Here is a 56,918-nt window from a genome sequence, read left to right as displayed (position 1 = left end):
GAGAACCCGGCGGCGCAGGACTACACGCGTGCCCTCGCCGAGCAGGGGATCCCGGCCGCATCGTTCGCGGTCGAGGATGTGGATGTTGCCTACGAAGAACTGGTGGCCGCCGGCGTGACGTTCCTGCAAGCGCCCACGACGGGCGGACCGGTTCGGACGGCGGTTCTGGATGACACGTGCGGCAACCTCGTGCAGCTGGTGAGCCCGGTGTGACCGCGGGGTCGCGTCACGGCGTGCCCGCGCGGAATCCCTCCGCCTGCTTCTGCTCGTCGGCAACGCGCACGCCGTACGTGTAGGCCAGTTTGCCGCCGAGCCACCCGGACAGCGACAGCGCCGCGAGAGCGACCAGGGTGAGGATCAGCCCTAGCACGCTCACCTCGTCGTCGTCGCCGAGGAAGCGCACGATGAGGTTCACCGCGAACAGCGCCATGGCTCCGAGGTTGAGGAGCATGTGCACGAGGCCGGTCTTCTGCGCCGGAGTCTCGCGTTCGAGTTGCAGGTAGTCGAGGAATCCCCACACCGCGGCCAAGACCGCACCGACGAGCCCGACGATGATGAGGATGCGTGCGCCGACGACGTACGGCGTGGGATCGTCGACGAAGATCCCGATCAGATCGAAGACGAGGCTCGCCGTCCACGCACCGATCGGGATCGTCACGAGAATCGGATGGAACGGGTGCCCGTATGGGCCGGCGAGAGCGGTCCGCGGCCTTTTCGCGCGGTCGCGCGCAGACGTCGTCATCATTTCGGAAGACCTTTCGTTCGAAGTGATCGCAAGGCGATCCGAGTGCCCTGTCTACCCGCCGCGGGAGCGGACATCCCAGGGGCTTGACATTCCCATGCCGGCCGGCGCGGTAGCCGGAGCCCGTGTCAGACTCGTTCGGTGCCGAACGAACCGCAGACCGCCGAGGAGCTCATGCGGTCGCGTTTCCAGGCGTTCCGCGACGGTGATGCGGAGTGGCTGTTGCGCACCTGGCATCCATCGACGCGCCCGGCGGCGGTGGAACTCGCGGAGAACCCGGCCTGGAGGGCTCTTCAGATCGTCGACACCATAGGTGGTGGGACGGATGACAACGACGGGATCGTCGAGTTCCGCGCGACCTATCGCGCGGGCGAGGGCATCGGCATCCTCCACGAACGCTCGCGATTCGTCAGAGAAGGCGGCCGCTGGTTCTACGTCGACGGCGACATCCGCGACAGCTGAGGCGAGCCGTCCGCCGGCGCGGGCAGCCAGACTTGACGCATGGCATTGCGCGCGTCAGACCTCGAGCGGTTCCGCGATCAGACGGTGCCCGACCTTCTCCCCGAGCGGCTGCGGCTTCTGTTCGTCGGGATCAATCCGGGGCTGTGGACAGCTGCGACGGGAGCGCACTTCGCTCGCCCCGGCAACAGGTTCTACCCTGCGCTCGTTGCGGCGGGCATCCTGCCGCACCTGCCGCGGATCACCGAGGACGGGATGTCGGCTGCCGACCGCGACCTGCTCCTGCAGCGCGGCATCGGCATCACGAACCTCGTGCGGCGCGCCACCGCGCGCGCCGACGAGCTGAGCCGCGAGGAGCTCCGCGCGGGTGCCTCGGCTCTGACGGTGCTCGTCGGGGAGCAGCATCCCCCCGTCGTCGCCGTGGTGGGGCTCACCGCCTACCGGCAGGGCTTCGACCGCCCACGGGCCGTCAGCGGCGAGCAGACCGAGCTCCTCGCCGGCGCCCGGTTGTGGGTGGTCCCCAATCCGAGCGGTCTCAACGCCCACGACACCGTCGAATCGCTCGCCCGGGCTTACGCAGATCCCGCCCGCGCCGCCGGAGTGATCGGGTGAGCGCGGTTGCACCGCCGCCCCCGCCGACGGAACATGGGGGAGTGCGCGTATCCCAGGACCCCGGAACCACATCTCCGCGCGCATGGGGCGCGCTGGCCATCGGCATCGTGGTCCTCGTGGCGGGATTCACGGGCGCCTGGCTCCTGCGCCCTGACGCCGCTGCGGAGCCCGCCGCCGTCCCCACCCCCACGGTGGTGACGCCCTCGGCGACCCCGACGCCCGAAGCGACGCCGGCGCCTGCACCGGCGGGCTTCGCCGCCAACACCGCCGCGTACGACCTCGCCTCACTTCCGCAGGCCGACGTCTTCGCCGTGCTTCCGCAGCTGCCGGTCGACAGTGATCCGGCGAGCGCACCCACCGGCGAGGTCGTGACGGCGGTCGGCGCCGGCGCCCCGGTCTTCGCCGATCCGACCGGTGACCCGGTCGCGGTCCTCCCCGCCGAGTACGTCTACGGGGGCACCACCGTGCCGGTGGTCGAGCGCCAGGAGCACTGGGTGCGGGTGCTCCTCACGGGACGCCAGGCGACGCCGTCGACAGGGAATCCCGGCCAGCTCACCGGATGGCTCCGCGCTCAGGACGTCGTCTTCGCCGCCGTGGACGCGCGCGTCGAGGTGTCGCTCTCCGCGCGCACCATCGACATCGTGCGTCCCGGCGGCGGCGAACGCATCGCCACCGACTTCGGATGGGGTGTGGAGGGGACCCCCACTCCGACCGGGCGCTCCTTCATCATGACGACCCGCGTCGAGCCCTCCTTCGGCTACACCCGTGGCCATCCGCTGGTCTATCTCTCGGTGCAGTCGCCGACCCTCGACGGGTTCGGCGGGGCGGATGTCGCGATCACGGCCTTCCACTACCACGACGCCCGCTCGGGAGCCATTTCCAACGGGTGCATCAGACTCGACGCGGCGGCGATCGGAAAGCTCGCCGAGCTGCCGATGGGCACCCCCGTCCTCATCCGCCCCTGAACCCCGACCGTCCCACCCCGACAGCCTGCCGTTACGCTGGCCGTTGCTCTGCTCCTTTCGAAAGGTCGTCCCCATGCAGCATCGTTCCCTCGGCCGCACCGGCCGCGACGTCTCGGCCATCGGCCTCGGCACCTGGCAGCTCGGCGCAGATTGGGGCGATGTCTCGGAGGACGACGCGCTCGCCGTCCTGCAGGCATCCGTCGACCAGGGCGTCACCCTCTTCGACACCGCCGACGTCTACGGCGACGGGCGGAGCGAATCGCTCATCGGACGGTTCCTCGCGGCACACCCCGACCATGCGATCACCGTCGCGACGAAGATGGGGCGTCGCATGGAGCAGCGGGCCGAGAACTACACACCGGAGGCCTTCCGGGCCTGGAACGACCGCTCACGCGCCAACCTGGGGGTCGAGACCCTCGACCTGGTGCAGCTGCACTGCCCGCCCACCGAAGTGATCGAATCCGACGCGGTCTACGACGCCCTGGACGCGCTCGTGTCCGACGGTCGCCTCGCCGCCTACGGCGTCTCCGTCGAGACCACGGCGCAGGCGCTCGCCGCCATCGCACGACCGAACGTGACCAACATCCAGATCATCTTCAACCCGTTCCGGCTGAAGCCACTCGACGAGGTGCTCCCGGCGGCGGCGGCCGCGCAGGTCGCCGTCTTCGCGCGGGTGCCCCTGGCTTCCGGTCTGCTGTCGGGGAAGTACACCGCCGAGACGTCCTTCGCCGAGAACGACCACCGAAGCTACAACCGTCAGGGGGAGGCTTTCGACAGGGGCGAGACCTTCTCCGGCGTGGACTACGAGGCCGGGCTCGCCGCGGCGTCCGCGCTGGCGCGCGCCGTCCCCGAGGGGGTGAGCCTTCCGGCCGCAACGCTCGCGTGGATCGCCTCGCAGCCCGGTGTCACCACCGTCATCCCGGGTGCGCGGAACGTCGCACAGGCGACGTCGAATGCCCAGGCCGGTGCGCTGCTCGACGGCGGCGCCGACCTCGGCGGCTTCGACGCCGCCGTGCACGAGGTGTACGACCGCCACTTGCGCGCCGCCATCCACCCGCTCTGGTGACCGGCGCCCCGCGATCGGGGGAGTTCTCCACAGCGACCGATGTCCGACCGCGTCGGCGTCGGCTGTTCTGTTAGCTTCGCTCGCGTGTCGACGGCCCTCGAGATCACCGCGTTCGCCTACCTGGGCGTGATCAGCGTCGTGCTCGCGATCATCGATGTCCGCCATCACCGCCTGCCGAACCGGATCGTGCTGCCCAGCTACGGCGTGGGCGGAGCGCTCCTCCTCGGTGCAGTGCTCTTCGGTGCGCCGGCGGCGGCTCTCGGGCGCGCCCTGATCGGCATGATGATCCTGTTCGGCTTCTACCTTCTGCTTCGCGTCCTCTCCCGCCGCGGTCTCGGCGGCGGCGACGTGAAACTCGCCGGCGTCCTCGGGCTCTACCTCGGATGGTTGGGGTGGGAGGCCCTCGCGATCGGCGCCCTCGCCGGTTTCGTCGTCGGCGGGGCGGCGGGCGTCCTTCTCATCCTCGTCGGTCGCGCGGGCCGCCGCACCCGTATCGCTTTCGGGCCGGCGATGCTCATCGGCGCATGGATGGTGATCGGGGCGAGCATCGCCGGCTCCGGGATCGGACCCATGGTCGCCTGACCCTTACCCTGCGTCCGTGCAATTCTCAACGGCCGGATGTCTGGGGCTGCACCCCCTAGTTTGGCGGGGGGAGACCAGTCATCGACCGCCGACGGGGAGAGTCCGCCCATGCCGAATCTCATCGAGCGTGTGATCGCACGCGTTCTCACGCTCAAGCCCGTGCGCGCGCTTCTGCTCTACACCGAGCGGCAGGGTCCGATGCTCGCGGACAGCGTGACGTATCGCACGCTGTTCAGCCTGTTCGCCGCCGTGCTGCTCGGCTTCTCCCTGGCCGCGCTGTGGCTCGCCGGGAACCCGGTGGCCTGGCAGGCCTTGATCGACGCCGTCGATTCGGCGATCCCCGGCCTCGTCGGAGAGGGCGGTCTGATCGACCTCGATGTGATCCAGGCACCTGCCGGGCTCACCGTGGCCGGGGTGATCGCCTCCGTCGGCCTCGTCGGCGCCGCGATCGGCGCCATCGGTTCGCTGCGCACCGCCATCCGACGGCTTGCGAACGAGCTCACCGACGACTCCTTCTGGCTGTGGGTGCTGCTTCGGAACCTTCTTCTTGCGATCGGGATCGGCGCGGCGCTCGGCGCTTCGGCCGTGGCGACCGTCATCGGCAGTGCGGGGATCTCCCTCGTCGGCGGGTGGCTCGGACTCACCGAGGACGACGTGCTGCTGCAGATCGCCACACGCGCGACGACCATCGTCGTGGTCTTCCTGCTCGACGCCGCCGTCATCGCCGTGGCGTTCCGCACGCTGTCGGGCACCAGGCCGTCGGCGCGCTCACTCCTCAGCGGCTCCCTCATCGGCGCCGCCGGGCTCACCGTTCTCCAGCAGCTGTCGAGCCTCTTCGTCGGGGGCGCGGGATCGAACCCGCTGCTGGCGACCTTCGCCTCGCTCATCGCGCTGCTCCTCTGGCTGAACCTCTCGGCGCAGGTGATCCTCATCGCCTCGGCGTACATCATCACCGGCATCGAGGAGGAGCGCGATCGGGTCCGCGCCCGCTTCGGCGCCACGACCTTCCTCCAGCGCCGCGTCAAGCGCGCCGAGCTGTCGGTGCAGGCCGCGGCGGACGAGTTGGAGGCAGCCCGGACCGCCGAGGCGGAGGAGAGGCGGTCGAAGACCGACGCCGCGGCGCAGGCCCAGGTGAAGACGACAGCGGATGCCGGGGCGCGGCGTGACGACCGCTGACCGCCCTGCGACATCTCGCCTTCGGGTTCCGACCTACCGGGCGGCCGACATCCGCGATGCCGAGGCCCCGCTCCTCGCCTCCGGAGTTCCCCTCATGGCCCGGGCTGCGCACGCGCTGGCGGAGATCGCCGCGGCGCGGCTGGCCGCAGCAACCGTCCCCCGGGCACTCGTCCTCGCCGGGCGGGGCGACAACGGTGGCGACGCCCTCTTCGCAGGCGCTGAGCTCGCCGCCGCCGGGGCGCGTGTGGATGTGGTGCTCGTCGGCGGCGACGCCCACGGCGCGGGCCTCGCCGCCGCGGTGGCGGCCGGGACCCGGCGGGTCGACCTGTCGGCGCTCGACCCCGGCGACTACGGGATCGTCCTGGACGGCATGATCGGGCTCGGCGGAGGCGGGTCGCTGCGCGGCGGCGCCCGCGACGCGGCAGCCGCCCTCGCCGCGGAGAAGGCTCCGGGTCACCGCATCCTCGCGGTCGACCTGCCGAGCGGTCTCGACCCCGACACCGGGGAGGGCGATGAGCTCGTGCCCGCCGCCCACGAGACCATCACCTTCGGCGCGGTGAAGGCGGGTCTTGCCCGGGGGCGCGGGCCCGCGCTGTCGGGGCGCATCACGCTCGTCGACATCGGCCTGGGCCCTGGGCTCACCCACGCCGCTCCGGCCGGCGAGGCTGAGATCGCAGAGGTCGTCCGCGCCTGAGCAGGCCAGGCTCAGCGCGCGTGACGCTCGACGAACGTCCGCAGCAGACGCGGCGGGTGGATCACCGGCGTCCGTCGCACGGCGGCCAGCGTGAGATCGAGTTCGTCGGCTCCGAAGTAGCCGTAGTCGGCGTAGGCGTGCACGCGGGTCTGCATGCCGTCGAGGTCGAGCTCGGGATGGAACTGCGTGGCGTAGACGTTGCGGCCGACCCGGAACATCTGCACCGGACAGGTCGGCGACGACGCCAGCAGCACCGCTGAGTCGGGAAGGACCGACACCGCTTCCTTGTGGCCGACGAAGGCGTCGAAGGTCCGCGGGAAACCCGCGAGCAGCGGGTCGTCCTCCCCGGCGTCCGTGAGGGTCACCGGAACCACGCTGATCGGCTCGGAGTAGGTGCGGTCGATCACGGCGCGCTGGTGACTGCCCAGCGTCCCGATTCCGTAACAGGCGCCCAGGAACGGGAAGTCGCGCGCGACGACCTCGTCGAGCAGACGGGCGAACTCCGCTTCGACCCGCCGCTGCACCGCCGACTTCTTCTCCGCCGGGTCGGAGGCGTTGAAGGGACCGCCCCCGACGAAGATGCCCGACAGCGCGTCGAGGTCGAGGGGCGGAAGAGGCCCTGCCTCCATTCGGATCCGGATGAGCTCCCGCTCCTCGAGCCCGGCGAACCGCAGGAACGAGGTGTACTCCTCATCGGCGGGGAGGTCCTCCGCGCGCGTGGCGAGAAGAACGAAGGGCTTGTGCCGGGTCATCCGGCGTAGGTCACGAGACCCAGCTCCACCGGGGACACCAGGAACGGATGCCGCGGCACGACCCGCACCGTGTAGCCGAAGGTCCCCGTGATCTGCAGCGGCAGGGAGCCGCGATAGGGGGTGACCCCGTCGACGGCCGGCCCCTGGGCCTCCAGCGGCACGGCGGAGTGGTCGGCGCCGATGACATCGTCCTCGTCGGTGCGTCCGTAGACCAGCTCCACCGCGACGTCGTCGGGCGACAGGCCGTCCAGGCGCACCTCGGCCTCGATCTCGAGGGTCTCGCCGGTGGAGGCGCGGGTGGTGGCATCCGAACCCTCCACGTGCGCGATCGCGACCCTGTCCCAGGCGCTGCGCACCCGGCCGACGAACGTGGCGAGCGAGCGGGCCTGCGCGAAATCGTCGGCGCGCAGGGCGCGTTCGTTCATGGTCGAGGGCACGTACAGTCTCGTGACGTAATCACGCACCATCCGGTCGCTCGTGACCTTCTTGCCGAGGTCGGTCATCGTGTGGCGCACCATGTCGAGCCAGCCGGCCGGCACTCCGCCGATGCGCTCGTAGAACCGCGGGACGAGCTGGTGCTCGATCAGGTCGTAGAGCGCGGCCGCCTCGGTGTCATCGCGCTCCTCGTCGGTCGCCGCCGTGTCGGCGGTCGGGATGGCCCAGCCGTTCCGGCCGTCATACCACTCGTCCCACCAGCCATCGAGGATCGAGAGGTTGAGGACACCGTTCAAGGCGGCCTTCATGCCCGATGTGCCGCACGCCTCGAGGGGCCGCAGCGGGTTGTTCAGCCACACGTCGCAGCCGGGGTAGAGGGTCTTCGCCAGGGTGATGTCGTAGTCGGGGAGGAACACGATACGCCCGCGCACCCGCGGATCGCGGCTGAACCGCACGAGCTGCTGGATCAGGATCTTGCCGGAATCGTCAGCCGGGTGCGATTTGCCGCCGATCACCAGCTGGACCGGTCGCTCCGGATCGGTGAGGATCCGGGTGAGGCGCTCGGGATCGCGGAGCATCAGCGTCAGACGCTTGTACGTCGGCACGCGCCGGGCGAAGCCTATGGTCAGGACGTTCGGGTCGAGGATCTCGTCGATCCATGCGGGCACGGCGGCATTGCCCGCCGACCGGGCTGCGGCGCCGAGGCGCCGCCGCGCCTCGGCGACGAGCTCCTGCTTCATCTGCGTGCGCACACCCCACAGCTCCTGGTCGCTGACGACCTCGCGAGAGCGCCAGTCGTGGCGATCGGTGTGCGCGTCACCGAAGACGCGCTCGCTGAGACCGGTGAGGGCGGGGTGGACCCAGGTCGGGGCGTGGACGCCGTTGGTGATGGAGGTGATCGGCACCTCGTCGGTGTCGACACCCGGCCAGAGTGACCCGAACATCCGACGGCTCACCGATCCGTGGAGGAGCGACACCCCGTTGGCGTGCTGTCCGAGGTGAAGGCCGAGAACGGCCATGTTGAACACGTGGGGATCGCCGCCGGGGTAGGACTCCAGGCCCAGGTCGAGAGCCTGCTCGGCAGGAAGCGAGGTGAACAGCGCGCCCTGCAGGTAGGAGGCGACCAGGTCGCGGGGGAAGCGGTCAATGCCGGCGGGCACCGGCGTGTGAGTGGTGAAGACGGTCGAGGCGCGCACCTGCGCCAGCGCCTGATCGAAGCTCAGGCCCTCACCGACGATGAGTTCCGACATCCGCTCCAAGCCCTGGAAACCCGCGTGGCCCTCGTTGGTGTGGTAGACCTCGGGGCTGGGCGCGCCGGTCAGCTCGCACCAGGCCCGCACCGCGCGGACGCCCCCCACACCCAGAAGCAGCTCCTGCAGGAGGCGGTGCTCGCCGCCCCCGCCGTAGAGGCGGTCGGTCACCTGGCGGAGGTCGTCGGTGTTGGTGGGGGTGTCGGCGTCGAGCAGCAGGAGCGGGACCCGACCGATCTGGGCCACCCAGATGCGGGCGGCCAGGCGCCGCCCCGAGGGGAGGTCGAGTCCGATCTCGACCGGGGCCCCGTCCCCGTCACGGAGCAGGGTCAGACCGAGACCGTACGGGTCGAGGAGCGGGTAGCTCTCCCGCTGCCAGCCGTCGTCGCCGATCGACTGACGGAAGTATCCCGCGCGGTAGAACAGCCCGACGCCGGTGAGGGGCACGCCGAGGTCCGACGCGCTCTTGAGGTGGTCGCCGGCGAGGATGCCGAGCCCCCCCGAATACTGCGGGAGGGTGCCGTCGACGCCGAACTCGGGGGAGAAGTAGGCGATGTGGACCGGCTTGTCGCCCTGGAGCGCCTGATACCACCGGTCGTCACGGAGGTAGGCATCGAGGCGCTCGGCCTCGGCGCGGACGCGGGCGACGAAATCCGTGTCCTGCGCCAGGGCGTCGAGCCGTTCCTGCCCGAGCACGCCGAGGAGCTGCTCGGGGTTGCCCCCGACCTCCTCCCACCGCGCGGGGTCCATGGACGCGAACAGCGCCTTCGTCTCGTCCGACCAGGCCCACCGCCAGTTGGTGGCGAGGCGGTCGAGCGGGGCGAGCTGCTCGGAGAGAACGGGACGAACGGCGAATGTGCGGATGGCCTTCACGCTGTGAAGTGTAGGCGAGCGTGATGTGCGCAACCCCCTCACCGAGCAGATCGCCGTCGATACACTCGGAGGATGGCTATTGCACGACTGCACGGTGGTCCGCTCGACGGGCAGGTCCTGCCCCTGGATGCTCCCGACCTCGACTCGCTCATCGTCCCCTACGGCGAAGGACAGGTCGTCTACCGGCGCAAGGGCGACGCGCAGCACACCGGCGAGCACGACGGCCCGACCGAGGCGGAATTCTGGTTCGTGGAGGCGACCGATGAGATCGGACCCTCGAACGACGACTGATCCGGGCGAGCCGGTCCGCTCCGTCGAGATCGAGGTCAAGCTCGACGTGGACGCGGAGACGGCGGCGCCGGACTGGCGCGCCGTTGCGGAGGTGGCCGAGGTCGCCGCCCCCGAGGTGCGCGAGCTCGACGCCCAGTACTACGACACCGCCGATCTCGCCCTCGGACGGGCCGGTTACGCGCTGCGTCGCCGCACCGGCGGCCCCGATGCCGGGTGGCATCTGAAGGGACCGCGGCAGGGTGCGGGCCGGGTGGAGCTCGGGTGGCCGCTCGGGAAGGACGCGTCGCTCCCCGAGGCGGTGCAGGCCGAGATCCGGCGCCTCACGGCAGAGCCGGTGCGCCCGATCGCCCGGGTGCGCAACCGCCGGCTGGCCGTGCAGATGAAGGATGCCGCGGGCGGCGTCGTCGCGGAGTTCCTCGACGACCACGTGGAGACCCGTGACGAGTCGACCGGGACCGAGCGCTCCTGGCGCGAGTGGGAGATCGAACTGGGCCCCGCCGCGCCCGCTGACGCCGAGCGGTTCCTGGGCGACCTCGCCCAGCTCGCCCGAAACGCCGGCGCCCGCCCCGCATCCTCGGAATCGAAGATCGGGCGGGCGCTCGGGCGGTAGTCCGGCCTACAGATTGATCATGTGACCCACGAGGCCGTGGAAGCCCTCCTGGAGAGCCTCGGACAGCGTCGGGTGCGTATGCACGTTGCGCGCGGCCTCGAGCGCGGTGAGATCCCACTTCTGCGCGAGCGTCAACTCGGGGAGAAGCTCCGAGACATCGGGTCCGATGAGGTGACCACCGAGCAGTTCCAGGTGCTCGCCGTCGGCGATGAGCTTGACGAATCCGACCGGCTCGCCCAGACCGTTCGCCTTGCCGTTGGCGCTGAAGGGGAACTTCGCCACCTTCACGTCGTAGCCGGCATCACGGGCCTGCTGCTCGGTCAGTCCGAACGACGCGACCTGGGGGGTGCAGAACGTCGCGCGGGGCATCATGCGGTAATCGCCGAGCGGCATGGTCTCGGCCTTGCCGATCGTCTCGGCGGCCACCACGCCCTGCGCCTCTGCGACGTGCGCCAGCTGCAGCTTCGCGGTGACGTCACCGATGGCGTAGATGTGGGGCACGCTGGTGCGCATGTAGTCGTCGATGCCGATCGCACCGCGCTCGGTGAGCTCGACGCCGGTCTTGTCCAGCCCGTAGCCCTCGACGTTCGGGATCCAGCCGATCGAGACCATCACCTTGTCGGCATCGAGCGACCCGCTGGTGCCGTCCTTGCCGGTGTAGGCGACCGTGACCTTGTCGCCGTGGTCGGTGACCGTGTCGACCTTGGTGGAGGTCAGGATATCGATGCCGTACTTCTTGTACTGGCGCGCGATCTCCTTCGACACGTCGGCGTCTTCGTTCGGCAGCGCCCGATCGAGGAACTCCACGATGGTGACCTTCACGCCGTAGTTCGACATCACAAAGGCGAACTCCATGCCGATCGCGCCGGCGCCGACGATGACGATGGAGGAGGGGAGCTCGCGCGAGAGGATCTGCTCCTCGTAGGTGACGATGTTCCCGCCGATCTCGACGCCGGGCAGCTGACGGACCTTCGCGCCGGTGGCGATGATCGCGTTGTCGAACGTGACCGTCTCGGCCCCGCCGTCGGACTTCTGCACCTGGATGGTGTGCGCGTCGATGAAGGTGCCGCGGCCGTCGTACTCGGTGACCTTGTTCTTCTTCATCAGGAAGTGGATGCCCTTGACGTGGGTCTCGGCCACCTTGCGGCTGCGGTCCCATGCCACCCCGAAGTCGAAGTGCACGTCACCCGAGATGCCGAACAGGTCAGCCTTGTGGAGCACCTGATGGGCGAGGTCGGCGTTCTTCAGCAGCGCCTTCGAGGGGATGCACCCGACATTCAGGCAGACGCCCCCCCAGTACTTCTCTTCGATGATGGCGACGGAAAGACCGAGCTGGGCGCTCCGGACGGCCGCGACGTACCCGCCGGGGCCGGCGCCGAGGATGACGACGTCGTAGTGAGGCATGCTTCCAGCCTATCGGTCGGCACCGCCGCCGGTGCCCGGGGTGCGGCCCCGTGCGCGGGCGAGCAGCAGGTACACGATCGCCCCGCCGACGGCGGCTGCGACGACGCCGATGATGATCCACGGCACGATCGCAGCCGTGGACGACGCGGCTTCGCCCGTGTCGGTCGGCGACGGCGTGGCGGTGGCCGTCTCCGCGGCCGAGGCGGACGGAGAGGCAGCGGCGTCGGGCGCCGGGGTCACGGTGGCGTCGGCGGTCGGCGTCGGCGCGGCCCCTTCCGCGACGGCGAACGACAGCTCTCCGGAGATCGGGTGGCCGTCGCTGGACACCACCTTCCACAGCACCGTGACGGCACCCGGCTGGGCCGGGGTCAGCGGCTGCGACACCACGTTGTCGGTGATGGTCGGCGATCCGTCGACGAGCGCCGCGCCGGTGGCATCCGTCACCTCGATCACCGTGGCCCCGGTCTCCTGCGAGACCGCGCCGCTGAAGGTGAGGGTGATCGCGGCCGGGGCCTGGTCGACCGTGCTGCCGGACGCGGGGTCGGATGCGAGCAGCTCGTCGTGAGCGGAAGCGGCGACGGGGAGGGCGAACACCGCCGCCAGCGCCACGATGACGCCGAGGATCGCGCGGGCGGGGGAGAGGCGAAGACCGGAACGATTCACGATGCCCACGCTACGGGGGTCTTCATCAACGATGCCTGGACGCCTACTGTGGGCTCAGGCGGGTGCACCTGCCCCGTCGCGCGAGATCGAGAGCGAGGTACGGGATGGACCGCATGATGATGGATGCCATGGGCTCGACGTCGATGATGGGCGGCGACACCCGCATGGACATGGACCTCTTGCAGGCGTGCATGGACGCCTGCGCCGCCTGCGAACAGGCGTGCACGGTGTGCGCCGCCCAGATGATGGACTGCGCGCCGGCCTGCATGAATTGCGCCGACATGTGCAACACGATGCTGCGGGCGATGCTGCGCATGTCGGGCACGACCCCCGCGGTCATGGTGTCGATGCTCGACGCGTGCATCGCGATGTGTCAGCTCTGCATGGACGAGTGCATGCGCCACGCCGACATGAGCGAGGTCTGCCGCATGTGCGCGCAGTCCTGCCAGGCCTGCATGGATGCCTGCATGGCGATGCGGGAGTCCATGCTCGCCCAGGCGTGACGCCCGGCGCCGGCCAGGTCAGAGGACGGCGACGTTGACGCGGGCGCGCCCGACGGCCAGGGCGTGGTGACGCGCGTGCACAGCGACCGGCGCGCCCGGCCGGGCGCCCTCGATCGGCGACGCCGACCACACCTCGACACGCGCCCCGTCGAGGGTGTGGAGCACCGTGACGCCGTCGGAGACCGAGGCGACGATCGCGTCGATCCACTCGCGGGGGGTCGCGGCGATCAGCCGCGCCTGGATGAGGTGCATCGCGTGCCCGGGGGCGACCGAGGTGCAGGAGTGCCCGTGTGCGCACATGCAGGCCGCGCGCCCCTTCACCTCGACAGGTGTGGGGAAGCGGTGCGGACTCGACACGTCGGACTCCTGTGGGTAGTTTCGGATGTCGGCCAGGTTAGGTCGCGGCGCGGCCGCGGTCATCTTCGCCGACACAGGCCGAAACAATCGCCCTGCGGCATCGTCGTCGCCAGGTGCGCCGAGCCGGTCGTCAGGGCGTGAGCACGTCGGATAGGCTGGCTCACCGAAGGAGGGCACGACGTGGACGACAATCGGCGACCAGAATCTGGTGACGACGACAATCGGCGACCAGACTCTGGTGAGATCCGACGCCTGCCGGGCGATGACGGCGCCGATCGCGGTTCGGACACGACGCAGACCTTCGGCCACGACGCCGACCTGTCGTTCGTCCCCTTCGGCAGCGCGTTGAACACCGCAGAGCTCGAGGCCATCGACGCACTCCCCTCGGGTGCGGCGCTGCTTCTGGTGCGCTCGGGCCCGACGGCCGGCGCGCGCTACCTTCTCGACACCGACGTCACCACGGTCGGTCGTCACCCGGAAGCCGACATCTTCTTCGACGACGTCACCGTCTCGCGTCGGCACGCGGAGATCACCCGACAGGGAACGGCGTTCGAGCTCGTGGATCAGCGCTCGCTGAACGGGACCTACGTCAACGGCGAGCGGGTCGACCGCGCCGTGCTCACCAACGGCTCGGAGCTTCGCATCGGCAAGTTCCGCCTCAACTTCTTCGTCTCGCCCGCAGATCTGCCGCAGGCGGGCTGATGGCTCCGGCCTCCTCCGCCCGCCAGCGATCATCGTCGGCGGGCCTGCTCAGCATCGGCCAGGTGCTCGCGAGGCTGTCTCCGGAGTTCCCGAGTCTGACCTCCAGCAAGCTGCGGTTCCTCGAGGTGCAGGGGATCGTGACCCCGGTGCGTACCGACTCGGGGTATCGCAAGTTCTCGCCGGCCGACCTCGACCGCCTACGGCTGGCGCTCACGCTCCAGCGCGACCACTACCTGCCCCTCAGCGTCATCCGCGACTATCTCGCCGACGTCGACGCCGGGCGCGACCCCGCACCGCCGACCTCCGCGCCGCCGCCCTCGATCGTCCCGGCACCGCGTCGGTACCGTCGCGAGGAGCTGCTGGCGGCCGCCGGCGCCGCGCCCCAGCTGCTCAACGACGCCATCAGCACGGGGATCATCACCGCAGCCGAGAGCTATAGCGATCAGTCCGTCACGCTCCTGCGCGCCCTCGTCGCGCTGGATCGTCACGGCATCGAGCCGCGTCACGTCCGCAGCGTCAAGCAGAGCGCGGAGCGCGACGCCTCCCTCATCGAGTCGTCCCTCGCGCCCCTGCTGCGTCGCACCGACGCCGCGTCCCGGGGACGAGCGGGAGAGGTGGCGCCCGAACTCGCGCGCAAACTCGAAGAGGTGCGTGCGATCCTGCTGCGCACCGCGCTCGATCGCCTGCTCGGATGACGCGGGGCAGCCTCGCTCGGCCGCGACACGCCGACGCGTTGAGGCGGATGTCGTTGCTCGGGGGGCGGGGCTCATCTAGCGTGGAGTGCGCACCCCGTTCCGTGAGGAGGATCGCATGACCGCTCGTGAAGCGGCCGACGAACCCGGCTTCGTCGCCGACCTCCTGTTCACCGACGGGCTTCCGCAGATGGACGATGAAGTGGGCTACCGCGGCGCCGTCGCCGCCCGCGCCGCCGGCATCACCTACCGGCAGCTGGACTACTGGGCTCGTACGCAGCTGGTCGAACCGACCGTGCGCGGCGCGAGCGGCTCGGGGTCGCAGCGGCTGTACGGCTTCCGCGACATCCTGGTCCTCAAACTCGTCAAGCGTCTCCTCGACACCGGCATCTCGCTGCAGCAGATCCGCACGGCCGTAGAGCAGCTGCGCGCCGCCGGCATCCGCGACCTGGCCGGCACCACGCTCATGAGCGATGGCGCGTCGGTCTACCTGTGCACCTCGAACGACGAGGTCATCGACCTCGTCAGCCGTGGCCAGGGTGTCTTCGGCATCGCCGTGGGCAAGGTGCTGCGCGAGGTCGAGACGACCCTCGTGGAGTTCGATCCCCAGGCGCCCGACCCCGTCGACGAACTCGCTGCGCGTCGTACCGCGCGCTCGGCCTGAGCCGCACCCGGCTACCCCGTCGTCGTCGGCGGGCTGGGCGGGTCAGACCCGGGTCTCGCCCGGGGTCGGGATGCGTCCGGTGCGGATGACGCGGTCCAGCAGTGCATCGAAATCGGCGGCGAGCTCCTGCGCGGAGTCTCCCGGCCAGATGTGCAGCGGCTTCGCCGCGCCCTGAGCCTGCTGCAGCGACGTCCGCTCGGGAAGCTGGGGGCTCAGCACGAGCGGACCGAACATGTCGCGCAGCTCCTTGATGCGGAACTGGTGCTCGATCGACTGGGGACGCACGCGGTTGACCACGAGGCCGAGCGGCTGGAGCCGGGGGGAGAGACCGCGACGGATCTCCTCGATGGCGCGGAGCGCGCGGTCGGCGGCAGCGACCGAGAACAGCCCGGGCTCGGTGACGACGATCACCCGGTCACTGGCTGCCCATGCGGTGCGCGTGAGGGCGTTGAGCGAGGGCGCGCAGTCGATGAGGACGAGGTCGTAGTCGGCCTCGATCGTGGCGAGGGCCTCCTCGAGCTTCCACACGTCGCGAACGCTCGGGTGGGGTCCGTCGAAGTTGATCGCCGAAGGGCTTCCGATCATCACGTCGATCGTGCCGGGATGCACCTTCGCCCAGCCGGAGGACGTGATCGCCTGCCGGACGACCTTCTCCTTGGGGTTGGCCAGGACATCGGCGATGTTCAGACGACCGGCGACCTGGATGTCCATCCCCGTCGACACGTCGGACTGCGGGTCCAGGTCGACGACCAACGTCCGGACACCGCGCGCGAAAGCGGCGGAAGCGAGTCCGAGCGTCACGGTCGTCTTGCCGACCCCGCCCTTGAGCGAGCTGACGGAGAGTACGTGCACGAGGCACTACGTTACCGTCCCCTAGGCTGAGAGCACACTCAGCCCAGACCACACGGCCCAACCGCGAGGTGTGCATGTTCGAGAAGATCCTGGTCGCCAATCGCGGTGAGATCGCGATCCGCGCCTTCCGCGCCGCGTACGAGCTGGGAGCCCGCACCGTCGCGGTCTTCCCCTTCGAGGACCGCGGATCCCTGCACCGGCAGAAGGCCGACGAATCGTACGTGATCGGCGAGCCGGGTCACCCGGTGCGCGCCTACCTCGACGTCGACGAGATCATCCGGGTCGCGCTGGAATCCGGCGCGGACGCCATCTACCCGGGCTACGGGTTCCTGTCGGAGAATCCCGAGCTCGCCTCCCGGGCTGCCGAGAACGGCATCACCTTCATCGGACCCCCTGCTCGCGCGCTCGCGATGGCGGGGAACAAGGTAACGGCCAAGGAGCACGCCATCGCGGCCGGTGTTCCGGTGCTGCGCTCCACCGACGCGTCCGACGACGTCGACGCGCTCGTCGCAGCCGCCCCCGAAATCGGCTTCCCCCTCTTCGTCAAGGCCGTCGCCGGCGGCGGGGGTCGCGGCATGCGCCGGGTGGAGACCCCGGGCGAGCTGCCGCCCGCGATCGCCGAGGCGATGCGCGAGGCCGGCGCGGCCTTCGGCGACCCGCGCGTCTTCCTCGAGCAGGCGGTCTTGCGGCCGCGGCACATCGAGGTTCAGATCCTGGCGGATGCCACGGGCCACACCGTGCACCTGTTCGAACGGGACTGCTCGGTGCAGCGCCGCCACCAGAAGGTCATCGAGATCGCGCCCGCACCGAACCTCGACGACGAGCTGCGTCAGCGCATCCACCGCGACGCGGTCGCTTTCGCCGAGTCGATCGGGTACGTCAACGCCGGCACCGTAGAATTCCTCGTCGACACGGCGGGGGAGCGGGCGGGTCAGCACGTCTTCATCGAGATGAACCCCCGCATCCAGGTCGAGCACACCGTCACCGAAGAAGTCACCGACATCGACCTCGTCCAGTCGCAGATGCGCATCGCCGCGGGCGAGACCCTCGCCGACCTCGGCCTGTCGCAGGACCGGATCGTGCTCCGCGGCGCCGCACTGCAGTGCCGCATCACCACGGAGGACCCCGCCCTGGGTTTCCGTCCCGATACCGGCCGGATCACGACCTACCGCTCGCCCGGCGGAGCCGGCATCCGCCTCGACGGCGGGACGACGGCCGCGGGCTCGCAGATCAGCCCTCATTTCGACTCGATGCTCGCCAAGCTCACCTGCCGCGGGCGCGACTACCCGGCCGCCGTCGCCCGCGCCAAGCGCGCGCTGGCCGAGTTCCGCATCCGCGGCGTCGCCACCAACATCCCGTTCCTTCGGGCCGTCCTCGACGACCCGGCGTTCGTCGAGGGTGACCTCTCCACGGCGTTCATCGAGGAGCGTCCGCGCCTGCTCACCAGCCATCCGTCGCGAGACCGGGCGACGAAGCTGCTGAACTGGCTGGCCGATGTCACCGTCAACCGGCCCTACGGCGAGAAGCCGGTCTCGGTGTCACCGGGCAGCAAGCTTCCGGACATCGATCTGCTCGCCCCCGCACCATCGGGCAACCTGCAGCGCCTACGGGAGCTGGGCCCGGCGGGTTTCGCCCGAGCTCTGCGGGAGCAGACGCCGCTGGCGGTGACCGAGACCACCTACCGCGACGCCCACCAGTCGCTCCTGGCCACCCGCGTGCGCACGCGCGACCTGGTCCGCTGCGCGCCGCACGTGGCGCGGATGACGCCAGAGCTGCTGTCGATCGAGGCGTGGGGCGGTGCGACCTACGACGTGGCGCTGAGGTTCCTCGCCGAAGATCCCTGGGAGCGTCTCGCGGCGATCCGCGACGCTGTTCCCAACATCCCCATCCAGATGCTGCTGCGCGGACGCAACACCGTCGGCTACACGCCCAGGCCGGTCGAGGTCACCGACGCCTTCGTCCGCGAGGCGGCCTCGACGGGTGTGGACATCTTCCGCATCTTCGACGCCCTCAACGACGTCGACCAGATGGTGCCCGCCATCCGCTCGGTCCTGGACACCGGCACCGCCGTGGCCGAGGTCGCCGTCTGCTACACCGGCGACCTGCTCGACCCCGCCGAGCAGCTGTACACGCTGGACTACTACCTGCGCCTCGCCGAGCAGATCGTCGCGTCGGGGGCTCACATCCTCGCGATCAAGGACATGGCAGGACTCCTGCGTCCCGCCGCGGCCGCACGCCTGGTCGCGGCTCTGCGTGAACGCTTCGACCTCCCGGTCCACCTGCACACGCACGACACTGCAGGGGGTCAGCTGGCCACCCTCCTGGCTGCGAGCGCGGCCGGCGTCGACGCCGTCGACGCCGCGGCGGCACCCCTGGCGGGCACGACCAGTCAGCCGTCACTCTCGGCGCTGGTCGCAGCCCTCGCCCACACCGACCGCGACACCGGGATCGACCTCCAGGCGGTGAGCGACCTGGAACCCTACTGGGAGGGCGTGCGGCACCTCTACCGCCCCTTCGAGTCGGGGCTCGACGGTCCCACCGGCCGGGTCTACCACCACGAGATCCCCGGCGGCCAGCTCTCGAACCTGCGCCAGCAGGCGATCGCGCTGGGCCTGGCCGATGACTTCGAGCTCATCGAGGACATGTACGCCGCCGCCGACCGCATCCTCGGACGCATCCCGAAGGTGACGCCATCGTCGAAGGTGGTGGGCGATCTCGCCCTCGCGCTGGTCGCCGCCAAGGCCGACCCGGCCGACTTCGCCGAGAACCCTCAGAACTACGACATCCCCGACTCCGTCGTCGGGTTCATGGCCGGCGAGCTCGGTGATCTTCCCGGTGGGTGGCCCGAGCCCTTCCGCACGAAGGTGCTGGCCGGCCGCACCGTCTCCATCGAGATCCCGCCGCTCACGTCGGAGGAGAGGGAAGGGCTCGACGGCGACGCGGCATCGCGGCGCCGCACCCTCAACCGCCTGCTCTTTCCCGGTCCGGCACGCGAGTTCGAGAAGGCGCGGGAGGCGTACGGCGACCTCTCGAGCCTCGGCACCCCCGACTACCTGTACGGACTCAAGCCCGGCGAGGAGCACGTCGCCGAGATCGATCCCGGCGTGCAGCTCTACGTCGGCCTCGAAGCCATCGGCGAAGCGGATGCCAAGGGCATGCGCACGGTCATGACCACGCTGAACGGGCAGCTCCGCCCCGTCTATGTGCGAGACCGCAGCATCAGTGTCGAGACCCGTCCGGCCGAGCGGGCCGACACGTCGCGCCCCGGCCAGGTCGCGGCACCGTTCGCCGGCGTCGTCACCGTCAAGATCGAGGTCGGCGCCACGGTCGCCGCGGGAGAGCCGATCGCCTCGATCGAGGCGATGAAGATGGAGGCGGCCATCACCGCGCCCGTCGACGGCGTCGTCGAGCGCATCGCGATCGCCGCGACCGCACAGGTCGAGGCGGGCGACCTTTTGGTCGTCATCCGCCCCGCGCACTAGCCTGGAACGGCGCCTCACCGTGAGTGCGCAGTGATGTGCCTGTTCCAGGAGACCTGCAGTGACGCCCGACGCCTTCGATGAAACGCCCGAGGACGACGATGAGAACGGCGTCCTCCCCGACACCGTGAGCATCGATTCGACTGCTCTCGGAGTACTGAGCGGCCAGACCGCCCAAGTCAGCGTCATCCTTCCTTCTCCGACCGATGACGACGCCCTCGACGACGAGGACGTCGTGGACGACGAGATGCCGCAGGCGATCGAGGCTTCGGATTCGCCCGAGGGCGGGGCAGTGGATGCCGCGGGCACGGCCTCGCCGGTGAGTGAGCCGGTCGCCATCGAGCCCCCGGCCGAGACCGCTGAGGCCGAGATCGTCGAGGACGACGCCCACCCCGCGCACATCGACGACGACGCTCACGCCGGCGACGCCGACCACGTCGACGCCGATATCGTCGAAGACATCCCTGAGCCCGCCGCGGCGCTCGTCGGTCCTGCCGAGGGCAGCACGCCGGCGACGCCGCCGGATCCGGCTCCCGCGACCGCCGCGCCGACCACCCGCACCGGCTCGGTCCCCGCGACACGGTGGGAGCTGCAGCACCCCGATCAGCCCCAACGCCCGCAGCGCGCCCGGTCAGCCGAGCGCGTGACGACGCGCAACGAGGTCGCCCTATCCTCTAAGCGCCTCGGCGAGTTCGAGGGAGGCCGGGAGACGCCCGATCTGCTCACTCCCGACCGGCTGCTCGATCAGCGCCACCTCGTACGCGCCGAGCCTGAGGGTGTGTGGCGTCACCTGGTCTACTCGCTCACCGGCCGACGGGTCAACCTCGGCGACAGCAGGCGCGCCCGCGCGCGCAAGGAGCTCGATCGTCGGATCGGCGCGCCCCTCACCGGCGGCGCGCGCTTCGTCCCCGTCCTCTCGCGCAAGGGCGGAGTCGGCAAGACGACCGTCACCACGCTCCTCGGAATGGCGCTGGCAGACGCCCGCGACGATCGTGTCATCGCGGTCGACGCCAACCCCGACCGGGGGACGCTCGCCGAGCGCATCGCCCGAGCCAACGGCAAGACGGTCCGCGACCTCGCGCGTGCCCGCGCGGAGGTGAACGGATACAACGACATCTCCCGTATCGTCGCGCGCGACGCGACCCGACTGGACGTTCTCGCGTCCGACGCCGACCCCCGGGTCTCCGAAGCGTTCAGCGACCGCGACTACCACGACGTGGCCACCCTCGCAGCGCACTACTACTCCATCGTGCTCACCGACACCGGCACCGGCATCGTCCACTCCGTCATGGGAGCCACGCTCGAGCTGGCCGACCAGCTCGTCGTCGTGGCGGGCCTCAGCGTCGACGAGGCGCGCCTTGCGTCGGAGACCTTGACGTGGCTGGAGACCAACGGGTACGCCGAGCACGTGAAGAACGCCGTGGTCGTGCTGAACAATTCCCGCCCCGGTCCGCCGGTCGTGCGCCCCGACGAGCTGGAGACCCACTTCCGGAGCCGCGTGCGCGCCGTGATCAGGTTGCCCTTCGACCCGCAGATCGCGGCGGGGAGCGCCATCACGTTCCGCGACCTGCAGCCGGCCACGCGTCTCGCGGCGCGCGAGCTGGCGGCGACCGTCGTCGAGGGCCTGCGGGACCTCGCCCCGGCCGCGTGAGCGCGATCCGATGACGGTTCGCCCCATCCGCCTCTTCGGCGACCCGGTGCTGCGCGCCCCGAGTGCGCCGGTCACCACGATCGACGACGGCGTCCGCGCCCTCGTGCAGGACCTGCTCGACACCGTCGAGCTCCCTGGTCGCGCGGGCGTCGCCGCCCCGCAGATCGGGGTGCCGCTGCGCGCGTTCAGCTACAACATCGACGGTGACATCGGGTACATCCTCAACCCCGTCCTCGAGGAGGTGTCGGGCGAGCCCGTCCCCACGGGGGAGGGATGCCTGTCGGTTCCCGGTCTGTGGCACGACGCGCTGCGTCACCCCTACGCCCGGGTGCGCGGCATCGACCTCGACGGAGCGGAGCGCATCATCGAGGGCGAGGGCCTTCTCGCCCAGGCGCTCCAGCACGAGACCGACCATCTCGACGGACTGCTCTACCTCTCGCGGCTGCGCCCCGAGGACCGCAAGATCGCGATGCGCGAGGTGCGCGAGTCCGACTGGTTCTGACGCGAGCCGGATCACTGCCCTGAAGCGGCCGTGATCCGGCTCACGCCGATCATCCGGTCAGGGAATCGAGACGTTCGTGGTGTTGACCGGCGCGGAGTAGATCTCGTCGATCTCCGCGGCGAAGTCGTTCACGATCGTATGCCGCTTGATGCTCATCTTGGGGGTGAGGTGGCCGCTGGCTTCGGTCCACTCCGAGGGCAGAATCGTGAACTTGCGGATGGACTCCGCCCGGGAGACGGTCGTGTTGGCGTTGTCGACGGCGCGCTGGACCTCAGCACGGACCTTCTCGTTCTTCGCCGCGTCGGCCAGCGACATGTCGCCGGGCAGCCCGTTGTTCGCAAGCCACGTCGGCAGCATCTCGGGGTCCAGGGTGATCAGCGCCGAGATGAAGGGCTTCTGATCACCCACGACGACGACCTGGCCGACGATCGGGTTGGCGCGGATCGGATCCTCCAGCGCCGCGGGGGCGACGTTCTTGCCGCCCGCGGTGACGATGATCTCTTTCTTCCGCCCGGTGATCTTGAGGAACCCCTCGGCGTCGAACGAGCCGATGTCGCCGGTCTTGAACCAGTCGCCGTCGAACGCGGCGGCCGTGGCCTCGGGGTTGCGCCAGTACTCCTTGAAGACGTTGATGCCGCGAACTTCGATCTCGCCGTCGTCGGCGAGTCGGACGCTCACTCCCGGCAGGGCGGGACCGACGGTGCCGATCTTCGACTTGGTGGCGAGGTTCACCGTGGCCGGAGCCGTGGTCTCGGTGAGGCCGTAGCCCTCGAGGATGACGACGCCCAGGCTGTGGAAGAAGTGCCCCAGTCGCTCGCCGAGCGGCGCGGAGCCGGACACCGCGTAGGTGACCCGTCCGCCCATCGCCGCGCGGAGCTTGCTGTAGACCAGACGGTCGAACAGGCGGAACTTCAGCCGCAGGCCGAGGGGGATCTTCTTGCCGTCCTGCAGCAGGGCGGAGTGCTCGATCGCCGCATGGGCGGCGGCGCGGAAGATCTTGCCCTTGCCGCCGGCCTCGGCCTTCTGCTCGGCGGAGTTGTACACCTTCTCGAACACCCGCGGCACCGCCAGCAGGAAGGTCGGCTGGAACGATCCGAGCGCGGGCAGCAGCTGCTTGGTGTCGGGCTGGTGCCCGGTCTTCACGCCCGCGTGGACGTTGAGGATCGAGATGAAGCGGGCGAAGACGTGCGCCGTGGTGATGAACAGCAGCGTGGATGCCCCGGGGGTCTGCACCACTTCGCTCAGCGCGACCGCGGAGTTGCGTGCCAGCTCGACGAAGTTGCTGTGGGTGAGGACGCACCCCTTCGGGCGGCCCGTCGACCCCGAGGTGTAGATGAGGGTGGCGATGTCGGCGCCGACCGCGAGGTTGCGACGACGTTCGATCTCCTCGTCGGTGACGTCCTTGCCCTGGGCGACGAGGGCGTCGAGATCGCCGGAGTGCATCTGCCAGACCGAGCGCACGAGCGGCAGCTCGGCCCGCACCTCGGCGACGCGGCCCGCGTGCTCGGCGGATTCGGCGATCACGGCCACGGCGCCCGAGTCGGCGAGGATCCAAGAGATCTGCGCGGCGGAGCTCGTCTCGTAGATCGGCACCATGACGGCGCCGGCGAAGAAGATCGCGAAGTCGACCAGGGTCCAGTCGTAGGTCGTGCGGGCGATGAAGGCGACCTTGTCTCCCGGTTCCACGCCGGCGGCGACGAGGCCCTTGGCCAGGGCGACGACCTGGGACTGGAACTGGGCGCCCGTGATGTCCCGCCACCCGTCTCCTTCGGGGACGGCGAACAGCGGGCGCTCGGGGGTCGCCTTCACGCGCTCCGCCAGGAGGTCGCTGATGTTGGCTTGGGGGTCGGCGGGGACCACGGCCGGAACATCGAATTGGATCACGGCAACTCCTTCGGTACCGATTCGGTCGGATGTCCTCAGATTCTAGTCGAGGCATATCCGGCCACGCAGTGCGCGAGCCCGCGACTAGACTCGATCCGCCTCCTCGGGCGGGGCCCAGGACGGAAGGGATGCGCGTGCTCACAGTCGGGATCGACATCGGTGGGACGAAGATCGCCGGCGGTGTCGTCGATCAGGAGGGTCGCATCCTCGACAAAGGACGCGTGGACACGCCCACCGACACCGCCGAGCTCGCGGCCGCCGTCGTCGAGATGGCCCGGTCGTACATCGATCGTCACGACGCGGTCGCCGTGGGCGTCGCCGCGGCCGGTTTCATCGACAAGGCGCAGGCCACCGTCATCCATGCTCCCAACATCGCGTGGCGCAACGAGCCCTTGAAAGCCGTTCTCGAGGCCGGGATCGGACGCCCCGTCACCATCGAGAACGACGCCAACGCCGCCGGGTGGGCCGAGTTCCGGTTCGGTGCGGGCGCCGCGGTCGACGACATGGTGATGCTCACCATGGGGACGGGCGTCGGGGGAGCGGTCATCATCGGCGGCCGGATGTTCCACGGGGGTCACGGGATCGCCGGGGAGCTCGGCCATATGCGCTTCACGCGCAACGGCCTGCCGTGCGGGTGCGGCCAGAACGGTTGTCTCGAGCAGTACGCCTCGGGGCGTGCGCTGCAGCGGGAGGCGGGCGCCATCGCCGATTCCGGCGGCATCGGGGAGGCTCTCGCTGCGGCGCGCGCCACGCACGGCACGCTCACCGGCCACGTCATCTCCGACCTGATCCTGTCCGGCGACCCCGGCGCGCTCGAGGCGCTGCGACGTGTCGCGACGGCACTCGGCGAGGCCTGCGGCGGGTTCCAGGCCGTGCTTGATCCCGAGCTCTTCGTCATCGGCGGGGGAGTGGCCCAGCTCGGCGACATCCTGCTCGAACCGGTGCGTCTGGCCTACGAGACGTCCCTCCCGGGGTACGGCGAACGCCCGGTGGCGGATTTCGCCATCGCCCGGCTCGGCAACGACGCCGGCCTCATCGGTGTCGCCGACCTCGCCGGCCAGGAGGCGTGAGCGTCGATGTTCTACTGGCTGATGAAGTACGTGGTCATCGGACCCATCCTCAAGGCCATCTTCCGACCGTGGGTCGTCGGTCGGCGGAACGTCCCCGCGGAGGGCGCGGCGATCCTCGCCAGCAACCACCTGTCGTTCGCGGACTCGATCTTCCTCCCCCTCATGATCGACCGGCCGGTGTCGTTCCTGGCCAAGAGCGACTACTTCACCGGCAGGGGCCTGAAGGGCTGGGCGACCCGGGTCTTCTTCAAGGCCACCGGACAGCTCCCGATCGACAGATCCGGCGGCAAGGCCTCGGAGGCGTCACTGAACACGGGCCTGCAGGTCCTCGGCCGCGGTGACCTGCTCGGCATCTATCCGGAGGGTACGCGCAGCCCGGACGGCAAGCTCTACCGCGGCCGCACGGGTATTGCGCGGATGGCGCTGGAGGCGCGCGTCCCCGTCGTCCCCGTGGTGATGGTCGACACCGACACGATGATGCCGATCGGCACGCGCGTCCCCCGCGTGGCGCGAGTGGGCGTCGTGATCGGCGAGCCGCTGGACTTCTCGCGCTTCGCGGGGATGGAGGGCGACCGGTACATCCTTCGTTCGATCACCGACGAGATCATGGTGGCCCTCCAGCGTCTGGGAGAGCAGGAGTACGAGGACGTCTACGCCTCGACCGTCAAAGACCGTCTCAGACCCCGCGGGAAGGCGGCGTAACACCGCTCGCGAGCGGCATCTGGTGAGTATCCGGCGTCGCTAGACTGAGCGGATGCTCGCTCCCCTCGACGGTCTCGACCACTGGCGTTCCCTGCCCATCAAACAGCAGCCGCAGTGGTATGACCTCGACGCCGCCGCGGCGGCCTCCGCCGAGCTCGCGACCCTCCCGCCGCTGGTCTTCGCCGGAGAGGTCGACATGCTGCGCGAGCGTCTCGGGCGCGCAGCGGCGGGGCAGGCCTTCCTCCTCCAGGGAGGAGACTGCGCCGAGACCTTCGCAGGGGCGACCGCGGAGCAGATCCGCAACCGCATCAAGACGGTGCTGCAGATGGCCGTCGTGCTCACCTACGGCGCATCCATGCCGGTCGTGAAGATGGGGCGCATGGCCGGGCAGTTCGCCAAGCCCCGCTCGAGCAACACCGAGACCCGCGGCGAGGTGACGCTTCCCGCCTACCGCGGCGACATCGTCAACGGGTACGACTTCACCGAGGAGTCGCGCAAAGCCGACCCGTCACGGCTGCTGAAGGGGTACCACACCGCCGCGTCGACGATCAACCTCATCCGCGCCTTCACCCAGGGCGGTTTCGCCGATCTCCGCGAGGTGCACAGCTGGAACCAGGGATTCGCCAAGAACCCCGCCAACCAGCAGTACGAGAGGCTCGCGACCGAGATCGACCGCGCCATCAAGTTCATGGAGGCGGCGGGCGCCGACTTCGACGAACTCAAGCGCGTGGAGTTCTACACCGGGCACGAGGGCCTGCTCATGGACTACGAGCGTCCGATGACCCGCATCGATTCGCGCACCGGCACCCCGTACAACACCTCGGCCCACTTCGTCTGGATCGGGGAGCGCACGCGTGACCTCGACGGGGCGCACATCGACTACTTCTCGCGGATCCGCAATCCCATCGGCGTGAAGCTCGGCCCCACCACGACGCCCGAGACGGCGCTCGCCCTCATCGACAAGCTCGATCCGGAGCGCGAGCCCGGCCGGCTGACCTTCATCACCCGCATGGGGGCCGGCAAGATCCGTGACGCTCTGCCGCCCCTTCTGGAAGCCGTGCGGGACTCCGGGGCGATGCCGCTGTGGGTCACCGATCCGATGCACGGCAACGGCATCACGACCCCCACGGGCTACAAGACGCGTCGGTTCGACGACGTCGTGGACGAGGTGCGCGGGTTCTTCGAGGCCCACCGCGCGGTCGGCACCTTCCCCGGCGGCATCCACGTGGAACTCACCGGCGACGACGTGACCGAATGTCTCGGCGGGTCGGAGATGATCGACGAGGCCACCCTCGCGACGCGCTACGAGTCGCTGTGCGACCCGCGCCTGAACCACATGCAGAGCCTGGAACTTGCGTTCCTGGTGGCCGAGGAGCTAGAGAAGCGCTGACCCCAGCCCCGTCAGCCGGTGACGGAAACAGCCGGTGACGGTGTCAACCGGTGACGGTGAGCTGGATGTAGATGCGCGTGCCGCGGACGACGAACTCCCCGGCGCCGGGGTCGATGCTGACCACCTCGGTCAGGGAGTCGGGGATGGCGGCGAAGAAGACCGCGTAGTCCACCTGGAATCCCGCGTCCTCGAGGGCGGCGATCGCCCCGTCGCGGGTCTGCCCGACCACGTTCGGGATCTCGAACAGGGGCGGCCCTGTGGAGACGATGAGGGTCACCGTGTCGCCGGGCTGCCACCAGCCGCCGCCGTCGCGGTCGGCGATGCCGATGACCTCCCCTGCGGCGTAGGTGTCACTGCTCTGCTCGATGACCTGATCGGCGACGGCGAGCTGCGCGCCGCCGAGTTCCGACCGCGCGGCGTCGACGGAGTCGCCCGCCACATCCGGCACCGGGCCGCGCGAGATCAGCAGCGTCGCCTCGTCGGCCTGACGTGCGGTGCAGCCCTCCCCGCAGTCGATGTCGTCGCCGCCGGCGCGAGGGTGGATCCGCATGCCGACCACCGTGCCGGCCGGCGCCTCGGTGAAGAACTCCGCGTCCTCGCGCGTGGCAATGACGTTCTGCGCCAGGAGATCGCGCACCTGATCGGCGGGGAGGTCGATCACGCGCCCGAGGGCGACTTCGGCAGGCCCGAGCGAGACGATGACGGTGACGAGCGCGTCCTTATCCAGCCGGGCCCCCGGTGGGGGGTCGGTCTCGATGACCAGACCCGTCTCGACTTCGACGCTGTACTCGCCGCGCTCCTCCGCGCGAAGCGACTGCTCTGCCAGCACGGTCTGCGCTTCGGCGAACGTCGCGCCGCGGACATCCGGTACGGCGACGAGCGACCCGGGACCGGACCCGAACCACCAGCCCGTCCCGGCGGCGAGGGCCGCGAGGATCACCACGATCACGATCAGCCATCCGCCCCTGACGGCGCGGCGACGGGTCACCTGGCGCAGCCGCGCGGCGTTGTCGGTGTCGCTGACGACGGCAGCGGGCCCGGTCACCGAGGCGGGCAGCACCTGGGTGAGCTCGCCCGAGGGAATGCCGTCGTCATCGGGGATGCCGCGCCCAGCGGTCCTCGTAACCTGGGGCGCGACGCCGAGCTGGCGTTCGATCTCGCGCAGCCGGTCGAGCATCTCGCGGGCATCGACCGGACGCTCATCGGGGTTCTTCTCGGTCGACCACAGCACGAGCTCATCCAGCTGTTCCGGGACGCCGGGGTTCTTCGCGCTCGGGCGCGGCACCGAGTCGGTGGCGTGCTGGAACGCGATCTGCATCGGCTGCTCGCCCTTGTAGGGCTGCTCTCCCACGAGCATCTCGTAGAGCATGATGCCGAGGGCGTAGATGTCGGAGCGCGCGTCGGCGACCCCCCGCGTGACGAGCTCGGGGGCGAGGTAGGCGATCGTGCCGAGGAGCTGAGCGCCGCTGGCGGTGTTCGCCGTCGCCGCACGGGCGAGCCCGAAATCGCCGATCTTGATGCGGCCGTCCTCGGCGAGGAGCACGTTCTCGGGCTTGACGTCGCGGTGGATGATGCCGGCGCGGTGCGCTGCGGCCAGGCCCGAGAGCACGGCGTCCATGATCGTGATCGTCTGCGGGATCGTGAGGCGGCGCTGCTCGCGCATCAGCTCGCGGAGAGTGATCCCCGGCAGGTACTCCATGACGAGATAGGCCATGTCGCCGTCCTGGCCCTGGTCGAAGACGTTGACCACGTGCGGATCGGCGAGCCGCGCGGCGGCGCGGGCCTCCTGGATGAAGCGGCTCTGGAAGACGGAGTCGTCGCTGAGATGACCGTGCATCACCTTCAGGGCGATGCGGCGTTCCAGCCGCAGGTCGGTGGCCACGTACACGGTCGCCATGCCACCGCGCGCGATGCGCGCACGGACCCGGTATCGGCCGTCGACGAGACGTCCGATCAGCGGGTCGGCCTGCTGACTCGTGCTCACGGTCAGAGTCTACGGACGGCGGGGTGAGAGCCCGGGCAACGGCTCACCCCGGCGTCCATGCGGATCACCCGTAGGTCGCGAGCCACGCGTAGGCGGGCGCCTCCCACTTCGCATAACGATCCGGGAACGCTGAGATCTGCACGGCCTGTGCGGCGCCGGCGAAGGACATCGACTCCCAGCCGGGGATGTCGAGGAGGCCCCGGGTGCGTGTTCCGTTGGGATCCGCCGGGCCTCCGAAGAATGCCGCGGTCGCCCGGACCGGGTCGCGGACCTCGTCGGCGCTTCCCCACCCGGTGCTGGGGCGCTGCTGGAACAGGCCGAGGGAGTCACGGTCGCCCCAGTCGAGGTTGCGCAGCCACGACTCGACCATGGCGGTTCCGAGCGCGATCGCGATGCCCCGGTCGGAGACACCCCGTTCACGACCCACCGCGATGATGGTCCGCACATTGCCGATCTGCTCGTCGTCCAGTGCCACCGTCTCGGCTGCCAGGACGGGTGCGGGAGCGGGCGCGGCGGCGGGCGCCGGCGCCGCCGACGGGATCGCGATCGCCTGGCCGGGGTAGATGATCGACGATGACTGCAGGCCGTTCGCGTCGAGCACTGCCTGTGTCGACGTTCCGTGACGGCGCGCGATCGCGCTGATCGTGTCACCGGCCACGACGGTGTGCGTCGTGGCTGCAGGTGCCGCCGGAGCCGGGGGTGCGGCCGGAGCCGCAGGTGCGGCGGACCCGCCGCTCAGCCGGATCACCTGGCCGGGGTGGATGACGCTGCTCCAGCCCAGTCCGTTCAGGGCCAGCACGTCGGTGGTCCGCAGGCCATGACGGGCGGCGATCGCGCTGATGGTGTCTCCGGGCTGGACGACGACGCTCTCGGGACCGGCGCTGTGAGCGGGGACCGTCACAGGTGCGCGGCTCGTGGATGCGGCGTCGCCGAGCCAGAGCTGCCTTCCGACGTCTTCCCGCGCCAGGGGAGCTGTCTCGTTCGCGGCGGCGGACGGCGCCGGCAGCATCGCGACCGCAAGGGCACCCAGGGCGGTTGCGGGAAGGCCGAGGCGGGCAGTCGTGAGCCGGACGGTTCGTGAGCGAGACATGGCGGTCCTCCCTGCGGGGATTCTCCCCGCACGCAACGCTGTCACGCGTGTAAACCACTGTCAACGGAAGTGACGGATGTGAAACATGAGGATGTCTTCATCTAGACGAGGTGAGATAGTTGCTCCGTGGCGGAGAAAGACGCACCTGTACCCACCGAGTGGCTGACCCTTCCCGAACTGGTCGTTGCCCTCGACCTTCCCCTCGGGAGGGTTCGACGACTGCTCGACGACCGCGCCCTCATCGGGTCGCGCCGGCACGGCGCCCTCACGGTGCCGTCCGTGTTCCTCGTCGACGGCAAGCCGTTGGGCTCGCTGCGGGGGACGGTGATCGTGCTCGGCGATGCCGGCTTCAGCGATGATGAGGCCATCGACTGGCTGCTGAGCCCGGAGGAGTCGATCGGCGTCGCGCCGATCGAGGCGCTGCGCGCCGGCCGCAAGAGCGAGGTGCGGCGGGTCGCTCAGACCCTCGCCTGAACCGTCGGGCGATCAGGCGACGCGGACGGTCGCCGCGCGGGCGAGTTCTCGCAGGTCGTTCACGGCCGCGTGACCGAGCTCCGCCCCCGACAGCGCGCGGGCGGCTTCCGACGAGTACTCCTCGATGAGGGTCTCCACGCGCCCCAGCGCCCCGCTGTCGATGATGGTCCGCTGGAGCGAGCCGATCTGCTCGTCGTCCAGCTCGGGGTCGCCGATGAGTTCGTCGACGATCTGGCGTGCCGAGGCTCCGATGCCCTCGCGGGTATAGGCGATGAGCACCGTGCGCTTGCCCTCGCGCAGGTCGTCGCCTGCGGGCTTGCCGGTCTCGGCCGAGTCGCCGAAGACGCCGAGCACATCGTCGCGCAGCTGGAATGCCATGCCGAGCGGGTGGCCGAACGCGGCGAGGGCCGCGCGCTGATCGGCCGAGCCTCCCGCGAGCGCGGCGCCGATGACGAGCGGCTGCTGGATGCTGTAGCGCGCCGACTTGAACGACGCCACGCGCAGGGCGCGCTCGGCATGCTCCTCGTCCGGTGCGACACGGAAGGCGGACTCCTCGGCGATGTCGAGGAACTGTCCGACCGTCACCTCACGACGCATGCGGGCGTATTCCTCCCGGGCGGTTGAGGCCGCGGCATCCTGCGAGCGATCCATCTCCGCGAGGGATTCCTCGAACAGGTCGTCGCTCCACGCGACCAGGAGGTCGCCGAGCAGGATGGCGCCGGAACGGCCGAACGCGGCGGCGTCGCCACGCCAGCCCGCGGCGCGATGCCTCGCCTCCAGCGCGCGGTGCGCGGAGGGGCGGCCCCGGCGGGTGTCGGAGTTGTCGATGACGTCATCGTGCACGAGGGCCGCGGCATGGAAGACCTCCAGCGCCGCCGCGGCGCCGATCACGGGCGAGGGCGGGTCGCCGGCCCGCGCCTGGGCCTCGTGGACCGCCCGCCAGCCGGCGATGAGGAAGCGTCCCCGCAAGCGCTTGCCGCCGGTCAGGGCGTCCGCGGCGGCGTCGATGATCATCGCCGCCTCGTCGCCGAGCTCCTCCGCCTGGGCACGCTGACGTGCGAGGAAGTTGTTCAGTCGCTGAGAAACAGCCTCTACGGCGCCCGCGGAAGATGACACGGCCCTAGCCTAGTTATCAGCGGGACACGTAGAATCGTCCAACCGGATCCAGAGGGGGACCCATGCCACTCTCCGAACAGGAGCAGCGTCTGCTCGATGAGATGGAACGTCATCTCATGCGCAACGACGCCGACGTGGTCAGCGCGCGTGAAGGGCGCGCCCTCAGCTATCGCAACATCGTGTACGGCACGATCCTCGTACTGCTGGGCCTGGGTGGCCTGGTCGCCGGTGTGGCGCTGAAGCTCATCGTCGTCGGAGTGATCGCATTCGTCGTGATGCTCGGCGGTGTCATCCTCGCCGTCACGCCCGCTCGGGGCGCGCCGAAGACCGCACCCCGCCCGGTGAAGACGAATCCGGGGCGCGCCGCCGCCGGGGGTTCCTTCATGGACCGCATGAACGACCGCTGGGACCGCCGGCAGGGTGATCGATGATCCTCGGCTGACCCCCCCGCATCCACTTCAGAGCACCGACCTTCGGGTCGGTGCTCTTTTTCGTGCCCGCGCCCGGTGCTCTCCTCCCCATCTCCACTTCTCTCCCCGGTCGGCCGCACACGGGAGGAGATCCCGCCGCGGGAGGACGGGATGCCGCGTTTCCACCGCCCTGGGCCGGATCTCCTCCCGTGTGCGGCGCACCGCGGGCGCATCGGCTGCGGGTGTGGCGCATCCGCCACGGGGCCGTCTGCCCCGAGAAATCGCGGGTGACCACGGCTGCGGGGTATCAAAGTGGAGGGAAGTGGAGTAAAGTGGCGAACGTCTTCGAAGGCCGGACGAAGAAGGGGGTGGTGTGCCGATGCTGCTGGGTACGCACACTCCCAAGCTCGACGACAAAGGCCGCGTCATCCTGCCGGCGAAATTCCGCGACGACCTCGGCGGCGGCATCGTCATCACCCGCGGTCAGGAGCGCTGCCTCTACGTCTTCAGCGAGAGCGAGTTCGAGCGCGTCCACGACCGCATCCGTGAGGCGCCGCTGAGCAACAAGCAGGCGCGTGACTTCCTCCGCATGTTCCTGTCGGGAGCCAGCGCCGAGAAGCCGGACGGGCAGAACCGCATCACCATCCCGCCGCCCCTGCGCTCCTACGCGGGGCTCGAGAAAGACCTCGTCGTCACCGGTGTCGGCGCGCACGCCGAGATCTGGGACGCCGAGGCGTGGAACGCCTACGCCCTCGCCAATGAGGACAGCTACTCCGAGATGGAGCAGGAGGTGATCCCCGGCCTCTTCTGACGCCCCCGGCTGTGACTCCCAGCCGCTGCCGCCCTGTCGCACTTCCCCGGCGCCAGGTCGAAGCGGATGGGGATCAGAGCCGGGGGACCGGCCCCACGATCATGAATCCTCGCGACATCCACACCCCGGTCCTGCTCGAGCGCTGTCTCGAGCTGCTCGGCCCCGCCCTCGACGCGCCGGGAGCGATCTTCGTCGATGCCACGCTCGGCATGGGGGGACACAGCGAGGCGTTCCTCGAACGGTTCCCCGCCCTCCATCTGATCGGACTGGACCGCGACCGCGACGCCCTGCGGATCGCGGGCGAGCGCCTGGCGCCCTTCGGCGATCGGGTCGACCTCGTCCACACCGTGTACGACGGCATCGACGCCGCTCTCGACAGCGTCGGCGTCGGAGCCGTCCACGGCATCCTGTTCGACCTCGGCGTCTCGTCGCTGCAACTGGACGAGGTCGATCGCGGTTTCGCGTACTCGCGCGACGCCCCGCTCGACATGCGGATGGACCAGTCGACCGGGGTCACCGCCGCCGACGTGGTCGCCACTTTCAGCGAAGGTCAGCTGCGGCGGATCTTCGAGCGCTACGGGGAGGAGAAGCTCGCCGGTCGCTACGCTCGGGCCATCGTGGCCGCCCGGGCCGACGCGCCCATCGAGCGCTCGGGTCAGCTCGTCGACATCCTCACGCGCGCGACCCCGTATGCCGCGCAGCGGACCGGGCACCCGGCCAAGCGGGTGTTCCAGGCGCTGCGGATCGAGGTCAACGCCGAACTGGCCGCCCTCGAGGCGGCGATCCCCGCCGCCCTTGAGCACCTTGTCTTGGGCGGGCGCATGGTGGTGCTGTCCTACCAGTCGCTGGAGGACCGGCTGGTCAAGCGCGTCTTCGCCGACGCCGTGGCGTCCACCTCGCCGCGCGGGCTCCCAGTCGAGCTTCCCGAGCACGCGCCCCGCTTCCGGCTGCTGGTCCGGGGAGCTGAACAGGCGGATGCCGACGAGAAGGCGCAGAACCCCCGCGCCACCCCCGTGCGGCTGCGTGCCGTCGAACGAGTGAGAGAGGCCGCGGCATGAGCGCACCCCTGATCGCCGCACCGCTGAGCTCTCCCACGGGGCCGCGCGCCATACGCCCGGGCGCCCCCGACCGGGCCGGCGAGCGCCGGCTGCGGCCGGTCGAGCAGGCTGCTCCCCGCGCCCGGCGGCGACCACGGCTCGCTTACGGGATCGTCGCCGTCGTCGCCGCCCTCACCATCGCCGGGGTTCAGATGATGCTGTCGATCCTCACCACCCAGAGTTCCTACGAGATCTCCTCGCTGACCCAGCAGCAGAGCGAGCTGCAGTGGCAGCGGCAGATGCTCGCCGACGACGTCGCGGGGCTCAGTTCTCCCCAGTACCTCGCGGCCAACGCGGCGGCGCTCGGCATGGTCATCGAGGAGTCGCCGAACTACCTGCGCCTGAGCGACGGCGCCGTTCTCGGCGCGGGAATCGCCGCGGAGGGCGGCGCCTCGATCGACGCCCTCGGACGCGGGTCGGTTGCCAACGACCTCATCGCCGATCGGCCGCTCGTGACCGAACCGGACGCCACCATCCAGGGGGCCCCCGTCGCCACCACCGGGGCCGGGCTCACCGACACGCCGCCGGTAGCCGACACTCTGCCGACTCCCGCCACACACTGAGAGCAATGACCACCCGAGCAAGCCGCAGTCCTCGCCGCCGCACGGTGGTCGCGCTGGCCGTCGTGCTGGCGGTCCTCGTCGGCTTCATCGTCCGACTCGTCGACATCCAGGTGGTCAACGCCGACGAGCACATCGAGGACTCGCTGGAGTGGGCGTTCAGCGGATCCCGCGACCTCCACGGTTCGCGAGGAGCGATCATCGACACCGCCGGCAACACCCTCGCCAGCAGCATCCTGCGCTACGACGTGGTGATCGATCCGAAGAACACCGGCGACCTCACCCGGACAGGCGACGACGACGTCGCATCCACCCTCACCTGGCCCGAGGCGTCGGGTCTCATCGGCTCGATCACCGGGCAGGAAGCCGTCGACATCCAGCGGATCGTCGCCTCGGCCCTGGTTGCAGACCCCGCCGACCAGTACGAATTCATCCAGCGTGGCATCTCCACCGAGCAGTACCGGGCGCTCGCCGACCTGAAGCTGCCCTACCTGACCTTCGAGCAGCATCCCGCCCGGACCTACCCCGACGGTGCCGTCGCCGGCAACCTCATCGGATTCATGGGCACGGACGAGGTGCCCCTCGCCGGGCTCGAGCTGAGCCAGGACGGCTGTCTCACCGCCACCGACGGGCAGCTCCGCTTCCAGCGCGGCAAGGACGGCGTGATCATCCCCGGCACCGAGGTCGAGGATCCCGCGGTGGACGGCGGCACGCTGGAGCTGACCATCGACCGGGACCTGCAGTGGTACCTCATGCAGCTCATCGCCGAGCAGGTGCAGGACATGGGGGCGCTCAGCGGGTCGATCATGGTCACCGAGGTCAGCACCGGAAAGATCCGCGCGGCGGCGGAGTTCCCCGCCGTCGACCCCAACAATGTCGCGGCCTCGCCCGAAGATGACCGGAAGAGCCGGATCTTCACCGACTGGTTCGAACCGGGGTCGACGTTCAAGGCCCTCACGGCCGCCACCGTGATCGATGCCGGGGGACAGAACGCGCAGTCGACGGTTGTGGCCGCCAGCACCGAGACCTTCGCCAACGGCGCGCGTGTGCGCGATTCCTTCGTTCACCCCGCGTACAACTACACCCTCACCGGCGTCCTCATCGACTCCTCCAACGCCGCGATCTCCCGGATCAGCGAGACGGTGGACCCCCAGACGCGCTACGAATACCTTCAGCGCTTCGGCGTCGGGGAGGGGAGCGCCGTGAACTTCCCCGGCGAGCAGACGGGGCTTCTCCGGCCTGCCTCGGAGTGGGACAACCAGACGGTGTACAACACCACCTACGGGCAGGGCCTGACCACGACACTTCCCGAGCTCGTCGGTGCCTACGGCGCCATCGCCAACGACGGCGAGCGCGTCCCGCTGACGCTCGTGGAGAGCTGCACCGCCGCCGACGGCACGGTGACCACCCCCGACACACCCGAGCCCACCCGTGTGGTGAGCGAGGAGACCGCGACGCAGGTGCAGCAGATCCTCGAGAACGTCGCCCTGCAGGCCAACTACGCCGAGGAGATCGCCGTGCCGGGCTATCGCGTCGCCGTCAAGACCGGTACCGGCGAGAAGTCCGACCCCGTGACGGGCGGGTACAAGAGCGGTGCGTACTTCACCACGTTGATCGGCTTCGCCCCCGCAGACGATCCGCAGTACGTGGTGGCCGTGACGCTGGACGAGCCCACCAAGGTAAAGTCGTCTGTGGCCAACGCCGCGGCATTCCAGCAGGCGATGACGCAGGTGCTCAAGACCTACCGGGTCATGCCGTCCTCGACGGAACCGCCTGTCCTGCCGAAGTTCGGCTGACGACCTCCCCTTTGACACATGATCTCCCTTCCCCTGCATCACATCGCCCTGACCGTCGGCGGAGACCTCCTTCTCGCCGGCGAGGACACACCCGACACTGTGGTGTCGGGCGCTGTCGACACCGACTCGCGTGCCATCGGACGCGGCGACATCTTCGTCGCCAAGCCCGGTGAGTCCACCGACGGCCATCTCTTCGTGCCGGCGGCGCACCAGGCCGGAGCGGTGCTGGCGCTCGTCGAGCGGCCCGTCGACGAGCCGATCACCCAGATCGTCGTCCCCGACGTGGTGCAGGCCCTGGCCGATCTCGCCCGCGAGGTCGTCGCGCGCGTCCGCGCCCGAGGCGCGCTGAAGGTGGTCGGGATCACCGGCTCCAACGGCAAGACCACCACGAAGAACCTGCTGGCGCGCATCCTCCAGGACGAGGGCGAGACCGTCGCCCCCCGCGCCTCGTACAACAACGAGGTCGGAGCGCCGCTGACGATGCTCCGCGTGACCGACGACACCCGCTATCTCGTGAGCGAGTTCGGTGCGAGCGGCCCCGGGGCGATCGCGGCCCTCGCCGGCCTCGTCCACCCCGACATCTCGGTCGTCCTCATGGTCGGGATGGCGCACGCCGGCGGTTTCGGCGGAATCGAGGGCACCTTCCGCGCCAAGTCCGAACTCGTCCAGGCACTGCGGCCGGGCGGCGTCGCGGTCCTGAACGCCGACGACCCGCGCGTGGTCCAGATGGCCCCGATCGCGGAGGGCAAGCCCGCCGCGGTGCGCTGGTTCGGTCGCGGCGCCACCGCCGAGGTGAGGGCCGAGGATGTACAGGTGACCGCCGACGGCACGTCCTGCACGGTGTTTTTCGACGGTGAATCCGCGCCCCTGCGCCTGCGGGTGCTCGGCGAGCATCACGTGATGAACGCCCTCGCCGCGATCGCCGCTGCCACCGCCCTCGGCGTGACACTCACCGATGCCGTGGCGCGCCTGGAGACCGTCGAACTCGCCGAGCGGTGGCGCATGCAGCCCCTGGGCTCCCCGCGGGTGCGCATCATCAACGACGCCTACAACGCCAGCCCCGACTCGATGTCCGCGGCCCTGCGGACCCTCGCCCAGATCACCGGGCCGGGGGAGCGCACGGTCGCCGTCCTCGGTGCGATGAGCGAGCTCGGGGAGTATGCCGGCGAGGAGCACGACCGCATCGGGCTCCAGGCCGTTCGGCTCGGCATCCAGCGCATCGTCGTCATCGGCCCCGAGGCCCGCCGCCTCTTCCTCGCCGCCGTCGGGGAAGGCTCGTGGGACGGCGAGGCGGTGTTCTTCGCCAGCGCCGATGAGGCCTACGACTACCTCACCGGCGAGCTCCGCGACGGTGACCGGGTGCTGGTGAAGTCATCCAACTCCGCGGGCCTGAGGTTCCTCGGCGACCGGCTGGGGGAGTTCTTCTCGTGAGATCCCTCCTGACCGCCGCGGCGATCTCGCTGGCCTTCACCCTCTTCCTCACCCCCGTCTTCCTGCGGCTGTTCCGTCGCTGGGGGTGGGGTCAGGTGATCCGCACCCCCGACGACATCCGCAACCCGAGCCACGGCGAGAAGCGCGGAACGCCGACGATGGGCGGGACGATCTTCATCGCCGGCACTATCATCGGCTACCTCGTGGGGGGAGTGGCCGGGAACAATCCCCCGACGGTGTCGGGTCTGCTGGTGCTGTGGATGATGGTCGGGTTCGGCACCGTCGGCTTCATCGACGACTTCATGAAAGTCCGCAGCCAGCGGAGTCTGGGCCTCAGCGGGTGGCGGAAGATCGTGGGGCAGGTCATCGTCGCGGTGCCGTTCGGCATCGTCGCGCTGAACTTCCCCAACCTCTACAACGAGACCCCCGCGTCGCCGTACATCTCGGTGTTCCGCGACGTGCAGGTGCTGTGGTTCTTCGCGCTCGGGCCCATCCTCGGCTGGTTGCTGTACCTGGCCTGGATCTCCTTCATCGGCGTCGCCGCCTCCAACTCCGTGAATGTCAGCGATGGGCTCGACGGTCTGGCCGCGGGGGCCGGCATCTTCGTCGTCGGCGCCTACAGCCTCATCGCCTTCTGGCAGTTCAACCAGGCGTGCTTCGGGGGCGGGGAGCTCAGTCCGGGCGGACTCTCGGCGTGTTATGCCACCCGAGACCCGTTCGACCTCGCGATCGTCTCCGCCGCGTTCGTGGGAGCGCTGGTCGGATTCCTCTGGTGGAATGCGCCGAAGGCGCAGGTCTTCATGGGCGATGTCGGGTCGATGGCGATCGGCGGCGTCCTCGCGGCGATGGCGATCCTCACCCGCACCGAGCTGCTCATGGTGCTCGTCGCCGGCGTCTACGTGATCGCGTCGGGCTCGGTCATCCTCCAGCGCGTGTACTTCAAGGTGACGCGCGGCAAGCGACTCTTCCTCATGAGTCCGCTGCACCATCATCTCGAGATGCGCGGATGGTCGGAGATCACGATCGTGGTGCGGATGTGGATCATCGCCGGCCTCCTCGCGGTCTCGGGCGTCGGGTTCTTCTACGTCGAATGGCTGTCGCAGACATGACACGGCTGGACGGCCTCACCAGCTGGCACGCGGACTGGTCGGGACTCCGCGTGGCGGTGCTGGGCCTGTCGGTGACGGGGTTCGCCGCGGCCGACACCCTGGCCGAGCTCGGCGCAGAGGTGCGGGTGTTCTCCGAGGCGGCCGACCCCGAATACGAGAAGCTCCTGCCCGTGATCGGCGTCGACGCCGTGATCGGTCCCCTCACCACGGTTCCGGAGGCACTGCGCACCTTCGCGCCCGAGGTCGTCATCGCTTCACCGGGCTTCGCGCCCGGCCACCCGGTCATCGCGTGGTGCGCCGATGAGGACGTCGCCCTGTGGGGCGACATCGAACTGGCGTGGCGCGTGCGCGACAAGGTGGTCCGCCAGGACGGCAGACCCGCCGACTGGGTGCTCGTGACCGGGACCAACGGCAAGACGACCACGACGCGCCTCGTCGCCGAGATGCTCGTGGCCGGCGGGCTGCGCGCCGCCCCGGTCGGCAACATCGGCACACCCGTGCTCGACGCCGTCCGCGATCCCGGCGGCTTCGACGTCCTCGTCGTGGAACTCTCCAGCCACCAGCTGTGGTACCTGGGACGCCAGACCGGCCCGTCGCCGGTCTCGCCGCACGGCAGCGTGTGCCTGAACCTCGCCGAGGACCATCTGGAATGGCACGGTTCGTTCGCGGCCTACCGCGACGCCAAGGCGCACGTGTACGACAACACGCGGGTCGCGTGCGTCTACAACAAGTCGGATGCCGCGACCCGCGCCATGGTGGAGGATGCGGAGGTCGTCGAGGGCGCCCGCGCGATCGGGTTCGACCTCGGTGTCCCGGGGCCGAGCGACCTCGGTGTCGTCGACGGGATCCTCGTCGACCGGGCCTTCCTCGACGATCGCCGCACGAGCGCCCTCGAGCTGACCACCGTGGCCGATCTGGCCGAGCGGGGCCTGGCCGCACCGCACATGGTCGCGAACATCCTCGCCGCCGCCGCGCTGGCCCGCGCGCTGGACGTGCCCCCCGCGGCGATCCGCGATGCGCTCCGCCGGTTCCGGCTCGACCCTCACCGCATCGAGGTCGTCGCGTCGCATCGCGGGATCGTCTGGGTGGATGACTCGAAGGCGACCAATCCGCACGCCGCGGCGTCGTCGCTCTCGGCCTTCCCGGGGGCGATCTGGATCGTCGGGGGACTGCTGAAGGGCGTGGAGATCGCCCCGCTCGTCGCACAGGTCGCAGCGAAGGTGCGCGCGGCGGTCGTCATCGGCGAAGACCGGGCCGCGGTCACCGCGGCGTTCTCGCGACACGCGCCGGACGTCCCCGTCTACGAGGTGACCCGCGGCGAGACTGAGGACGTCATGGCGCAGGCGGTCGAACTGGCCGCGCAGGTCGCCCGTGACGGGGATGTGGTTCTCCTCGCCCCCGCCGCGGCGTCGTTCGATCAGTTCACCTCCTACGCCGACCGCGGAAGGAAGTTCGCCGCCGCCGTGCAGCGATGGATCGAGATGGGGGATGCCGGTGACGACGACGCAGACCCGCACCTCCCGCACCCCGCCGACCCCGTCTGAGGTCGACGCGCGGCGCGGACTCGCGGCACGGGTGTCGCTCGGCCGGGTCTTCGCCCCGGTGCCGAGCGAGTTCCTCCTCATCGCGTCCACGGCGCTGCTGCTGACGATCTTCGGTCTGGTGATGGTGCTCTCCGCGACCTCCGCCACCTCCACCGCGGCGGGCCAGGCCCCGTGGGACGCCGCGATGAAGCAGGCGGTGTTCGCCGTGATCGGCGTGCCGCTGATGTTCATCGCCAGCCGGCTGCCGATCACGTTCTGGAAACGGATCGCGTGGCCCGCGCTCATCGGGGCGGTGGCCTTCCAGCTGCTGGTGTTCACCCCCCTCGGCCACGGCGCCGACGGCAACCGCAACTGGATCACCATCGCCGGCTTCCAGGCGCAGCCCTCGGAGTTCCTCAAGCTCGCCCTGGCCCTGTGGGTGGGGTACGTGCTCTATCGGAAGCGGACGCTGCTGGCGATGTGGCGCCACGTCTACATCCCGCTCGTGCCGGTCGCAGCCCTCGCCATTGCGACGGTGCTGGCCGGTCGCGACCTCGGCACCGCCATGATCCTCGTGCTCCTCGTGCTCGGCGCGCTGTTCTTCTCGGGTGTCCGCCTCCGGATCTTCATCCTCCCCGCCGTCGCCGCGGCGGCGGCCGTCGCGGTGCTCGCCGTCACGAGCCCCGACCGCATGCGCCGCTTCCTCAGCTTCCTCAATCCCAACTGCCTCGAGGACTACTTCAACGACTGCTACCAGCCCCTCCACGGCATGTGGGGTCTGGCCGGCGGCGGCGTGTTCGGCCTGGGTCTCGGCAACTCCAAGGAGAAGTACGACTGGCTTCCGGCCGCGGCCAACGACTACATCTTCGCCATCGTCGGCGAAGAGCTCGGCCTGATCGGCTGCGCCGTGGTGCTCGGCCTCATCGCGCTCTACGCGGTGGGGGCCTTCCACGTGATCCGCCGCACCGACGACCCGTTCGTCCGCATCGTCGCGGGCGGCATCACCGTCTGGGTGGTCGGTCAGGCGCTGATCAACATCGGCGTGGTGCTCCGGGTGTTCCCCGTGCTCGGCGTGCCGCTGCCGTTCATGTCGCAGGGAGGAACGTCGCTCGTGTCGGTGCTGGTGGCCTCAGGCGTGCTGCTGTCCTTCGCGCGTTCGCTCCCGTCCAGACGGGCGGTTAGTGTCGTCGGGTGACGACCTACCTCCTCGCCGGCGGTGGCACCGCCGGGCACGTCAATCCCCTGCTGGCGGTCGCCGACGCGCTGCGCGCGCGCGAGCCGGACGCCGAGGTGCTCGTCCTCGGCACGCGGGAGGGTCTGGAGGCGCGGCTCGTCCCCGAACGCGGTTACGAGCTGCTGTTCGTCGACAAGGTGCCCTTTCCCCGGCGACCTGATCGCGCCGCCGCGGTGTTCCCGCAGCGATTCGGGCGGGCGGTCGCTCAGGTGCGGCGTCATCTGCGCGACCGGGGGGTCGAGGTGGTCGTCGGGTTCGGCGGATACGCCGCGGCGCCGGCCTATGTCGCCGCCCGGCGCGAGCGCATCCCGACCGTCGTCCACGAGGCCAACGCCCGTCCCGGTCTCGCCAACGTCCTCGGGGCACGACGCGCCGCGGCGGTGGGTGTCGCCTTCGCCGGCACGCGCCTGCGCGGTGCCCGCGTCGTCGGGATGCCGCTTCGGCGGGAGATCGTCGAGCTCGACCCCGCCGCCCGACGCGAGGAAGCCGCGGTGGCCTTCGGTCTCGACCCCGCCCGGCCCGTGCTGCTGGTGTTCGGCGGATCGCTGGGCGCGCAGCGCCTGAACGAGGCCTTCGGCGAGGACGGCGGCGCCGCCTGGCGGGACGTGCAGGGCGCCGGCTGGCAGCTGCTGCACGTCACGGGGGAGCGGAGCACCACCCCCGACCCGGACGTCGCCGGATACGCCGTCCGCCGCTACGTCGATCGCATGGATCTCGCGTTCGCGCTGGCCGATGCGGTGGTCTCCCGCGCCGGAGCGGCGACGGTGAGCGAGATCAGCGCGCTCGGCATCCCCGCCGTCTACGTGCCCTACGCGGTCGGCAACGGCGAGCAGGCGCTCAACGCCGCATCAGCCGTGGCCGCCGGCGCGGCCGCGCTGATTCCGGACGCGGACTTCACCGCCGAGCGGGTGCGCCGCGAGGTCATCCCGCTCCTGGCGGAGCCGGCGCGCCTGGAGGCGATGCGCCGCGCCGCGGCATCCGTCGGCACCCGTTCGGGGAGCGAGGCGGTGATCGCCCTCATCGACGAGGCGCTCGGCCGGGGCACGTGACCTCAGCGCGCCGGGAGGGGGCGTGCAGGAGGCCGACTTAGGATTGACGGGCCATGATCAGACCTGACCTCTCCCTGCCGATTCCGGATGACATCCGTGCCGCCCACTTCATCGGCATCGGCGGATCGGGGATGTCGGGGTTGGCCCGGATGTTCCTCGCCCGCGGAATCCGGGTATCCGGCTCGGATCGGGCTGACAGCCCGTCGCTGCGGGCCCTCGCCGCGCTCGGCGCGACGGTGCACGTCGGCCACGACGCGGCGCACCTCGGCGATGCCGACACGGTCGTGCACACGGGAGCCATCTGGCCCGAGAACCCCGAGTACGTCACGGCGAAAGAGCGCGGTCTCGCCGTCATCCACCGTTCGCAGGCGCTGTACTGGCTCATCGGCGGGCGGCGTCTGGTCTCCGTCGCGGGTGCGCACGGGAAGACCACCTCGACGGGCATGATCGTCACCTCGCTGCAGGCGCTGGGCGCGGATCCCACCTTCGTCAACGGCGGCGTGATCGCGCAGCTCGGCGTCTCCAGCGGCACCGGAGCGGACGACCTGTTCGTCATCGAGGCCGACGAATCCGACGGCACGTTCCTCCTCTACGACACCTCGGTCGCCCTCATCACCAACGTCGATCCCGACCACCTCGACCACTACGGGTCGGCGGAGGCCTTCGTCGGGGCCTTCGCGCGCTTCGGCCGCGAGGCGCGCGAGGCGGTGGTCATCTCGGCCGACGATCCGGGCGCGAAAGACGTGACGGCGCTGCTCGATCACCCCCGTGTGATCACCTTCGGTCTCGACGCCGCGGCCGATGTGCGCCTGAGCGATGTCGACGCGAACGGTCCGGTCGGCTTCCACCTCACGTACGAAGGGGAGACGGTGGCGGTACGCCTGCAGATCCCCGGAGAGCACAATGCCGTCAACGCGGCCGGCGCGGTGGCGGTGCTCATCGGCCTGGGGTTCCCGCTGGATGCAGCCGCGGATGCGGTCGCCGGCTTCGCCGGCACCGACCGGCGCTTCGAGCTGCATGGGATCGAGCGCGGGGTGAGCGTCTACGACGATTACGCCCACCACCCGACCGAGGTCGCCGCCGCCCTCTCGGGCGCCCGCAGCGTCATCGGCGATGGGCGGATCATCGCCGTCCATCAGCCTCACACCTACTCTCGGACCCAGCACATGTACCGGGAATTCGCCGAGGTGCTCGAGCGTCACGCCGACCACACCGTCGTCCTCGACGTCTACGGTGCGCGGGAGGATCCCGTCCCCGGCGTCACGGGCGATCTCGTCGCCCACGCCTTCTCCGATCCCGATCGCGTGCGCTTCGTCGCCGACTGGCAGCGCGCTGCCGACCACGCCGCCAGCGTCGCGCGCCCGGGCGACTATGTCATCACGCTCGGGTGCGGGAACGTGAACCTGCTCGTGCCGCAGATCCTCGAGGCGCTGACCCGCATCCGTCCGGGAGCCCCCGTCTCGCGCGACACCCGCACCGCCGCCGTCGAGGGCTGACCCGGTGGTCCGTCGGCCGTCACCGCTCCCGCCGCCGGCGCCCCCGCGGCGCGAGCCCGCGGCGCCGACGGACGACACGATCGACGAAGAGCTCAGCCCGGGTGTCGTCCTGCCGCTTCCGACGGGGGTCGGTGCGGCGACGTCGTCGCGGGGGCGGTCGCGGGGACGATCCGGCGGACATGTCGCGAGCGATCAGCCCGGGTCGGAGCCCGACGACGCGTCGGCGTCCCCGGCGTCGGGCGCTGCGTCGGGCGCTGCGTCGGAAGACCGCCTAGTCGACGACGCGGAGCCTGCCGAGCAGCCGGTCGGTCTGCTGGCGGTATGGCGGGCGTCGCGTGCCCGGAGGAAGGCGCTGCGCGCCGAAGTCCGGCGTTTCACCGTCCGTCAGCGCCGTCGGCGTGCGCTGTGGGCATCGGTGGTCGGTGCGGTCCTCGTGGTAGCAGGAGTGACCGCCGCGGTGGCCTACAGCCCGCTCTTCGCCGTCGAACGCGTTCGGGTCGTCGGCGCGGTGCAGCTCGATGCCGGCGAGGTCGAGGCGGCGCTGGCGTCGCAGCTGGGCACTCCGCTCCCGCTCGTGGACGAGGCGGCCATCCAGGACACGCTCTCGGATTTCCCCTTCGTGCAGAGCTACACCCTCGAGGCGCGGCCGCCGCACGAGCTCGTCGTCCGGATCGTCGAACGCACGCCCATCGGCGCGATCGCGTCGGCGTCGGGATACTCCGTCGTCGATGCCGCGGGGGTCGTCCTCTCGGCCAGCACCGAGCCTCCGCCCGGCGAACCCATCCTCGACGTCCGCGGCGGCGTCGACGGCGAGGCGTTCGCGGCCGTCGGCAGAGTGATGCGGGCGCTTCCCCCCTCGATCGGTGATCAGGTGGCGGCGGTGAGCGCGACCTCGGCCTTCGACGTGACGTTCACGCTGACCTCATCCGCTCGGGTGGTCTGGGGGAGCGCGGAGGAGTCGGCGCTGAAGGCCCGGGTCCTGGAGACCGTCATGATCGCGCGGCCGGCCGACACCGTCACCGAGTACGACGTCTCCTCGCCCGATGCGGTCGTGATCCGCTGAGTCGGAGCTCTCTCGAAGCGAGGCCACGGGTCGGGATGACTGCGCCTGAGCAGACGCAGAATCAGGATGTCGCGACACGCCGTGTTCCTCCGCGCCGAGCCGCGTCGGCCGCCTACCTTCAAGAACAGGAATTGCATACCGAGCAATTCTTTATACCTCTAGTAGAGGTTGAAGGTTCGGGAAGACGGAGGCCGGCATGAGCCAGAACCAGAACTACCTCGCCGTGATCAAGGTGGTCGGTGTGGGTGGCGGCGGCGTGAACGCCGTCAACCGCATGATCGAACTCGGGTTGCGCGGCGTGGAGTTCATCGCGATCAACACCGACGCCCAGGCGCTGCTCATGAGCGACGCCGACGTCAAGCTCGACGTCGGACGCGAGCTCACGCGCGGACTCGGCGCCGGCGCCGACCCCGAGGTGGGTCGTCGGGCGGCGGAGGACCACGCGGAGGAGATCGAGGAGGCCCTGCGCGGTGCCGACATGGTCTTCGTCACCGCGGGCGAGGGCGGTGGCACCGGCACCGGTGGGGCACCGGTGGTCGCCAAGATCGCGAAGTCCATCGGAGCCCTCACCATCGGTGTGGTCACCAAGCCCTTCTCCTTCGAGGGCCGTCGCCGGCAGAGCCAGGCCGAGGCCGGCGTCGCCCGACTGAAGGAGGAGGTCGACACCCTCATCGTCGTCCCGAACGACCGTCTGCTCGAGATCAGCGACCGCGGCATCTCCATGGTGGAGGCTTTCGCCACCGCCGACCAGGTGCTCCTGGCCGGTGTGCAGGGCATCACCGACCTGATCACGACCCCGGGTCTGATCAACCTCGACTTCGCCGACGTGAAGTCGGTCATGCAGGGCGCCGGCTCGGCGCTCATGGGCATCGGCTCCGCCCGCGGCGCCGACCGTGCCATCAAGGCCGCGGAGCTCGCCGTCGAATCGCCCCTCCTCGAAGCATCGATCGAAGGCGCGCACGGCGTGCTGCTGTCGATCCAGGGCGGGTCGAACCTCGGCATCTTCGAGATCAACGACGCCGCTCAGCTGGTGAAGGAGGCGGCGCACCCCGAGGCCAACATCATCTTCGGAACGGTCATCGACGACACGCTCGGCGACGAGGTGCGCGTCACCGTCATCGCGGCGGGATTCGACGGCGGCGAGCCGTCGCTGCGGATCGACCCGGTCGCCGCGGCCCGCCCGGCCAGTGTGCCCGTCGTTCCCGCGATGCCCGCCGTCGACGCAGCGCGGGAGGTCGAGCCCGAGCGGGTCGAGCCGAAGAAGGAGTCGGTGTCGGTCGGGGCCACCCTGCCCGACAGCGGGTACGACTCGGCATTCGGCGATGACGATCTCGACATCCCCGACTTCCTGAAGTGACCCGCATCGCCTCGCGATGACCGCACCCGCGACCCTCGGCGAGCCGCCGGACGAGGACGACCTCGCCCGGCGGCTCGCCGCCGTGGATGGGCGCATCGTCGACGCCGCGCTCTCCTCGGGTCGGAGGCCCGAGGAGATCACCCGGATCGTGGTGACGAAGTTCCATCCCGCCGGCCTCGTCGAGCGGCTGTATCAGCTGGGCGTCCGCGATGTGGGAGAGAACCGTCAGCAGGAGCTCTCGGCCAAGCACGAGGCCGTAGGTCCGCTGGCAGGCCTCCGCTGGCACTTCATCGGCCAGGCGCAGACCAACAAGGCCCGAGCCATCCGTTCCGCCGCCTCCGTCGTGCACTCGGTCGACCGTCCGAAGATCGCCGACGCCCTCGACCGTGCAGCCGAAGAGTCCGAACCCCCGCTGGATGTCTTCCTGCAGGTCAATCTCACCGACGACCCCGGGCGTGGGGGCGTCGCGCCCGGTGACCTGATCGCCCTGGCCGACCACACCGCCCGCTGCGACACGTTGCGCGTCCGGGGTGTCATGGCCGTCGCTCCTCTCGACGAGGCCCCTGCGGCCGCCTTCGAGCGGATAGCGCGGTACGCCGAAGCGGTACGCACCGTCGTTCCCGACGCGACCTGGTTGTCGGCGGGGATGACCGGCGACTTCGCCGAGGCGATCGCCGCGGGCGCGACACACCTACGCATCGGTACGGCAATCACCGGCCCGCGGCCCGAGCGCGGTTAACCTCGGAAACGACACGAGCAAACGGAGGATCCGATGTCGAACCCGCTCAAGAAGACCATGGTGTACCTGGGCCTCGCCGATGAGGAAGAGGTCTACGAAGAGCCCGCGTCGCAGCCGGCCGCTCGCCAGAAGCCGCAGGCGGTCGAGAAGGCCGCCCCGATCACTCCGATCCACCGGCCGGCCGTCGTGCGTCAGCCCGCGCCGACCGCGGTGAGCGAGATCCTGACCGTGCACCCCAAGCAGTACCGCGACGCGCAGGTGATCGCCGAGAACTTCCGTGACGGGATCCCGGTGATCATCAACCTGTCGCAGATGTCCGATGCCGACGCGCGCCGTCTCATCGACTTCGCCAGCGGCCTGTCGCTGGGCCTGTACGGGCGTATCGAGCGTGTCACCAGCAAGGTCTTCCTGCTCTCGCCGGAGAACGTCGCCGTATCCGGAGACGGTGCCATCGCGCACGCGGACCCGGAAGCCGTGCCCTTCTCGTAGCCTTAGTACGTGCCCGTCATCGCGTTCATCGCTTCCATCCTCAACGCGATCCTCTTCATCTACGTCTTCGTCCTGCTCGGGCGCCTGGTGCTCGAGTGGATCCCCTTCTTCAACCGCGAGTGGCGGCCGAAGGGCGTAGGCCTGGTGCTCGCCGAGGTCGTCTACACCGTCACCGATCCGCCGATCAAGATGTTCCGGCGCTTCATCCCGCCCCTGCGGGTGGGGCCCGTCGCCCTCGATTTCGGGTTCGCGCTGACGATGCTGCTCTGCTTCATCCTGCTCGCCGTCACCCGTTCGCTCACGATGGTCTGACCCCCTCCGGCGCCTTCGACACGTCCCGGACCCGGGGCTATGCTTGGCTGGATACGACCGCCGCAGGACGGTGGGAGGGCCGCGACGTCGGCCAACGACCAGCTCGAAAGAGGAATCACCATGGCATTGACCCCCGATGACGTCGTCACCAAGCAGTTCCAGCACGTCCGCTTCAAGGAGGGTTTCGACCCGGACGAGGTCGACGACTTCCTCGACGAGATCGTTGTGGAATGGCGCAAGACGATCGCCGAGAACGAGGAGCTGAAGGCCAAGCTCGCCGCGTTCGAATCCGGCGAGTCCGCCCCGGCGACGGTCGCCGCCCCGGTGGCCGAGGCTCCCGCCGCGGTGTCCGAGCCGGCCGCTGCGCCCGCCGCTGACGCCGGTTCGCCCAGCGCCGCGAGCGCCGGCATCATCGAGCTCGCGCAGCGCCTGCACGACGAGCACGTCGCCGAAGGCCGCGCCAAGCGCGACCAGCTCATCTCCGAGGCCCAGGCCCAGGCCACGTCCATCGTCTCCGAAGCCGAGGCCCGCGGACGCGACGAGATGGCTCGTCTCGAGAAGGAGCGCGCCACCCTCGAGGGTCGCATCAGCGAGCTTCGTCAGTTCGAGCGTGACTACCGCACGCAGCTCCGCAGCTACATCGAGGGGCACCTGCGCGACCTGGACGCGTCGTCCACCGCCACCGGGTCAGCGCCCGTGCCGGCCGTCGGCCTGTAATCCTTGACCGGTCGAAAACCGCTTCACCGGGCGGCGGCCAGCATCATCGTCGTGATCCTCGCGACGATCGTGCTGGCCGCCGACCAGTTCACGAAGTACCTCGCCATCGAGAACCTGCCCTATCAGGAGCCGGTCCGCATCCTCGGCGATTTCCTGATCTTCTACCTCACCCGCAACCCCGGTGCCGCGTTCTCCCTCGGTGAGGACGTCACCTGGATCTTCACCATCGCGCTGGCGGTGGTGGCGGTCGTCATCGTCTTCCTCACCGTCACGCGCCTGCGCTCCCGCATCTGGACGGTCGTCCTGGGGCTTCTCCTCGGGGGCGTGCTGGGCAATCTCACGGATCGCCTGCTCCGCGAGCCCGGCTTCCCCGTCGGTCACGTCGTGGACTTCATCAACACCCCGTGGATGATGCCCGCGATCTACAACGTCGCCGACATCTTCATCGTCACGATGATGATCTCGGTCGCCGCACTCGTGCTGTTCGGCCCGCACCTCGACGGGACGCGGCAGGAGCGATCGCCCCGCAAGACACGATCGACACCGGCAGATTCGGCGTCACGCTCCGAGCGCGCGGCCGACTGACGTGGAGTCGCGACACCTGCCCGTTCCGGACGGGCTCGACGGCACCCGTGCCGACGCCGCGCTGGCCAAGATGCTGGGGTTCTCCCGCACGTTCGCCGTGGACGTCCTCGACGCCGGCGGTGCGCGGATGGACGGGCGCGCCCTGGCGAAATCGGATCGCCTCCGCGGGGGCGCCTGGCTCGAGGTCGAGTGGGCGGCCAAGGAGGATCCCCGCGTCGTTCCGATGGCCGTTCCCGACCTCGGGGTGGTGCACCAGGACGACGACCTCATCGTGGTCGACAAGCCTGCGGGAGTCGCAGCTCATCCATCGGTCGGTTGGGAAGGCCCCACGGTCCTCGGCGCCCTCGCCGCCGCGGGCGTGCGCGTGGCGACGACGGGTGCCGCCGAGCGACAGGGCGTGGTCCACCGGCTGGATGTCGGCACGAGCGGCCTCATGGTGGTCGCCAAGACCGAGGCGGCGTACACCGCGCTCAAGCGCGCCTTCAAGGAGCGCGAGGTCGAGAAGGTGTACCACGCCGTCGTGCAGGGGCACCCCGACCCCCTGGCGGGCACGATCGACGCGCCGATCGGACGCCACCCCACCCACTCCTGGAAGTTCGCGGTCATCCCCTCCGGGAAGGATTCCGTCACCCACTACGAGACCCTCGAGGCCTCTCCCGGCGCATCGCTGCTGGAGATCCACCTCGAGACGGGGCGGACCCACCAGATCCGCGTGCACATGGCCGCCCACCGGCATCCATGCGTCGGCGACCCTCTCTACGGTGCCGACCCCACCCTGAGTGCACGGCTGGGGCTGACGAGGCAGTGGCTCCACGCGCATCGCCTCGCCTTCACCCACCCCGCCACGGGGGAGTGGGTGGAGTTCGCAGCGGACTACCCCGCGGACCTCGCTGCGGCGCTGGAGATCCTCCGCGGCGAGTGACCCGTGACGATGTCGGCGGGCCGCAGCAGAGTGGAGCCATGGTCATCCAGGTGAGACCGGCGACGGCGTTCGAGGACATCCGCACGATGGTCGGGCCGAAGAATCCGACGTCCAACGTCTGCTGGTGCCTGAGCTACCGCATCCCGGGCAGGGAGAATCGGCAGCTGCGCGGACCCGCCCGCGGAGAGAAGGTGCGCGAGCTGCTGTCGACCGGCCCGCCGGGCGTCCTGGCCTACGACGGTGACGAGGTCGTCGGCTGGGCGGCGGTGCATCCCCGGGCCGACACCTCCTTCGCGACGAACCGCACCATCCCGCACGTCGATGACCGGGATGTCTGGAGCGTGTGGTGCATCCGGGTGCGACCGGGCCATCGCGGCCGCGGCATCTCCCACGATCTGCTCGCGGGCGCCGTGCGATTCGCGCGGGACCGCGGCGCAGCCGTGATCGAGGGGTATCCGGTCGACAACCGCGGCGCGAAGGTCGACCTGACGATGGCCTACGTCGGCACCCGTGCCCTGTTCGAGCGGGCCGGGTTTCTCCACGCCGCTGACACGACCTCCGTGCTGAACGGGTTCCCGCGCGTGCTCATGCGGCGCGAGCTGAGTTGACCGGCCGATAAGGACGTCTGTCGGCGCAGCGTCGGCCGCCGGCCGACACGCCGTCGGTGTCCGACCCGCCGCGTACGCTGGACGCGTGGCATCCGACTCCTTCGTTCACCTGCACGTGCACAGCGAGTACTCGATGCTCGACGGGGCGGCCAAGATCGGGGCGATGACGCAGGCGGCGGCCGACTACGGCATGCCGGCCATCGCCGTCACCGACCACGGCAACACCTTCGCCGCGTTCGAGTTCTACAACGCCGCGAAAGCCTCCGGCATCAAACCGATCATCGGGCTCGAGGCCTACGTCACGCCCGGCACGCACCGCAGCGACAAGTCGCGGGTGCAGTGGGGCAGCCCCGAGCAGCGCAGCGACGACGTGTCCGGCTCCGGCGCGTACACCCACATGACGATGTGGAGCCAGAGCACCGAGGGCATGCACAATCTCTTCCGGCTCAGCTCGCTGTCGAGCATGGAGGGGTACTACTTCAAGCCGCGCATGGACCGCGAACTGCTCGAGACGTACGGCAAGGGTCTCATCGCGACGACCGGGTGCCCGTCGGGCGAGGTGCAGACGCGACTGCGTCTCGGCCAGTACGACGCTGCGCGGGCCGCGGCCGCCGAGTTCCAGGACATCTTCGGCAAGGAGAACTACTTCGCCGAGATCATGGATCACGGGCTCTCCATCGAGCGGCGGGTCATGACCGATCTGATCCGCATCTCGAAGGATCTCGGCATCCCGCTGGTCGCGACCAACGACTCCCACTACACCCACCAGCACGAGGCCGACGCGCACGCGGCCCTGCTGTGCGTGCAGTCGGGATCGACCCTCGACGACCCCAACCGCTTCAAGTTCGACGGCGACGGGTACTACGTCAAGACGGCGCAGGAGATGCGCCAGATCTTCCGCGAGCACCCGGAGGCGTGCGACAACACCCTCCTCATCGCCGAGCGGTGCGAGGTCGAGTTCAACACGAGCGCCAACTACATGCCGCGCTTCCCCGTGCCCGATGGCGAGACCGAGGACAGCTGGCTGGTCAAGGAGGTCGAGAAGGGCCTGCACTACCGCTACCCGGGCGGCATTCCGGACAACGTCCGCAGGCAGGCCGAGTACGAGACGGGCATCATCCTGCAGATGGGGTTCCCCGGATACTTCCTGGTCGTCGCCGACTTCATCAACTGGGCGAAGGACAACGGGATCCGCGTCGGCCCCGGTCGTGGTTCCGGCGCGGGCTCGATGGTGGCTTACGCCATGCGGATCACCGACCTCGACCCGCTCGAGCACGGGCTCATCTTCGAGCGCTTCCTCAACCCCGATCGCGTCTCGATGCCCGACTTCGATGTCGACTTCGACGACCGGCGCCGAGGTGAGGTCATCGACTACGTCACCCAGAAGTACGGTTCCGAGCGGGTCGCGCAGATCGTGACGTACGGCACGATCAAGTCCAAGCAGGCCTTGAAGGACGCGGGTAGGGTGCTCGGCTTCCCGTTCAGCATGGGCGAGCGGCTGACCAAGGCGATGCCGCCGGCGGTGATGGGCAAAGACATGCCGCTGAGCGGGATGTACGACCCCCAGCATCCGCGATTCAAGGAGGCTAGCGAGTTCCGCGCCCTCATCGACACCGATCCCGAGGCGAAGACGGTCTTCGACCGGGCTCTCGGGCTCGAGGGCCTCAAGCGTCAGTGGGGCGTCCACGCCGCGGGCGTCATCATGTCGTCGGAGCCCCTGCTCGACATCATCCCGATCATGCGCCGCGAGCAGGACGGCCAGATCGTCACGCAGTTCGACTACCCGTCGTGCGAGACCCTGGGCCTGATCAAGATGGACTTCCTCGGGCTTCGGAACCTCACGATCATCTCGGATGCGCTGGACAACATCCGGATGAACCGGGGTGAGGAGCTCGACCTCGAACACCTCGCGCTGGACGACACAGCGGCGTACGAGCTGCTCACCCGTGGCGACACCCTCGGCGTCTTCCAGCTCGACGGCGGTCCGATGCGCTCGCTCCTGCGACTGCTCAAGCCCGACAACTTCGAAGACGTGTCGGCCGTGATCGCGCTGTACCGTCCCGGACCCATGGGCGCGAACTCCCACATCAACTACGCCCTCCGCAAGAACGGACAGCAGGAGGTCACGCCGATCCACCCCGAGCTCGAGGAGCCGCTGAAGGACATCCTCGACATCAGCTACGGCCTGATCATCTATCAGGAGCAGGTCATGGCCATCGCGCAGAAGGTGGCGGGCTTCTCGCTCGGTCAGGCGGACATCCTGCGCCGCGCGATGGGGAAGAAGAAGAAGTCCGAGCTCGACAAGCAGTACGAGGGCTTCTCGGGCGGCATGAAGGAGCGGGGCTACGGCGACGGGGCGATCAAAGCGCTCTGGGACATCCTGCTGCCCTTCTCGGACTACGCCTTCAACAAAGCGCACTCGGCTGCGTACGGCCTCGTTTCCTACTGGACGGCCTACCTGAAGGCCCACTACCCGGCCGAGTACATGGCGGCGCTGCTGACGAGCGTGGGGGACTCGAAGGACAAGATGGCGGTCTACCTCAACGAGTGCCGTCGCATGGGCATCAAGGTGCTGCCGCCGGACGTGGGGGAGTCGATCCGCTACTTCGCCGCCGTCGGCGAAGACATCCGCTTCGGGCTCGGCGCGGTGCGCAACGTCGGTGCGAACGTGGTCGACGCCATCGTCGCGGCCCGTCAGGAGACGCGCTTCACCTCGTTCCACGACTTCCTGTCGAAGGTCCCCGTGCCCGTCGCCAACAAGCGGACAGTGGAGTCGTTGATCAAGGCGGGCGCGTTCGACTCGCTCGGAGCGACGCGTCGTGCGCTGATGGAGATCCATGAGGATGCCACCGAGCAGGCCGTGCTGGACAAGCGCCGTGAGGCCAACGGCGAGGTCGGGTTCGACTTCGATTCGCTGTGGGACGAACCGCAGCAGGATCAGAAGGTTCCCGACCGGCCGGAATGGACCAAGAAGGACAAGCTGGCCTTCGAGCGCGAGATGCTCGGGCTCTACGTCTCCGACCACCCCCTCGCGGGGTTGGAGATCCCGCTGGCCAAGCACGCCTCGCTGTCGATCCACGACCTGCTGGCCTCGGAGGACATCGCCGACGGCGAGCAGGTGACCGTGGCCGGTCTCGTCACGAGCGTGCAGCACCGGGTCGCCAAATCCAGCGGCAATCCCTACGGCATGATCACGGTCGAGGACTTCGACGGCGAGGTCACGGTGATGTTCATGGGCAAGACCTACACCGAGTTCCAGTCGATGCTGCAGGCCGACTCGATCCTCGTGGTCCGTGGACGCGTGTCGCGCCGCGACGACGGAATGAACCTGCACGCCGTCTCGGCGTTCGTTCCCGATCTCGGGGCGGTCGACGCCTCCGGTCCCCTCGTTCTCCTCGTTCCCGAGCATCGGGCGACCGAGACGGTGGTGACAGAGCTCGCCCAGGTGCTCACCCGTCACCGCGGGGACACCGAGGTGACCCTGCGCCTGCACAAGGGCGGCGTGGCGAAGGTGTTCGAGGTCCCGCTGCCGGTGACGGTGACCGCCGACCTGTACGGCGAGCTGAAAGGCCTCCTCGGGCCCCAGTGCCTCGGGTGATCGGATGCCGCGGGTGATCAGCCGCGTGCGGACGCCGCGACGACGCCCGTGTTGGGCATGGGCGGCGCGGGTAAGATCGGGAGTCGCCGTGCGGACCGCGCGGCTCCCCGGGAAGGATGACTGTGACCGACGGAATCAGCAATGACGAACCGACCGTGGACACCCCCGCGACGACGGCCGCGGAGCGTGACGTGCCCGCTGTCGCCGACAGCCGCTCCGACGCCGGGGCGCAGTACGGCGTCGGGCCTTTCTCGCTGCGCGAGGTGATCCTCGGCGGCGTCTGGCTCATCGCCTTCGTCGTGTCGTTCTTCTCGTTCAGCACCGTGCAGTTCAGCTCGGTGTGGACCACGGGTCTGTGGTGGATCCTGACCATCGGCGCGCCCACCGCCGCCGTCTTCCTGCTGGCGCTGCGCCGGCTCTCCCCCGAGGGGATCCGTCGTGTCGGATCGCTCGGCATCGACCAGTTCGCCTCCGTGACCTTCACCGTTTCGGCGGTCATCTGGCTGCACCTGATCTGGGAGACCGTCGCCATCGTCGTCAACGGCGGCCCGTGGCTGCGCAGCTGGGTGATCTGGGTCGAGTTCGTCCTCATGCTCGCCGGCGTCGTCCTCACCGTCTTCGCACCGCTGATCCCCGCCCTCGCGGAGGACTTCCGCGACCGTCGTGAGGTCGTCGCGCACCGCTTCGCCCGTCCCGCGCGTCCGGTCACGCCGCGCCCGCGGACCCCTCGTGCTCCCAAGCCCGCACCGGCGCCCGCCGCCGCGCCCGCGGCGGACAGCGACGCGCCCGACATCCGCACCGCCGGCGCCGGTTCGTACGACACCGGCTCCTACGACACCGGCGCGTACGGCGCGAACCCCTACGCGCCGGCCTCGGCCGGCGCGCACGCCTCCGCAGGTGTTCCCGTCGGGCCCGAGGCGATGGGCGGACCGGACTCGGATGCCGACCGCACCGACCAGACCGGCGATCTCGAGGCCATGTTCGGGCCCTCCCGCACCGAGCGGCGGGACGCGGACGACGCCCCGCCGAAGACGGCGATCATGGACACGGCAGCCCCTGAGGACACCCCCGCGGACGACACGGGGGATGCCGACCAGTCGGTGACCACGGTGATCGAACCCGAGAGGCGCTATCAGGCCTTCTGGGCCCTCGTGCCCGAGGAGCGCGACATCGTCGATGAGAACGGCGTCGCCCTGTTCCGCATCGGCCCCACGGCGTGGGCGCTCGTCATCGAGGACCGCCAGACACACTTCGTCGTCCGGCACGAGGACGGTCGCACGGGGTACCTGCACGACGTCTCCGGCGTCACCCGGGGCTGAGGAGCTCCATCGACATGCGCATGATCGACCTGCGGGGGCAGGCTCTCACGCCCGCCGACCTGCTCGCCGCTGTTCCGCGCGCCGCGGGAACCCGTGAGGCGGCGTTCACCGCGGCCTCCGAGATCGTCGCCGACGTCGCGGCGCGCGGGGAGGCGTCGCTGCGCGAACAGGCGGAGCGATTCGACGAGGTGACCGGACACGACATCCGCGTGCCGGCGGAGCACCTCGACGAAGCGCTGGCGGGCCTCGCCCCCGACATCCGTGCCGCCCTCGAAGAGGCCATCGACCGCGTACGCCTCGGCTCGGCAGCCCAGGTCCCGGCTGAGATCGTCACCGTCGTCCGGCCGGGCGCGCGCATCGTGCAGCGGTGGCAGCCGGTGCGTCGCGTGGGTCTGTACGTCCCCGGGGGAAAGGCCGTCTACCCGTCGAGCGTCGTGATGAACGTCGTTCCGGCGCAGATCGCCGGCGTGTCCGAGGTCGCCCTCGCCTCGCCCCCGCAGCGTGAGCACGGTGGGCGGGTGCACCCCGTCATCCTCGCCGCCGCGCGCCTTCTGGGCGTCGCCGAGGTCTACGCGATGGGCGGAGCCGGGGCGATCGGCGCCTTCGCCCACGGCGTCGCCGAGATCGGGCTCGCCCCCGTCGACGTGGTGACCGGCCCCGGCAACAACTTCGTCGCGGCGGCCAAGCGCGCTGTAGCGGGACTGGTCGGAACCGACTCCGAGGCCGGAGCGACCGAGATCCTCATCGTCGCGGATGACTCCGCGGACGCCGACATCGTCGCCGCTGACCTGATCAGTCAGGCCGAGCACGACGAGCAGGCCTCCGCCGTCCTCGTCACCGCCTCGCCTGGCGTCGCCGCGGCGGTTGCCGAAGCCGTCGCCCGGAGGGCGCCCGCCACCCGTCATGCGCACCGCGTGCAGACCGCCCTCGACGGGGTCCAGTCAGCCATCGTGCTGGTGGACGATCAGGCTGCCGCGACGGCGTTCAGCAACGCCTACGCGCCCGAG

General features: G+C 70.1%; 55 protein-coding genes (2 of these 55 running past the window's edge). 44 read left to right on the top strand and 11 right to left on the bottom strand.

Going from position 1 to position 56,918, the window contains the following annotated elements:
* On the top strand, positions 1-213 hold the 3' portion of the coding sequence (locus HDC37_RS05850; protein ID WP_257021321.1) for a VOC family protein. 183 nt of this gene lie to the left of the window's left edge; 213 of the gene's 396 nt are visible here — the last part of the coding sequence; its start codon lies off the left edge, out of view; its stop codon occupies positions 211-213.
* A gap of 13 nt (positions 214-226) precedes the next feature.
* Here the strand turns inward: HDC37_RS05850 and HDC37_RS05845 are convergent, their stop codons facing one another.
* Complete coding sequence (locus tag HDC37_RS05845) at positions 227-742, bottom strand: DUF2231 domain-containing protein (protein ID WP_179559596.1); 516 nt, start codon at positions 740-742, stop codon at positions 227-229.
* Positions 743-883: 141 nt separating this feature from the next.
* On the opposite strand from HDC37_RS05845, the gene HDC37_RS05840 reads away from it, so the two are divergent.
* The 7 genes from HDC37_RS05840 to HDC37_RS05810 all read left to right on the top strand — a co-directional run bounded on the left by HDC37_RS05840 (position 884) and on the right by HDC37_RS05810 (position 6,296).
* Positions 884-1,204 (top strand): YchJ family metal-binding protein, encoded by a 321-nt coding sequence (locus tag HDC37_RS05840; RefSeq protein WP_308472111.1) that lies wholly within the window; start codon positions 884-886, stop codon positions 1,202-1,204.
* A 39-nt stretch (positions 1,205-1,243) separates the two neighbouring features.
* Positions 1,244-1,813, top strand: a complete 570-nt coding sequence (locus HDC37_RS05835; protein ID WP_179559449.1) for a mismatch-specific DNA-glycosylase — start codon at positions 1,244-1,246, stop codon at positions 1,811-1,813.
* Between the two features lie 41 nt (positions 1,814-1,854).
* The gene (locus HDC37_RS05830) at positions 1,855-2,778 is read left to right on the top strand and encodes a L,D-transpeptidase (protein ID WP_179559448.1); all 924 of its coding nucleotides are present in this window, start codon (positions 1,855-1,857) and stop codon (positions 2,776-2,778) included.
* A 73-nt stretch (positions 2,779-2,851) separates the two neighbouring features.
* Positions 2,852-3,844, top strand: coding sequence for an aldo/keto reductase (locus tag HDC37_RS05825; RefSeq protein WP_179559447.1), 993 nt, complete (start codon positions 2,852-2,854; stop codon positions 3,842-3,844).
* A gap of 84 nt (positions 3,845-3,928) precedes the next feature.
* Positions 3,929-4,426, top strand: coding sequence for an A24 family peptidase (locus HDC37_RS05820; protein ID WP_308472110.1), 498 nt, complete (start codon positions 3,929-3,931; stop codon positions 4,424-4,426).
* Positions 4,427-4,534: 108 nt separating this feature from the next.
* Positions 4,535-5,602 (top strand): YihY/virulence factor BrkB family protein, encoded by a 1,068-nt coding sequence (locus HDC37_RS05815; RefSeq protein WP_179559445.1) that lies wholly within the window; start codon positions 4,535-4,537, stop codon positions 5,600-5,602.
* Entirely contained in the window at positions 5,589-6,296 is a 708-nt protein-coding gene (locus HDC37_RS05810; RefSeq protein ID WP_308472109.1) for an NAD(P)H-hydrate epimerase, read from the top strand. Before HDC37_RS05815 ends, HDC37_RS05810 begins: the two co-directional genes overlap by 14 nt.
* A gap of 11 nt (positions 6,297-6,307) precedes the next feature.
* Here HDC37_RS05810 and HDC37_RS05805 read toward each other — a convergent pair whose 3' ends face one another.
* Both HDC37_RS05805 and glgP read right to left on the bottom strand, forming a co-directional pair.
* Entirely contained in the window at positions 6,308-7,048 is a 741-nt protein-coding gene (locus tag HDC37_RS05805; protein WP_179559443.1) for a glutamine amidotransferase, read from the bottom strand.
* Entirely contained in the window at positions 7,045-9,606 is a 2,562-nt protein-coding gene (glgP, locus tag HDC37_RS05800; protein ID WP_179559442.1) for an alpha-glucan family phosphorylase, read from the bottom strand. The genes HDC37_RS05805 and glgP overlap by 4 nt, the downstream gene beginning before the upstream one ends.
* 72 nt (positions 9,607-9,678) lie before the next feature.
* Between glgP and HDC37_RS05795 the strand changes: the two genes are divergently transcribed.
* Both HDC37_RS05795 and HDC37_RS05790 read left to right on the top strand, forming a co-directional pair.
* Positions 9,679-9,897 carry a response regulator gene (locus HDC37_RS05795; protein WP_179559441.1) on the top strand — a complete coding sequence of 73 codons (219 nt, stop codon included), beginning with the start codon at positions 9,679-9,681 and terminating at the stop codon, positions 9,895-9,897.
* Positions 9,869-10,507, top strand: a complete 639-nt coding sequence (locus HDC37_RS05790) for a CYTH domain-containing protein (RefSeq protein WP_179559440.1) — start codon at positions 9,869-9,871, stop codon at positions 10,505-10,507. The genes HDC37_RS05795 and HDC37_RS05790 overlap by 29 nt, the downstream gene beginning before the upstream one ends.
* Positions 10,508-10,513: 6 nt before the next feature.
* Here HDC37_RS05790 and lpdA read toward each other — a convergent pair whose 3' ends face one another.
* Positions 10,514-11,911 carry a dihydrolipoyl dehydrogenase gene (gene lpdA / locus HDC37_RS05785; protein ID WP_179559439.1) on the bottom strand — a complete coding sequence of 466 codons (1,398 nt, stop codon included), beginning with the start codon at positions 11,909-11,911 and terminating at the stop codon, positions 10,514-10,516.
* Positions 11,912-11,920: 9 nt separating this feature from the next.
* Positions 11,921-12,574 (bottom strand): copper resistance CopC family protein, encoded by a 654-nt coding sequence (locus tag HDC37_RS05780; RefSeq protein ID WP_179559438.1) that lies wholly within the window; start codon positions 12,572-12,574, stop codon positions 11,921-11,923.
* A 104-nt stretch (positions 12,575-12,678) separates the two neighbouring features.
* Between HDC37_RS05780 and HDC37_RS05775 the strand changes: the two genes are divergently transcribed.
* Entirely contained in the window at positions 12,679-13,077 is a 399-nt protein-coding gene (locus tag HDC37_RS05775; protein WP_179559437.1) for a hypothetical protein, read from the top strand.
* A gap of 18 nt (positions 13,078-13,095) precedes the next feature.
* On the opposite strand, the gene HDC37_RS05770 is transcribed toward HDC37_RS05775, so the two are convergent.
* A complete protein-coding gene (locus tag HDC37_RS05770) occupies positions 13,096-13,434 on the bottom strand; it encodes a hypothetical protein (RefSeq protein WP_308472108.1) in 339 nt (112 codons plus the stop codon).
* 243 nt (positions 13,435-13,677) lie between these two features.
* Between HDC37_RS05770 and HDC37_RS05765 the strand changes: the two genes are divergently transcribed.
* From HDC37_RS05765 to HDC37_RS05755, 3 genes are all read left to right on the top strand, one after another.
* Positions 13,678-14,136: an FHA domain-containing protein gene (locus HDC37_RS05765; protein ID WP_179559593.1), complete on the top strand. Its 459-nt coding sequence runs from the start codon at positions 13,678-13,680 to the stop codon at positions 14,134-14,136.
* Positions 14,136-14,831, top strand: a complete 696-nt coding sequence (locus HDC37_RS05760) for a MerR family transcriptional regulator (protein WP_179559436.1) — start codon at positions 14,136-14,138, stop codon at positions 14,829-14,831. Before HDC37_RS05765 ends, HDC37_RS05760 begins: the two co-directional genes overlap by 1 nt.
* Positions 14,832-14,946: 115 nt before the next feature.
* Entirely contained in the window at positions 14,947-15,492 is a 546-nt protein-coding gene (locus HDC37_RS05755) for a MerR family transcriptional regulator (protein ID WP_179559435.1), read from the top strand.
* A gap of 42 nt (positions 15,493-15,534) precedes the next feature.
* Here the strand turns inward: HDC37_RS05755 and HDC37_RS05750 are convergent, their stop codons facing one another.
* Entirely contained in the window at positions 15,535-16,344 is an 810-nt protein-coding gene (locus tag HDC37_RS05750) for a ParA family protein (protein ID WP_124292997.1), read from the bottom strand.
* Between the two features lie 74 nt (positions 16,345-16,418).
* On the opposite strand from HDC37_RS05750, the gene HDC37_RS05745 reads away from it, so the two are divergent.
* Genes HDC37_RS05745 through HDC37_RS05735 form a run of 3 tightly spaced genes read left to right on the top strand, consistent with a single transcriptional unit; the run spans position 16,419 to position 21,976 of the window.
* Positions 16,419-19,826: a pyruvate carboxylase gene (locus HDC37_RS05745; RefSeq protein WP_179559434.1), complete on the top strand. Its 3,408-nt coding sequence runs from the start codon at positions 16,419-16,421 to the stop codon at positions 19,824-19,826.
* Positions 19,827-19,884: 58 nt separating this feature from the next.
* Positions 19,885-21,474, top strand: coding sequence for a MinD/ParA family protein (locus HDC37_RS16910; RefSeq protein ID WP_179559433.1), 1,590 nt, complete (start codon positions 19,885-19,887; stop codon positions 21,472-21,474).
* Between the two features lie 10 nt (positions 21,475-21,484).
* Positions 21,485-21,976 carry a peptide deformylase gene (locus HDC37_RS05735; RefSeq protein ID WP_179559432.1) on the top strand — a complete coding sequence of 164 codons (492 nt, stop codon included), beginning with the start codon at positions 21,485-21,487 and terminating at the stop codon, positions 21,974-21,976.
* A gap of 57 nt (positions 21,977-22,033) precedes the next feature.
* Here the strand turns inward: HDC37_RS05735 and HDC37_RS05730 are convergent, their stop codons facing one another.
* Positions 22,034-23,860, bottom strand: a complete 1,827-nt coding sequence (locus HDC37_RS05730; RefSeq protein ID WP_179559431.1) for a long-chain fatty acid--CoA ligase — start codon at positions 23,858-23,860, stop codon at positions 22,034-22,036.
* 134 nt (positions 23,861-23,994) lie between these two features.
* On the opposite strand from HDC37_RS05730, the gene HDC37_RS05725 reads away from it, so the two are divergent.
* Genes HDC37_RS05725 through HDC37_RS05715 form a run of 3 tightly spaced genes read left to right on the top strand, consistent with a single transcriptional unit; the run spans position 23,995 to position 27,022 of the window.
* Positions 23,995-24,930 (top strand): ROK family glucokinase, encoded by a 936-nt coding sequence (locus HDC37_RS05725; protein ID WP_179559592.1) that lies wholly within the window; start codon positions 23,995-23,997, stop codon positions 24,928-24,930.
* Between the two features lie 6 nt (positions 24,931-24,936).
* Positions 24,937-25,632, top strand: coding sequence for a 1-acyl-sn-glycerol-3-phosphate acyltransferase (locus HDC37_RS05720; RefSeq protein ID WP_179559430.1), 696 nt, complete (start codon positions 24,937-24,939; stop codon positions 25,630-25,632).
* Between the two features lie 52 nt (positions 25,633-25,684).
* Complete coding sequence (locus tag HDC37_RS05715; RefSeq protein ID WP_179559429.1) at positions 25,685-27,022, top strand: class II 3-deoxy-7-phosphoheptulonate synthase; 1,338 nt, start codon at positions 25,685-25,687, stop codon at positions 27,020-27,022.
* 43 nt (positions 27,023-27,065) lie between these two features.
* On the opposite strand, the gene pknB is transcribed toward HDC37_RS05715, so the two are convergent.
* Together pknB and HDC37_RS05705 are read right to left on the bottom strand one after the other, a co-directional pair.
* Positions 27,066-29,006, bottom strand: a complete 1,941-nt coding sequence (pknB, locus tag HDC37_RS05710) for a Stk1 family PASTA domain-containing Ser/Thr kinase (protein ID WP_179559428.1) — start codon at positions 29,004-29,006, stop codon at positions 27,066-27,068.
* Positions 29,007-29,070: 64 nt separating this feature from the next.
* On the bottom strand, positions 29,071-30,096 hold the full coding sequence (locus tag HDC37_RS05705; protein WP_179559427.1) for a LysM domain-containing protein: 1,026 nt from the start codon (positions 30,094-30,096) through the stop codon (positions 29,071-29,073).
* 126 nt (positions 30,097-30,222) lie between these two features.
* Between HDC37_RS05705 and HDC37_RS05700 the strand changes: the two genes are divergently transcribed.
* Entirely contained in the window at positions 30,223-30,570 is a 348-nt protein-coding gene (locus HDC37_RS05700; protein WP_179559426.1) for an Rv2175c family DNA-binding protein, read from the top strand.
* Positions 30,571-30,582: 12 nt separating this feature from the next.
* Here the strand turns inward: HDC37_RS05700 and HDC37_RS05695 are convergent, their stop codons facing one another.
* The gene (locus tag HDC37_RS05695) at positions 30,583-31,686 is read right to left on the bottom strand and encodes a polyprenyl synthetase family protein (protein ID WP_179559425.1); all 1,104 of its coding nucleotides are present in this window, start codon (positions 31,684-31,686) and stop codon (positions 30,583-30,585) included.
* Positions 31,687-31,748: 62 nt separating this feature from the next.
* Here HDC37_RS05695 and HDC37_RS05690 point away from each other — a divergent pair, with 62 nt between their 5' ends.
* The 23 genes from HDC37_RS05690 to hisD all read left to right on the top strand — a co-directional run.
* Positions 31,749-32,117: a DUF3040 domain-containing protein gene (locus tag HDC37_RS05690; RefSeq protein WP_179559424.1), complete on the top strand. Its 369-nt coding sequence runs from the start codon at positions 31,749-31,751 to the stop codon at positions 32,115-32,117.
* 358 nt (positions 32,118-32,475) lie between these two features.
* Complete coding sequence (mraZ, locus tag HDC37_RS05685; RefSeq protein ID WP_179559591.1) at positions 32,476-32,907, top strand: division/cell wall cluster transcriptional repressor MraZ; 432 nt, start codon at positions 32,476-32,478, stop codon at positions 32,905-32,907.
* Positions 32,908-33,008: 101 nt separating this feature from the next.
* The gene (gene rsmH / locus HDC37_RS05680) at positions 33,009-33,965 is read left to right on the top strand and encodes a 16S rRNA (cytosine(1402)-N(4))-methyltransferase RsmH (protein WP_179559423.1); all 957 of its coding nucleotides are present in this window, start codon (positions 33,009-33,011) and stop codon (positions 33,963-33,965) included.
* A complete protein-coding gene (locus HDC37_RS05675; RefSeq protein ID WP_179559422.1) occupies positions 33,962-34,567 on the top strand; it encodes a hypothetical protein in 606 nt (201 codons plus the stop codon). The genes rsmH and HDC37_RS05675 overlap by 4 nt, the downstream gene beginning before the upstream one ends.
* Before the next feature lie 5 nt (positions 34,568-34,572).
* The gene (locus tag HDC37_RS05670) at positions 34,573-36,360 is read left to right on the top strand and encodes a penicillin-binding protein 2 (protein ID WP_179559421.1); all 1,788 of its coding nucleotides are present in this window, start codon (positions 34,573-34,575) and stop codon (positions 36,358-36,360) included.
* A gap of 18 nt (positions 36,361-36,378) precedes the next feature.
* Complete coding sequence (gene murF / locus HDC37_RS05665; RefSeq protein ID WP_179559420.1) at positions 36,379-37,791, top strand: UDP-N-acetylmuramoyl-tripeptide--D-alanyl-D-alanine ligase; 1,413 nt, start codon at positions 36,379-36,381, stop codon at positions 37,789-37,791.
* Entirely contained in the window at positions 37,788-38,900 is a 1,113-nt protein-coding gene (mraY, locus tag HDC37_RS05660; RefSeq protein WP_179559419.1) for a phospho-N-acetylmuramoyl-pentapeptide-transferase, read from the top strand. Before murF ends, mraY begins: the two co-directional genes overlap by 4 nt.
* A complete protein-coding gene (gene murD, locus HDC37_RS05655) occupies positions 38,882-40,444 on the top strand; it encodes a UDP-N-acetylmuramoyl-L-alanine--D-glutamate ligase (protein ID WP_257021320.1) in 1,563 nt (520 codons plus the stop codon). Before mraY ends, murD begins: the two co-directional genes overlap by 19 nt.
* The gene (gene ftsW / locus HDC37_RS05650; RefSeq protein ID WP_179559418.1) at positions 40,389-41,618 is read left to right on the top strand and encodes a putative lipid II flippase FtsW; all 1,230 of its coding nucleotides are present in this window, start codon (positions 40,389-40,391) and stop codon (positions 41,616-41,618) included. The genes murD and ftsW overlap by 56 nt, the downstream gene beginning before the upstream one ends.
* Entirely contained in the window at positions 41,615-42,706 is a 1,092-nt protein-coding gene (locus HDC37_RS05645; RefSeq protein ID WP_179559417.1) for a glycosyltransferase, read from the top strand. Before ftsW ends, HDC37_RS05645 begins: the two co-directional genes overlap by 4 nt.
* A 53-nt stretch (positions 42,707-42,759) precedes the next feature.
* Complete coding sequence (gene murC / locus HDC37_RS05640) at positions 42,760-44,202, top strand: UDP-N-acetylmuramate--L-alanine ligase (RefSeq protein ID WP_179559416.1); 1,443 nt, start codon at positions 42,760-42,762, stop codon at positions 44,200-44,202.
* Between the two features lie 4 nt (positions 44,203-44,206).
* On the top strand, positions 44,207-45,265 hold the full coding sequence (locus tag HDC37_RS05635) for an FtsQ-type POTRA domain-containing protein (RefSeq protein WP_179559415.1): 1,059 nt from the start codon (positions 44,207-44,209) through the stop codon (positions 45,263-45,265).
* Positions 45,266-45,461: 196 nt separating this feature from the next.
* Positions 45,462-46,622 carry a cell division protein FtsZ gene (gene ftsZ, locus HDC37_RS05630; RefSeq protein WP_179559414.1) on the top strand — a complete coding sequence of 387 codons (1,161 nt, stop codon included), beginning with the start codon at positions 45,462-45,464 and terminating at the stop codon, positions 46,620-46,622.
* Positions 46,623-46,638: 16 nt separating this feature from the next.
* Complete coding sequence (locus HDC37_RS05625) at positions 46,639-47,361, top strand: YggS family pyridoxal phosphate-dependent enzyme (RefSeq protein ID WP_179559413.1); 723 nt, start codon at positions 46,639-46,641, stop codon at positions 47,359-47,361.
* A 33-nt stretch (positions 47,362-47,394) separates the two neighbouring features.
* Entirely contained in the window at positions 47,395-47,850 is a 456-nt protein-coding gene (locus HDC37_RS05620; protein WP_179559412.1) for a cell division protein SepF, read from the top strand.
* A 9-nt stretch (positions 47,851-47,859) separates the two neighbouring features.
* Positions 47,860-48,162: a YggT family protein gene (locus tag HDC37_RS05615; RefSeq protein ID WP_124293021.1), complete on the top strand. Its 303-nt coding sequence runs from the start codon at positions 47,860-47,862 to the stop codon at positions 48,160-48,162.
* A gap of 120 nt (positions 48,163-48,282) precedes the next feature.
* A complete protein-coding gene (locus HDC37_RS05610) occupies positions 48,283-48,879 on the top strand; it encodes a DivIVA domain-containing protein (RefSeq protein WP_179559411.1) in 597 nt (198 codons plus the stop codon).
* A gap of 51 nt (positions 48,880-48,930) precedes the next feature.
* Entirely contained in the window at positions 48,931-49,464 is a 534-nt protein-coding gene (gene lspA, locus HDC37_RS05605) for a signal peptidase II (protein WP_308472107.1), read from the top strand.
* Between the two features lies 1 nt (position 49,465).
* The gene (locus tag HDC37_RS05600) at positions 49,466-50,386 is read left to right on the top strand and encodes an RluA family pseudouridine synthase (RefSeq protein ID WP_179559409.1); all 921 of its coding nucleotides are present in this window, start codon (positions 49,466-49,468) and stop codon (positions 50,384-50,386) included.
* Positions 50,387-50,424: 38 nt separating this feature from the next.
* The gene (locus HDC37_RS05595; protein ID WP_179559408.1) at positions 50,425-50,994 is read left to right on the top strand and encodes a GNAT family N-acetyltransferase; all 570 of its coding nucleotides are present in this window, start codon (positions 50,425-50,427) and stop codon (positions 50,992-50,994) included.
* Between the two features lie 133 nt (positions 50,995-51,127).
* Positions 51,128-54,592: a DNA polymerase III subunit alpha gene (dnaE, locus tag HDC37_RS05590; RefSeq protein WP_374939151.1), complete on the top strand. Its 3,465-nt coding sequence runs from the start codon at positions 51,128-51,130 to the stop codon at positions 54,590-54,592.
* Positions 54,593-54,708: 116 nt separating this feature from the next.
* Complete coding sequence (locus tag HDC37_RS17090) at positions 54,709-55,911, top strand: hypothetical protein (RefSeq protein WP_374939140.1); 1,203 nt, start codon at positions 54,709-54,711, stop codon at positions 55,909-55,911.
* 14 nt (positions 55,912-55,925) lie between these two features.
* Positions 55,926-56,918, top strand: partial view of a histidinol dehydrogenase gene (gene hisD / locus HDC37_RS05580; RefSeq protein ID WP_179559406.1) — the 5' portion only. Its footprint extends 306 nt past the window's final position; 993 of the gene's 1,299 nt are visible here — the first part of the coding sequence; it begins with the start codon at positions 55,926-55,928; its stop codon lies beyond the right edge, outside the window.

It is taken from the genome of Microbacterium sp. AK009 (assembly GCF_013410955.1).
In the GTDB taxonomy this organism is placed as follows: domain Bacteria; phylum Actinomycetota; class Actinomycetes; order Actinomycetales; family Microbacteriaceae; genus Microbacterium.
Note: the sequence above shows the minus strand (reverse complement) of the source record. Positions and strands in the feature narration are given on the sequence as shown.

Coding starts and splice junctions, on each gene's coding strand:
- mraZ (WP_179559591.1), top strand. CDS start 32,476: ATGCTGCTGGGTACGCACACTCCCAAGCTCGACGACAAAGGCCGCGTC.
- HDC37_RS05670 (WP_179559421.1), top strand. CDS start 34,573: ATGACCACCCGAGCAAGCCGCAGTCCTCGCCGCCGCACGGTGGTCGCG.
- HDC37_RS05595 (WP_179559408.1), top strand. CDS start 50,425: ATGGTCATCCAGGTGAGACCGGCGACGGCGTTCGAGGACATCCGCACG.
- HDC37_RS05755 (WP_179559435.1), top strand. CDS start 14,947: ATGACCGCTCGTGAAGCGGCCGACGAACCCGGCTTCGTCGCCGACCTC.
- HDC37_RS05760 (WP_179559436.1), top strand. CDS start 14,136: ATGGCTCCGGCCTCCTCCGCCCGCCAGCGATCATCGTCGGCGGGCCTG.
- HDC37_RS05620 (WP_179559412.1), top strand. CDS start 47,395: ATGTCGAACCCGCTCAAGAAGACCATGGTGTACCTGGGCCTCGCCGAT.
- HDC37_RS05835 (WP_179559449.1), top strand. CDS start 1,244: ATGGCATTGCGCGCGTCAGACCTCGAGCGGTTCCGCGATCAGACGGTG.
- HDC37_RS05825 (WP_179559447.1), top strand. CDS start 2,852: ATGCAGCATCGTTCCCTCGGCCGCACCGGCCGCGACGTCTCGGCCATC.
- ftsW (WP_179559418.1), top strand. CDS start 40,389: ATGCCGGTGACGACGACGCAGACCCGCACCTCCCGCACCCCGCCGACC.
- murC (WP_179559416.1), top strand. CDS start 42,760: ATGATCAGACCTGACCTCTCCCTGCCGATTCCGGATGACATCCGTGCC.
- HDC37_RS05795 (WP_179559441.1), top strand. CDS start 9,679: ATGGCTATTGCACGACTGCACGGTGGTCCGCTCGACGGGCAGGTCCTG.
- lpdA (WP_179559439.1), bottom strand. CDS start 11,911: ATGCCTCACTACGACGTCGTCATCCTCGGCGCCGGCCCCGGCGGGTAC.
- rsmH (WP_179559423.1), top strand. CDS start 33,009: ATGAATCCTCGCGACATCCACACCCCGGTCCTGCTCGAGCGCTGTCTC.
- ftsZ (WP_179559414.1), top strand. CDS start 45,462: ATGAGCCAGAACCAGAACTACCTCGCCGTGATCAAGGTGGTCGGTGTG.
- HDC37_RS05805 (WP_179559443.1), bottom strand. CDS start 7,048: ATGACCCGGCACAAGCCCTTCGTTCTTCTCGCCACGCGCGCGGAGGAC.
- HDC37_RS05675 (WP_179559422.1), top strand. CDS start 33,962: ATGAGCGCACCCCTGATCGCCGCACCGCTGAGCTCTCCCACGGGGCCG.
- HDC37_RS05625 (WP_179559413.1), top strand. CDS start 46,639: ATGACCGCACCCGCGACCCTCGGCGAGCCGCCGGACGAGGACGACCTC.
- HDC37_RS05715 (WP_179559429.1), top strand. CDS start 25,685: ATGCTCGCTCCCCTCGACGGTCTCGACCACTGGCGTTCCCTGCCCATC.
- HDC37_RS05610 (WP_179559411.1), top strand. CDS start 48,283: ATGGCATTGACCCCCGATGACGTCGTCACCAAGCAGTTCCAGCACGTC.
- HDC37_RS17090 (WP_374939140.1), top strand. CDS start 54,709: ATGACTGTGACCGACGGAATCAGCAATGACGAACCGACCGTGGACACC.
- murD (WP_257021320.1), top strand. CDS start 38,882: ATGGCTGTCGCAGACATGACACGGCTGGACGGCCTCACCAGCTGGCAC.
- HDC37_RS05720 (WP_179559430.1), top strand. CDS start 24,937: ATGTTCTACTGGCTGATGAAGTACGTGGTCATCGGACCCATCCTCAAG.
- HDC37_RS05705 (WP_179559427.1), bottom strand. CDS start 30,096: ATGTCTCGCTCACGAACCGTCCGGCTCACGACTGCCCGCCTCGGCCTT.
- dnaE (WP_374939151.1), top strand. CDS start 51,128: ATGCTCGACGGGGCGGCCAAGATCGGGGCGATGACGCAGGCGGCGGCC.
- HDC37_RS05790 (WP_179559440.1), top strand. CDS start 9,869: ATGAGATCGGACCCTCGAACGACGACTGATCCGGGCGAGCCGGTCCGC.
- HDC37_RS05845 (WP_179559596.1), bottom strand. CDS start 742: ATGACGACGTCTGCGCGCGACCGCGCGAAAAGGCCGCGGACCGCTCTC.
- HDC37_RS05745 (WP_179559434.1), top strand. CDS start 16,419: ATGTTCGAGAAGATCCTGGTCGCCAATCGCGGTGAGATCGCGATCCGC.
- HDC37_RS05775 (WP_179559437.1), top strand. CDS start 12,679: ATGGACCGCATGATGATGGATGCCATGGGCTCGACGTCGATGATGGGC.
- HDC37_RS05735 (WP_179559432.1), top strand. CDS start 21,485: ATGACGGTTCGCCCCATCCGCCTCTTCGGCGACCCGGTGCTGCGCGCC.
- HDC37_RS05690 (WP_179559424.1), top strand. CDS start 31,749: ATGCCACTCTCCGAACAGGAGCAGCGTCTGCTCGATGAGATGGAACGT.
- HDC37_RS05815 (WP_179559445.1), top strand. CDS start 4,535: ATGCCGAATCTCATCGAGCGTGTGATCGCACGCGTTCTCACGCTCAAG.
- murF (WP_179559420.1), top strand. CDS start 36,379: ATGATCTCCCTTCCCCTGCATCACATCGCCCTGACCGTCGGCGGAGAC.